Here is a 57671-nt window from a genome sequence, read left to right on the forward strand (position 1 = left end):
GCGGCTTCTCCGAAAAATTTCGGAGGCCATGGATGGCCGGAGAGAAGCGCACACGGACGTGCTTGTAGCGGTTTTTCGGAGAAGCCGCCCACCAAGGCCTTCCCGCACACCTAAAAGGCTAGGAGCCCAACTCAAAGGCTATCAAAGAAGCCGACCCCAAAGATCATGCTCATCCGCATGTTCTACAACGGCCTGAACAATCTGCCCCGGCACCAGGTCGGTTTCGTCGTTGAGGTAAACCATGCCATCAATCTCCGGTGCATCGGCCTTTGAACGACCAATGGCCCCCTCTTCGTCCACTTCGTCGATCAGCACATCAATGGTTTGACCGATCTTGGCCTGCAAACGAGCGGCGGAGATCTCGGCCTGTTTTTCCATGAAACGGGCCAGGCGCTCTTCTTTCACTTCCTCGGGTACCGCACCTTCGATTTCATTGGCCTTTGCACCTTCCACCGGGCTGTAGGTGAACGCACCCACGCGGTCCAGTTGGGCTTCGTCCAGCCAGTCCAGCAGATACTGGAAGTCCTCTTCGGTTTCACCAGGGAAACCAACAATGAAGGTGGAACGAATGGTCAGTTCGGGGCAGATTTCACGCCATTTGCGGATACGCTCCAGGGTCTTGCTGTCGTGGGCCGGGCGCTTCATGGCCTTGAGGACTTTCGGGCTGGCGTGCTGGAACGGGATATCCAGGTACGGCAGGATCTTGCCCTCGGCCATTAGCGGAATCACATCGTCTACGTGGGGATAGGGGTAAACGTAGTGCAATCGCACCCACACGCCCATTTCGCCCAGCGCCTCGCACAGTGACTGCATTTTGGTTTTCAGCGGGCGGCCCTGCCAGAAACCGGTGCGGTATTTGGTATCCACGCCGTAGGCTGAAGTGTCCTGGGAGATCACCAGCAATTCTTTGACACCGGCATCCACCAGGCGCTTCGCTTCGTCCATCACATCGCCGATGGGACGGCTGACCAGATCGCCCCGCATGGACGGGATGATGCAGAAGGTGCAGCGGTGGTTGCAGCCTTCGGAGATTTTCAGGTAGGCGTAGTGCCTGGGGGTCAGCTTCACGCCCTGGGGCGGAACCAGATCGGTGAACGGATCGTGCTCTTTCTTCGACGGCACAAATTGGTGTACCGCGCCGACGACTTCTTCGTACGCGTGGGGGCCGGACACCGCCAGCACGCCCGGGTGGGTGTCGCGGATCTTGTCCGCTTCCACACCCATGCAGCCGGTAACGATTACCTTGCCGTTTTCGTTGATGGCTTCGCCGATGGCATCCAGGGACTCCTGCTTGGCGGCGTCGATAAACCCGCAGGTGTTCACCACCACAATGTCAGCATCGTCATAGGTTGGCACAACGTCATAACCGTCGAGTCGCAACTGGGTGAGGATGCGCTCGGAATCGACCAGCGCCTTCGGGCATCCGAGGCTGATAAAGCCGACTTTGCCGCTGCCGGTTACAGAGGTTTCGGGTTTGTCTGTCATACGCGCGTCAGGATTCCTGGGGCATGTTGCCCACGGGTGAATTTAGAGCGACAGTTTACCCCAGCAAGCACAAGGCCTGAAGCAAAACGCCGTACCCCTTCCGGGAATTGATAGACAGGAATCATCCTGGAGCTGACAACTAACTGACGCAATGTTCAGAATTACTTCACAAAACTGACACTAACAGCGACAGACGTCTTGCTGTTCACTAATTAAACAACTAAACTTTCAGTCGGTTATGGAGTTTTGCACAGCATTTTCATCAAATGACCAGGCCACCCGACCCATTGGTCGAGTGATTCATTAACCCTGTTTTCAAAGATCAGTTCCGGGAATTTTGGACGAGCGTTTATGGGTAAGGCAGCCAACTTTGAAACCAAGCACGCCAAAAGAGTCAGAATGAAACCAGTTGCCTTTAAGCTGAACCTTCGAAACCAACAACGGGTGGATGTTTCATCCGAGGTCACCATTGAGCGAAAGGACGGCAGTTGCCTTACCTGCAAAATCGCCAACCTTTCCCGTACCGGCATCATGATTTCCTGCTCTCAGGAGCTGGCGAGGGAACTTATTCCCGGGCAGAAAGCGCCGGTTCCAGGCAGCTGGGTTCCGGTGACGGCCCGGTTTTCTGTCCCGGTCGTGCCGACCCAGCCGGTCTCCGTCACCGCTGAGGGCAGCATTGTTCACATGCGCCGCATCGCCCGGGATGAATTCCAGGTCGGCATCCAGTTTGCCGAATTCGAGGGCAACGGGTACGACTATGTGGATCGTTACGTCAGCAAGTTGCTCTCCTCGTCCGACACGCTGTCCTGATAACTTACGGGGCAGACGGCTCCTCTCAATGGCACGGAACAGCTCCTGATATATTCATATAGCACCAAACTCTAGTTACACACCTTCTTATACCCTAATCGCCTCTGGTATAGTTGCCCTATTCACACGCAAAGCCATTTTCGGCACGCAAGGCGGCAACAGATTACGATGACCACATATAACCTGACCCATCTCAAGCAGCTGGAAGCTGAAAGCATCCACATCATTCGGGAGGTCGCAGCCGAGTTCGACAACCCGGTCATGCTTTACTCCATCGGCAAGGACTCTGCAGTTATGCTGCACCTGGCCCGTAAGGCATTCCACCCCGGCACGCCACCATTTCCGCTGATGCACGTGGACACCACCTGGAAGTTCAAGGACATGATTGAATTCCGGGACCGCAAGGTTAAGGAATACGGCCTGGACCTGATCGTTCACAAGAACGAAGACGGCATAAAGCAGGGTATTGGCCCATTCACCCACGGTAGCGCCAAGCACACCGATGTGATGAAAACCCAGGCCCTGAAGCAGGCCCTGGACAAGTACAAGTTTGATGCCGCCTTTGGTGGTGCCCGCCGGGATGAAGAGAAGTCCCGTGCCAAGGAGCGGGTGTATTCCTTCCGTGACGAATACCATCGCTGGGATCCCAAGAACCAGCGCCCGGAGCTGTGGAATACCTACAACGGCAAGATCAACAAGGGCGAGAGCATCCGCGTCTTCCCGCTGTCCAACTGGACCGAACTGGATATCTGGCAGTACATCTATCTGGAAAATATCGAGATTGTTCCGCTGTACTACTCCGCTGAGCGCCCAGTCGTTGAACGTGACGGCACGCTGATCATGGTGGACGACGATCGCATGCCCCTGAAGGAAGGCGAGAAGCCGATGATGAAATCCATCCGCTTCCGCACCCTGGGCTGCTACCCCCTCACCGGTGCGATCGAATCCGAAGCCACCACGCTGCCTGAAATCATTCAGGAAATGCTGCTGGCCACCAGCTCCGAGCGCCAGGGTCGCGTGATCGACCACGATTCAGCCGGTTCCATGGAACAGAAAAAGCGGGAAGGGTACTTCTAAGATGTCACACCAGTCTGATCTGATCGCCGAAGATATTCAGGCCTACCTGAAGCAACACGAGAACAAGGAACTGCTACGTCTGTTGACCTGTGGCAGTGTCGACGATGGCAAAAGCACCCTGATCGGCCGCCTGCTCCACGACACCAAGATGATCTACGAAGATCACATGGCGAGCCTGAAGACCGACAGCGCCAAGATGGGCACCACCGGTGAGAAGCTGGACCTGGCCCTGCTGGTGGACGGCCTGCAGGCGGAGCGTGAACAGGGCATCACCATTGATGTCGCCTATCGCTACTTCTCCACCGACAAGCGCAAGTTCATCATCGCCGACACCCCGGGCCATGAGCAGTACACCCGCAACATGGCCACCGGTGCGTCCACGGCGCAGATGGCGATCCTGATGATTGACGCTCGCCACGGTGTGCTGACCCAGACCCGTCGGCACTCCTATATTGCGTCCCTGCTAGGCATTCGCCACATTGTGGTCGCCATCAACAAGATGGATCTGGTGGACTTCAGCGAGGAACGCTTCAACGAGATCAAGGACGAGTACCTGGCGTTCGCCGCCAAGCTCGGCCTGAAGGATATCCGCTTCGTGCCGATCTCGGCGCTGGAAGGCGACAACGTGGTCAACCGGAGTGAGAACACGCCCTGGTTTACTGGCCAGCCGTTGATGGAAATCCTTGAGACGGTGGAAGTTTCCCGTGACAAGAACCTGGAGCACTTCCGCTTCCCGGTGCAGTACGTCAACCGCCCCAACCTGAACTTCCGTGGGTTCTGCGGCACCATCGCATCGGGTGTGGTCCATCCGGGGGACAAGGTTATGGCCCTGCCCTCTCGCCGCACCAGTACGGTCAAGGATATCGTCACCTTTGAAGGCAATGTGGAAGAGGCCTATATCGATCAGGCCGTGACACTGACGCTGAACGATGAAATCGACATCAGCCGTGGCGACATGCTGGTTAAAGCGGAAGATGAGCCGGAAGTGGGCAACCGCTTCAACGCCAACATCGTGTGGATGACCGATGCACCGCTGGAAACCGGGCGCCTGTATGACATCAAGCTGGGGCCAACCTTTGCTTCCGGTACGGTGAAGAAGATTCACCACCAGACCGATGTGAATACCCTTGAGCAGAAAACCAATCCGACTGCGCTTCAGCTCAACGAAATCGGCCTTTGTGAGCTGACCCTGAGCCAGCCGATTGCGTTTGACGCCTATCCTCGCAACCATGCGACCGGCAGCTTTATCGTGATCGACAGGCTGACCAACGTGACTGTGGGCGCCGGCATGATCGCCGGTACTGCGAGCGATGTGGAATCCCTGGAACCGGTCAGCGTGGAAGAACGCGCCCGCCGCCTGGCCCAGAAGCCAGCCATTATTGCCTGCAACGGCAAGCAGGCGCCGGCACTGGCATTGGCCGTCGAGCGCGCACTGTTTGACCAAGGCAAGACCACGGTCGTGCTCAGCGAGGATAACGCGGGTAATGCCGAGGACCGCCGCCGCACCGCCCAGCTGTTGTCCGCCCATGGGTTGATTGCGGTTGCGGTTAACCTTGGCACCGATGTCGCTACGGCTTCGGCTTCCGCAGACAGCGATCAGGACATTCCTGGCGCGGTTAACGAGCTGCTGCAGGATCTGGCTCGCAACAAGCGGATTTAATGCTGAGACTTCGGGCAACGGGTGGCTGGTCCCGGGGCGGGGTACCTTTTTCTTCTGGAAAAAGAACTCGCTTCGCTCAGACACCTTTGTTCCGGCAGAAAAAGGCACCCCACCCCGGGACCGACCGGACTTTGTGGGAATTGCTGTCGGATTAGCGCAGTGTAATCCGACAATTCACCGGACTCCGAAAATCGGTACAATGCAAAGCCCTGAGGGTTAACCCTCAGGGCTTTGTTTTTTACTAACCAGGGAAACGACGATTTCATGGCCATCAAGCAGCTTCGTACTCTCTTTGCCAGCCAGTATCAGCCCGGACAACCGGCACGGGTTCGTCCAGGCGAAGCCCTGACCGAACCGGGTGGCGACTACGAGGCCCTTCACAAGCAGATGAAGCGCCTGTTCAACAGCAAGCCCGGCAAGAAATACGGTCGCTTCTCCGATGACATCGGCGAAAGCCCCTTCAGCAGCTGGCTGAAGGATTACCTGGAAGACAAGCAATCCTTTACCTCCCTGACCGATCGGCTGTTCGGGCAATGGCAGGAGTTGCTGAACGGCGCCCAGGAGGAGTTCGAAGGGCATCTGATGATTGTCCACGAAGCCCTGGCCGACTCGGAGGTGGTCTACCTGCTGATTCTGGAAAACGACAGCGCCATGCGCTTTGATGCCAAACAGACTCTGGACGCCACCGATATCCTGAGCCTGTCCCGCCTGAACCTCGCGGCCCGCATCGAGCTGGACGACTGGCACGGTGACAATCCCGGCGAGAACTACCTGACCCTTGTGCATGCCCGCGGCACCGGTGAAGGCGGCGATCTGTTCATCAAGCTGTGCGGTTTCACCAATCAGGTGGATGTGGAAAAAGAAACCGTTACGTTCCTGGATGCGGTGGAAGCTTTCGCGAAGACTTCCGAGCCGGAAGAAGCCGGCAAGGTGCGCGCCCGGGCCTATGAGTTCTGCAAGGAACAGCACGCCCTGGGCGAGCCTGTTGCCATTGAAGCCCTGTCCGGCTACCTCGATGAGAGCCAGCCCGAGCGGTTCAAGGAGTTTGCCTCGCAGGCCGCTGAACTGCCCGAGAGCGGAGTTCTGCACCCGGATCACCGCAAGGTGAAGAAACTGGTGCGCATTGCAGGTTCCGGCGGCGGCATGAGCGTGTCATTCTCCTCGGACCTGGTGAACCAGGCGGTCTACTACGACAAAGACAAAGACGCGCTGACGATCACACGGCTGCCGAAGGCGCTGCGGGAACAGCTGCAGCGGTATCTGGAAGCGCGAGAGTAAGCCCGAAACGGAGGTGTCGCAACGACACCTCCCGCCCCCTTCCTGACCTCAGATTTTCCTTTTGTTTCGCTGCAAGTAGCCTAAAGTTAATTAAGAACGTACGCAGTTCGCGTGTTACCAGCCACCGGTATAAGACACTGATGGAAGGACACCGCTCAGTAGGAGGCTGCGATGAAAGCGCTAACGTTGTGCTTCTGCATTCATGGCGTTTTCGCCACCTGCAGAGTACTTCTTGCAATTTTCACCCTCGCCTGGTCAATGCCCGCCTTCACCAGTGAACCACCCTGCGTTGTGGTGAACGGTCCTACAAGTGACCCGATTCTTACCCAAGCCAACTTCGAATGGACACAGCGCCTTATACAGCACCTGGAAGTTCGTGATGTCCACTGCAGGGCGCTGAATATTGACCATTGGGCGAGAGCAAACAAGATGTTTCGGGAAGGCAGTGCGGACGTCCTTTTCCCTGAAATAGTAGGCGACCCGGAGCAACCTGGCGTAACCGGAATACCCATTGCCCTGACCCACGGCTTCGTCATTTTCACCCGCCACGATACCGGCCCCCTGAATCACATCGAGAGCCTGGCGGGTCTTAAAGTGGGCACCATTCGAGGGCGCTATTACCCGGAAGAGCTACAAAGCCACCCAGGCATCCAGATCGTCCCCGCCAACTCGCTGGAGCAAAACATGAGAAAGCTGGCTCTGGGACGTATCGACGCCACGATCGAATACCTTTCCGATGGCGTGACACTTCTGAACCGTCTGGGACTGCGCTCCATGGCTCACCATGGCGACGAAATCGGAGCACAGGAACTGGCCTACCGGTTTCATCAGTCAGCCCGTGGCGACTGGCTAAGACACCACTTTGATATCGCTGCGCAGGAGCTGATCGATAACGGCACATATCACCAACTCTTTATCGGAACCTCCCAGCGGATGATCACTGACTGAAAATGTGACGCAAAACGGTAACATTGGCTCCGGATTCGTTATGCTTACCCTGCTTTGAAAATCAAACGTCAACAAGGAGTGATGACGATGCAACTCAAGAGGTCAATGGATTTGACCCCCTACGATATTCCACGGATAGAAAGTCCTTTCCTGGCAGCTTCCGAGACCCGCCGCAAAATCAACGCAGGACAGTTCCGCGAACACGACCTACGCAAACTGCTCAGGTTACAGCCGTATGGCCGGGTGGATCTCTGCGAGTTGGCGGTAAAACTGGTCGCTTCAGGCGGCGCTTTCCTGGTCCACGGCCCCATGGACGAAGGTCCGCTATCCCCCGTCGTCGCCTGGCGCTCGAGCCCCGAACAGCCCAACGGCGGCGAATGGAGACCCACCGGCCAACTGCCCTTTGGCCTCAGCTACCCCCTGCAGGATCTGAACTCGGCCCGGCTGACACCGCAGGATATCAAGCGCGGCCCCTTTGCTCCGGGCTCAGGCTCTCCCACACCTCGCCAACACCCGGAGACAGACGAAAGCCAACCCCATCAGCCCCGACAAGCGTCCTCCACCATCGCATCAACGGCCTCGGTGATGACCACGACCATCGCGGGAATCAAAGCCGCAGAGGACACGGAATCGCAGGAAGAGAAGGAACCAGAGGTTCATGTTGAGGTGGGGATTTTTACTGATGGGACGTTGAATAATGTTTTTAATAGTCAGCAGATGCAAAAAACAACAGAAAAACAGTGCTCTAAAGCACTCGAAAATGGCACAGCGTCAATCGAGGAATGCGAGCAGTTAATCGCGTTGAGGGCGGACACAAGCTACTCAAACGCCCCGACTAACATCGCGAAGCTATGGAAAGTATACCCCGACGGAATTCAGGACGAACAGGACCGAAGAGTCTATCGATATCCAGTCTATGCTCCCGGCGTAGGAACCCAAAATGGGGAAGAAGACCTATTGATCGATGCAGCTACGGGACTCGGCCAAACCGGTGTCATCGCACAAGTAAGCAAGGCATTCGAAGAACTCAAGCGGCTCTTATCCATGGATATCAAGAATCAGAAAATCAAACGGTTGACGATTGATCTCTTCGGATTCAGTCGAGGAGCTGCGGCGGCACGCCACGCCTCTCACGAGATATCCAAAGGGCGTAAAGGTCTCCTGGGAAGGATGTTTAAAGAGCAACAACTAAGCTGGCCAGATGAAGTCCACATTCGATTCCTGGGCATTTTTGATACTGTGGCAGGAATCATAAACGTGCAGTCTGGTGACTTATTCGCTCATAACGAGCACAACGATCCGGTCAAACTATACATCGATTCTCGCAATGTCGGTCGAGTTTTGCATATCACTGCCTCAGATGAAAAACGAAAGAATTTTGCACTCAATAGCATTAGGAATTCCGATAAAACCCTTCCTCGTAATTTTAAAGAATTAGTTCTGCCCGGGGCACATTCAGACATTGGGGGCGGATATGCTGAAGAGTTTATAGAAGACGTACAAATCTCCCCTCGAATACCAATCCCCTCAAGCCGTCATAAATGGCCGAAACAGACAGTGGAGTGGGACTCACTTAAGACTCTGAAAGCCGAGATTGCCCGAGAAGAATGGATCGGCGAATACAGCCTGCCCCTGGAACAAAATATTGAAACCCACGATGGAACAGCGACTGATGAGGCCAGCCTCAGAATAGATCACGACTATCGATCTCACCCCGCTCCGGATGGCCAAATGGAAATTATGCTTCGAATGATCAGGAACGTTCGTGGGGGCTACTCACGCATACCACTCAGATTGATGCATTCTGAGGCAAAGGCTGCTGGGGTACCGCTTAGAGACCTAAGCGTTCATTCCAGCGAAAGCGAGCTACCGCAGGATTTAACATCGCTTCTGCCGAAGTTCGAATCCTTATTGCAGGACCCATCGGGTGAAATCAACCTTACAGACTCGGAACTGAGCTTAATTCGACAGCGCTACACTCACTACTCGGCCCACTACAACGATTACCAAACATCATTCGTGAGCGTACCAGCTCAAATCTCACTCTTCCGGAATCTTCGACCAAATGTGCCAGCAGCACAACGTGCGATATACCCAAACAGGGACCAATAAAATGATGTCAATGAGAGCCGCTATACCCTTACTGGCTTCGCTTTTATTCCTATCCGCCTGCGCTACAACGTCCAAGGAAGAGTATTGGCGAATTGCAATCGGTGCACCAGAAAATTACCCAGTTTGGGTGACGAGAATGCACCTCGAGAAATCCGGGGTCAGGAGTTGGAAACAACCAATAGGGAGCGTTGGGTGCTGTTGGAAAGGCGATTTCGGCCCCAGGGGCAAAGGCGCACAGGCTGATCCGTTTCCAGAGCTTGTTTTCTTGACGTGGTTTTCCTTTGCAGAGCAGAAATACTTTGCAAAACTTATCAAATTATCACCGGACATTCTGGAAAAAATGCGTGAGAAAGCGACCGTTTATACATCAGAAGGTAGCTTTGAAGACGCGCGCCACACGTTGATATTTGGGCTAGCCCCCGGCGGCACGGTGGTAGGCTGGATACTGAATCAACGCGGCAATGAAATAGAGGTCATGCGAATGCAGGCATCTGAAATCGATGGCGATCCGGAGGAATTCAAGATAGGAACCGAGCAGTATCTCAAAGAACACGGCGACTACCTGAAAGAACACGGCCTGCAACTGGATAAATGGTAGCCCGTGAATCATCGGGAGCCGGATCAGCCCTGATCCGGCTCCTCAATAACAGGGACTTCCGGCGCATCATCCCAGCGGGGGCGGTTCTTGCGAAGTTCACGTACTCCCTGCATCCATCCCACGCCATCAATAAGCTCGCCGGTTTCCGGATCAATCGGCGGATACGGCAGGTTCCGGTCATCGCAGTAGCGTTTGACCGTGGGCTGGCACCAGCGGAATAACAGGCGATTGTATTCGTCGTCTGGCAGCCGCCGGTAATCGTACAGCCCCGCTGCCTTTCGCTGGCATTGGGCTTCGGCCAGGATGATGGCGCAGGCGGCGGAGACATTCAGGGATTCCACCATACCCATCATTGGAATCACGATGTGCTCGTCCGCCACTTCGGCCGCAGTGGCACTTACTCCATCCAACTCATTACCCATGATCACTGTACAGGGCACCGTGAAGTCGGCTTCGCGGTAATCGATGGCACGGTCAGACAACTGCGCGGCGTACAGTTTGTGGCCCTGCCCTTTTAGCGTACCAATGGCGTCTTCCAGGGTGCGGTGGGTGTGGGTAGTCACCCAGTTGTAGCTGCCACCGGTGGTTTTTCGGAAGGCGCGAAAACCTTCCTTTGGCCATACGGTGTGCATGTTGGCCAGTCCGAATGCGTCGCAGGAACGGATGATGGCGGACAGGTTCCTGGGCTTGTGGACCTGGTCGGTGAGGACGCTGAGATCCGGTTGGCGGGTGTTCAGGGTTTGTTTGATTCGGGCCAGGCGTTCTGGGGTCATAGTGTTGTGTGGGGTTGGTTATTGGGTTGTCGGAGGTTCGACGAAGTGAATAATACCACAACGGAACTAGCAACAAGCCGAGACAATGGTGGTTGCGGATTGATCACCCCGTTATAATACGCAGTTCCTTTTTTGCTAGCGCCTCTGAAGACCAACGCAAGCCCGGCGCAACATCCACCAGATTACGTGAGAATCATGGCCAAGAAGCTGTACATCAAGACCCACGGCTGTCAGATGAACGAGTACGACTCTGCCCGCATGGCAGACCTGCTCAAGACCGGTGAAACCGTCGAAATGACGGACACACCCGATGACGCCGACATTCTGCTGCTGAACACCTGCTCCATTCGTGAAAAGGCCCAGGAGAAAGTGTTTCACCAACTTGGTCGCTGGAAAGGTCTGAAGAGCAAAAAACCGGATCTGATTATCGGCGTTGGCGGCTGCGTGGCCAGTCAGGAAGGTCAGGCCATCCTCGACCGAGCCCCGTATGTAGACATGGTGTTCGGCCCGCAAACCCTGCACCGCCTGCCGGACATGATCACTGAAGTCCGCGCAAAGGGTAACGGCGTTGGCGTGGTGGATGTCAGCTTCCCGGAAATCGAGAAGTTCGACAACCTGCCGGAGCCTGGCGCTGATGGTCCCTCTGCGTTTGTGTCCATCATGGAAGGCTGTAGCAAGTACTGCACCTTCTGCGTGGTGCCTTATACCCGGGGCGAGGAAGTCAGCCGTCCGGCGGATGATGTCATTGCCGAAGTTGCGCACCTGGCGAGCCAGGGCGTGCGGGAAGTGAACCTTCTGGGCCAAAACGTGAACGCCTACCGCGGCGAGACCTACGACGGCGACACCATGGATCTGGCGGAACTGATCACTCTGGTGGCCGCCATCGACGGCATCGACCGCATCCGTTACACCACGTCGCACCCGGTGGAGTTCACCGACGCCATGATTGATGTCTACGAGCAGGTGCCGGAGTTGGTCAGTCACTTGCACTTGCCTGTGCAAAGCGGTTCGGATCGAATCCTGGCGGCGATGAAGCGCGGCCACACGGCACTGGAGTACAAATCCAAGCTTCGCCGCCTGCGCAAGATTCGTCCGGACATCAGCTTCTCGTCGGATTTCATTATCGGGTTCCCGGGTGAAACCGAGAAGGACTTTGAAGACACCATGAAGCTGATTAATGACATCGGCTTCGATATGTCCTTCAGTTTTGTTTACAGCGCCCGGCCGGGCACTCCGGCATCGGATTTGCCGGATGACACACCCATGGAGGTGAAGAAGCAGCGCCTGAGCATCCTGCAGGACCGGCTGAATCAGAACGTCATGGACATCAGTCGCAAGATGGTGGGTAGCACACAGCGTATACTGGTGACTGGCCTGTCCAAGAAGGATCCTGGCGAGTATGCCGGTCGGACCGAGAACAACCGGATTGTGAATTTCCGGCATGAGAGTCCGGAAGTCGTGGGGCACTTTATCGACGTCGAGATTGTTGAGGCTTATCCCAATTCTTTACGTGGGGTGCCTGTTAACTCGGAGTTGTTTTAGGGTTCGGCTCCTATTGGTCTATGGCTCGGAGGTTGTCGAGTGGTGGGAAGCCCCTCCCAAAAACCGCTACGAGCACATCCATGTGCGCTTCTCTCAGGCCATCCATGGCCTTCGAAATTTTTGGGAGGGGCACTTCACCACTCTCCTCTGACCTTGCGCTTGCATGCCAGGAGAGAGTTTGAGTAAGCGGTTTTAATCGTAGGTTGGATTAGACGAAGTCGTAATCCAACAAAAAACATGCGACCTCGAACTTTGTCGGATTACGACTTCGTCTAATCCGACCACTTGTTTTTCAGTTTCGGGCCTGCAAATAGTTAGTTATCCACAGACTGTTGAGGGCCATGGACGGCCCGAAACAAGCGCACATGGATGTGCTCGTAGCGTGTCTGTGGAAGGTGCCCCACACCCCGACCTGACTCAAAATTCAGAAAAGCTGACTCCCCTGGAAACCACGGGAGTAAAAACGGAGCACCTTTGAAAGCCAACGATTCCAGACAATTTGATCTGCACCCGGTCGACCAGCATCGGCTGACCACCCTCTGTGGCCAGTTCGATGAGCATCTCAAGCATATTGAACGGCGCATGCAGGTCAGGATTGGCCGCCGCAATCACCATTTCCGGGTGGAAGGCGAAACCGAGCATGTCGCCGCAGCGGTGGAGGTGATCCGCCATCTTTACCGGGAAACCGAAGCCACCGACGATCTTTCCCCGGACACCGTTCACCTGTTCATCCGTGAGACCGGCTTCGAGCGCCTGCCCGAGGACGTGCCATACGATGGCGCGGTGACCGTCATCAAGACGCCCAAGCTGCAGGCCAAGCCTCGCGGGGCCAACCAGCAGAAGTATGTGCACAATATCCGCACCCATGATATTAACTTCGGTATTGGTCCGGCCGGTACCGGCAAGACCTGGCTGGCGGTGGCCTGTGCGGTGGAAGCCCTTAAGGATGAACAGGTCAAACGTATCCTGCTGGTTCGCCCGGCGGTGGAAGCTGGCGAAAAGCTGGGCTTCCTGCCTGGCGATCTGGCCCAGAAGGTGGACCCGTACCTTCGCCCGCTGTACGACGCTCTTTATGAAATGCTGGGCTTTGACCATGTCACCCGGCTGATTGAAAAGAGTGTGATCGAGATTGCGCCTCTGGCCTTCATGCGTGGCCGCACCCTGAATAACTCGTTCATCATTCTGGATGAAAGCCAGAACACCACCCGGGAACAGATGAAGATGTTCCTGACCCGGATTGGTTTTGGCTCCACGGCGGTGATCACGGGCGATACAACCCAGGTTGACCTGCCCCGGGGACAGAATTCCGGACTGATTCATGCCGCCGGCGTGCTGAGCAAGGTTTCCGGTATTGGTTTTACGCGCTTCGAAGCCAGGGATGTGGTTCGCCACCCGCTGGTGCAGCGTATCGTTGAAGCCTATGACCACTTTGATGATGGGAGCGCAACAGGCCAGTGAGCGAGCTGACAGTCGATCTGCAACGCGTATTTGAGGCGCCGGGCATTCCTGACGATAACGCGTTCGGGCGCTGGGCCCAGCGTGCCTGGCTCGGAGACGATCCATCCGAAGTGACCATCCGTATTGTCGATACCGACGAGAGCGCGGCGCTCAATGGCGAGTACCGCGGCAAAAACGGGCCAACCAATGTGCTGTCCTTCCCATTTGAGGCCCCAGCGGGTATAACAGTTCCGTTGGCCGGGGATCTCATCATTTGTGCCCCGGTTGTTGAAAAAGAAGCCAAAGACCAGCATAAAGAGCTTGAGGCCCACTGGGCCCACATGGTTGTGCATGGCATGCTGCATCTTCAGGGCTATGATCATATTGAAGACAACGATGCCGAGGTCATGGAAGCCCTCGAAGTCCAGCTGCTGAAGCAGCTTGGGTATGGCAATCCTTACGAATCAGAGGAAGCGGAACAAGACTCATGAGCGACGATCAGTCGAGTCGCAGTCAGGGCAGCAAGTCCTGGCTGGAGCGTATATCACAGGCCTTTTCCAGCGGGCCTGAGTCCGTAGAGGACGTGCTGGAGATTCTGCGGGATGCGGAATCCGAGAACATCATCGATGCCGATGCAATGAGCATCATCGAAGGTGCCATGCAGGTGATCGATATGCGGGTGGATGAGATCATGATCCCCCGCTCCCAGATGGTCACCGTCAAGGCGGCCCAGGAACCAAAAGAGTTTCTTGGCGAAATCATCTCCTCTGCCCACAGCCGGTTTCCCGTTATTGGCGACAGCCAGGACGATGTGATTGGCGTACTCCTTGCTAAAGACCTGCTGCCACTGGCCCTGAACAATGAGGTCAACTGGTCGCGCATTCGCGAAATACTGCGCCCGCCAACCTTCGTGCCCGAGAGCAAACGGCTGAACCAGCTGCTGAAAGAGTTCAAGGAAAACCGGAACCACATGGCCATCGTGGTGGATGAGTACGGCGGCACCGCCGGGCTGATTACCATTGAGGACGTGCTGGAACAGATCGTGGGTGAAATCGAGGACGAACACGACTTTGATGAGGAAACCCACATCAAGGCCCGGGGCGACGGCACCTTTGCGGTAAAAGCGGTCACACCGGTGGATGACTTTAACGAGTTTTTCGAGACGGAACTGGATGAAGAGGAGTTCGACACCATTGGCGGTGTGGTACTCAAAGAATTCGGTCACCTGCCCAGGCGAGGCGAATCGGTTGCATTTGGCGGGCTGCAATTTACTATTGCGAACGCTGATAACCGAGTCATCCGTCTGCTGCAGGTAACCCGTAGTGAGCAATAACGACACCGATTCCCGACTTCCCGATACGCGCCTGTCCGGCAACAACTGGCTGGGGGGCATTACCCTCGTCATTGCCGGCGCGCTGCAAACCCTGACCCTGTCACCGTTTCAATGGTGGTGGCTGGGCCCCGTTTCCATCGCTCTGATCCTGCTGGTCAGCGTTCCACTCGCCCCCCGGAAGCTTTTCCGGGCCGGGTGGTTTGCCGGGCTGGGGCTGTTTGGCAGTGGCGCCAGCTGGGTCTACATCAGCATCAGTGAACACGGCAACACCTCCATCCCCGTCGCCATCCTTTTGACAACACTATTTGTCGCGGGCCTGGCGCTGTTTCATGCCATCGCGTTCTGGGGCTGGGGCAAGCTGGCGAAAGAGAGCCTGGTGCGTCGGCTATTGCTGTTCCCCGCCATCTGGATTATTGGCGATTGGGTGCGCGGCTGGTTGCTGACCGGTTTCCCCTGGCTGTACCTCGGCAATGCCCATGTAGACGGACCACTGGGCGGGTTTGCGCCACTGGTTGGTGTGCATGGCATCACGTTCTGGATCACGGTCACCGGTGTCGCTATCTATGGCGTGTGGTGGCTGGCCCTCAACAAGCGTATCGCCAGCGCAGGGATCGTCGCTGTGCTGGCCCTCCTGCCCTGGGTAACCGGCCCGGCCCTGTCAAAAATTGAATGGACCGATGTCAGCGACGAAGCCACCACGTTTGCCTCCATGCAGGGCAACATCCCCCAGCAGATCAAGTGGGATCCGGATTTTCTGCGGGACCAGATCGTGGTGTATCTGGGGCTCACGGAGGACCAGTGGGACACCGACCTTATCCTGTGGCCGGAAACCGCCATTCCCATCCCCCAGGATCAGGCTGGCAAGATCATTGATCACATCGCCGGGGAACTGGGTGACAACAGCACCCTGATTACCGGCATTCCCTGGTATGGGTTCAGTGATCGGGCTGAGGATTTCACCTTTCACAACAGCATCATGGCCATTGGCAATGGCGAAGGCATGTACCACAAACAGAAGCTGGTGCCCTTCGGGGAGTACGTGCCCCTGCAGCAATGGCTACGTGGGCTGATCGGCTTCTTCGATCTGCCGATGTCCAGCTTCAGCCGCGGGCCGGCGAACCAGTCGCCCCTGATCGCCAACGGCACGCACATCATGCCGTTCATCTGCTACGAAGTGGCCTACCCGGACTTTGTTGCCCGCAATGCCCGAAACACCGACCTGTTGCTGACCATCAGCAACGATGGCTGGTTTGGCGACTCCATCGGCCCGTTGCAACATTTGCAGATCGCCCGCATGCGAGCACTGGAAACCGGCCGATACATGCTTCGAGGCACCAACAACGGCGTGACTGCGATCATCGATCACAAGGGGCAACTGGCCGAGACCATTCCCCAGTTCAAACGCGCGGTCCTGACCGGTGAGGTATTCTCCGCCGACGGCAACACGCCCTATATGCAGACCGGCTCCTGGCCGGTTCTGACCCTGGCGCTTATCCTCATAGTCTTCGTACGCGAACGGGTGATTCCCAAACCATGATCTACACTGGCTCTGGTGTCGGATTACGGCTTCGCCTAATCCGACCTACGGGGCCAGCGGCTGGTCACCCGTTCGTAGTAGTGGGAATCACAGGCCTCGCAGGGCTCCAGGTGACTGGTTGCGGTCAGGCAGCGCATGTGGCCGCAGTTGAGGCACTGGAACATGCCGGCCGTGGCTACCTCGCCGGAAATGTAATGGCCGGCCTCCTGGTTCTCCAGTTTCTGGCTCAGCTCCAGGGTATCCACCAGCGTCTTGTCCGCGACGGACAGCAGGCGATCCGCAAGCTGGTGCTCAAGGAGCGCGATATCCAGCTGTAACCACTCAGTCAGCCCTTCGCCGGTCTCCCCCACGAAGTGCATAAGGTGCTCCAGATCCCGCTGTAGATAGGCCCCCAGAAGATCCGCCTCCTCACGGGTCATTTCCTCCAGCTCGTATTCAAACTCAACGGCTTTGCGGACTTCCTCTTCAAGGGTCTGGTAGGACGTTTCCTGTAACTGATTGAGGCGCGATTGCACCCGCTCCAGCATCCGGTCGTAGACTTCCAGGGCTTTTCCGGATAGGTGACTGCGTTCTGACTCGGCCATATATAATCCTCACTATGGTTCGGGGATCAGGCAGTTACCCCCTCTCCGGGACTGTCTGCAGCATGGATACTGCAGTCAAGCGTACAGGGATGTATCCACAGCGTATCCCGGAGAGGGGGTAACTGCCTGATCCTGCCCGCCTGATAACAAGTCTGGCACATGAAACGATTTTTGGCAGACTACCTGTTAACCTCCGTGTGCGTTAGAATGTCCGGCCCGCTCCGGACATCATTTTGATACAGGGTTCTATTTTTCACACAAGGTAATTTCGGTAATGGCAGGAATGGACGAGCAATACAATCCACGTAACGTAGAACAGAATGCCCGCACTTTCTGGGAAGAGAACAACACCTTCACCGTCAAGGAAGAGCCCGGCAAGCCCAAGTACTACTGCCTGTCCATGTTCCCGTACCCGAGCGGCAAACTGCACATGGGCCACGTCCGCAACTACACCATCGGCGACGTAATTTCCCGCTACCAGCGCATGCAGGGCAAGAATGTGATGCAGCCCATGGGCTGGGATGCCTTCGGCCTGCCCGCTGAAAACGCCGCGATCGCCAACAAGACCGCGCCTGCCAAGTGGACTTACGCCAATATCGAATACATGAAGAATCAGCTCAAGCAGCTGGGCTTCGGTTATGACTGGAATCGCGAACTGGCCACCTGCAAGCCGGACTACTACCGCTGGGAACAGTGGTTCTTCGCCCGCCTTTACGAGAAAGGCCTGGTGTACAAGAAAATGTCCACGGTCAACTGGGACCCGGTGGACCAGACCGTACTGGCCAACGAACAAGTCGTCGACGGCCGCGGCTGGCGTTCAGGAGCCGTGGTTGAACAAAAGAAAATCCCTCAATGGTTTATTAGTATTACCAAGTACGCCGAAGAGCTGCTGAACGACTTGGATGATCTGGAAGACTGGCCGGAACAGGTCAAGACCATGCAGCGCAACTGGATCGGCAAGTCCATCGGTACCGAGCTGACCTTCCCGCTGAAAGGCGGGGATGACGGGCTGACGGTTTATACCACTCGCCCGGACACCCTGATGGGTGTTACCTACATGGCAGTATCGACCGAGCACCCGATCGCAAAAAAAGCTGCCTCGGAACACACTGATGTCGCCCGTTTCGTGGAGGAGTGCCGTAACAGCAAGGTAGCCGAAGCAGAAATGGAGACCATGGAAAAGAAGGGGATCGATACCGGGCACAAAGCCGTCCACCCACTCACCCAAGAAGAAATTCCGGTCTGGGTCGCCAACTTCGTGCTGACCGACTATGGCACTGGCGCCCTGATGGCTGTACCAGGCCACGACAAACGTGACCATGAATTTGCGCTGAAATATCGCCTACCGATCAAACAGGTTATCGCCGCCAGCGATGGTCGTGAGATCGACGTGCAGGAACAGGCCTTCACCGAAAAGGGCACTCTTGTATCCTCCGGAAAGTACAGCGGACTGACCAGCGAAGAAGCCTTTGATGCCATTGCGGATTACCTGGAAGAGAACGGTATCGGCAAACGCACCGTGAACTATCGCCTGCGTGACTGGGGTGTTTCCCGCCAGCGTTACTGGGGTGCGCCGATTCCCATGATGACCCTGGAAGACGGCACCGAACGGCCGGTCCCGGATGACCAGCTGCCGGTCGCCCTGCCGGAAGACGTGGAAATGGATGGCGTCCAGTCTCCCATCAAAGCCGACCCGGAGTGGGCCAAGACCACCTTTGAAGGTCAGGCCGCAACCCTGGAAACCGACACCTTCGACACCTTCATGGAGTCGTCCTGGTACTACGCCCGTTTCTGCAGCCCCAACTACGACAAGGGCATGCTGGACCCGGCCGCTGCCAACTACTGGCTCCCGGTTGACCAGTATATCGGTGGTATCGAACACGCCATTTTGCACCTGCTGTACGCCCGGTTCTTCCACAAACTGTTGCGGGACGTGGGCCTGGTCACCAGCTCTGAACCCTTCAACCGCCTGCTGTGCCAGGGCATGGTTCTGGCGGAGACCTACTACCGCGAAGATGGCAATGGCGGTAAGACCTGGATTTCACCGGCTGACGTCACCGTCGAGCGGGATGCCAAGGGCCAGGTTATTGGAGCGGTCCACAAGGAAGACGGCCAGCCGGTTGAGGTTGGCGGCGTCACCAAGATGTCCAAGTCCAAGAACAACGGCATTGATCCCCAGGCGATTATTGATCAGCACGGCGCTGATACCGTGCGGCTGTTCATGATGTTCGCGGCACCTCCCGAACAATCCCTGGAATGGTCAGACAGCGGCGTGGAAGGCGCCCATCGTTTCCTCAAGCGCCTGTGGCGCATGGTGAATGAACTGGCGGCCGGTGGAGACACGCCAGCGCTGGACGTGGACAGCCTGACCGACGCCCAGAAAGATCTGCGCCGCAAGACCCATGAAACCATCGCCAAAGTCAGCGATGACATCAGCCGCCGTCTCACCTTCAATACCGCTATTGCTGCGGTCATGGAACTGCTTAACGAGGTTGGCAAGCTGACCGACGATAGCCCCCAGAGCCGTGCCGTTCGCAAAGAGGCGCTGGAAGTCGCAGTGTTGATGCTGTCCCCCATCGTGCCCCATATTTGCCATAGTCTGTGGCAGGCATTGGGACACGAAACGCCCGTCGTGGATGCCACATGGCCGCAGGCTGACCGGGAAGCCATGGTTCGCAACCAGATCCAGGTGGTACTGCAGGTGAACGGAAAGGTCCGCGCCAAGGCCGACGTACCCGCCGACATCGACAAGGCCGACCTGGAAAAGCTGGCCCTGGAGAACGAGAACGTGGCGCGCTTTACCGAGGGCCAGACCGTTCGCAAGGTGATCGTGGTGCCGGGCAAACTGGTCAACGTGGTGGCCAATTAAGATGACTGCTCCTCACCCACTCCGCAACGTCAGACTGCCAGTGGCGGCGCTCCTGTCCCTGGTACTGGCGGGGTGTGGTTTTCAGTTACGGGGGGCGCCACCGGTTCCCCCCGGCCTTCAGCCCCTGGCGGTTTCCTGCGTTGAACAGATACCGGGGGAACTTTGCCGCGCGGTGAAGGAGCAACTGGAACTGGGCAAGATCGATGTTCGTGATCCCGAACAGGCAGACTATATCCTGCGCCTTCGCGGATTCCAGCAGGACCGGCGTGCCAGTGCCATTACAGTGCGGGCGTCCGCCGCCGAGTACACCCTGCGGCAGACAGTTAAAATGGACCTGCTCACCCGTGATGAGCTGCCGCTGATTGCGGAAACCAGCCTCAACAGCAGCGAGACCTATCGCTACGATGAAACCAATGTGCTCGCCAAACAACGGGAAGAAGAAGAACTGCGACAGCAACTCTACGAACGGCTGGCGCAGCAGATCATTTTCCGGCTTGCACCCTTGACGGACGCCCGGGTGACCCAATTACGAGAACAGCTGCGTGAACAGGCGGCCGACGATCAAGAGCAAGACTCTCGCTGATTATGAAGACCCAACCGGCCCAGCTTCCCCAGTTACTGAAGAAATCCCTGGCACCGGTCTATCTGATTTCCGGAGATGAGCCCCTGCTGGTTCAGGAATGCTGCGACCAAGTCCGCAGCGCCGCGCGGGAAGCCGGTTTCCAGGAACGCATGACCTTCCACGCCGATCACCAGTTGGACTGGAATACGGTGGGTGAGGAATTTGGTTCCCTGTCCCTGTTTGCCGAGAAACGCCGCATCGAGATCCACTTGCCGACGGGCAAGCTCGGGGACGGTCGTGCCGTGCTGGAGCGGGTTCTGCAGAATCCTCCCGAAGACATCGTCCTGTTGCTGATAAGCGCCAGGCTTGATGCCGCCGAGACCCGCAGGAAATGGTACAAGGAACTGCAGAACAAAGGCGTGCATGTTCCGGTGTGGCCGGTGGATGGCGACAAGTTTGCCGGCTGGCTGCAACAACGCGCCAAATCCCGCGGCCTGAGCCTGACCCGGGGCGCCCTGAACATTCTCACCGAGAAACTGGAAGGCAACCTGCTGGCTGCCAGCCAGGAGCTGGACCGACTCGCGCTCTTTGGCACCGGCAAGACCATCGACGAAGAAGCGATCGAACAGGCCGTCCAGGACAGTTCCCGCTTCAGCGGATTCGAGCTGGTAACCGAACTGCTGGCCGGGCGCGCTCCCCACGCCCGCAAAATGATTGGGGTACTCCGACAGGAAGGCGAAAACCCTCTGGGGCTGCTGGCGGTACTGATCCGCGACCTGAACCTGACCATGGAACTGCGGGCAGCGACTGCACAACGTGAGAACCCATCAGCCTTCCTCAAGCAACGCGGCGTCTTCCAGCCACAACGCGCGCGTACCATTGAGCAGGCCGCACGCCGGCTTTCCCGCCCCCAGCTTCACTCTGCCCTGGAACTGTGCAGCGATATCGATCGCGCCACCAAGGGGTTTGCCCCCTCCTCGCCCTGGCACTATCTGGAAGACATGGCCATCCTGCTGGCCCGCCCTGCCTGAAGGGTTGCAGCGCACCCAATCCCCCTCTTGACAGATTCTCACGTTCGGGAGCATTGTAAAGACAGTCTCTGTCAAAGGAGGTGCTTCATATGACGCTTCAGAATGACCTCAAGAAACTGTCCGAAAAAATCAAACAGTATCGTGACGAGGCCCGCGTCCAGCTTCACCTCGCCCGTGAAGACGTCAAGGATGAGTGGGACGACCTGGAAAAGGACTGGGAGAAGTTTCGCCACAAATTCGACAAGATCCTTCACGATGCCGAGGATGCCACCCACGAAGCCCGGCAGACAGCCCACCAGCTCGGAGAGGAGGTTCGTGCGGGGTATCAGCGCATTCGTGATCGCTTGAAGTAATGGGGTTTGGGCCTGATCGGCAAAGGCACTCACCCCTGTAGCGGGGTATAAGAACGCATGAACCAAACAAGTGCCTTAATCGTTACACTCATACTGTTACTGGCCCCACCCCTGACCCACGGTCAGAACACCCGATTCAGTGATCCCGACAGCGTTGTCCGGGACCAGTTCTGGGGAACCCTTTACGCCGATGGGGGGACCTCCTTCTTCTGCGAGACCCCCTTTAAAAACAAGGGGTTCACCATGACGGATGGCCACATATACCCTCTCGCCGCAGTCCGAAGCGCACTGGGCTGCGGCACCTCCAGCCAATGCGACCGGGACGACCGCTATCGCCAGATAGCCTCCGATCTCCACAACATGGTACCCGTCACCAGCCGCGTTGAAATGCGTCGCCGCAATGCCCGCTACGAGGAACTCAGTGCAGGCGCACGGGAGGATGAGTGTGGCAACCGGGAAAGTGCTCAGTTTTTTGAACCACCCGGCAGGGTGAAAGGCGATGTCGCCCGCGCGGTTGCCTACATGGTAGACACCTACGACCTGCCCTGGGTCGGCGCGTCTTCGGTCTTTAAAAGCTGGAACCGGATGGATCCGCCGGACGACAGCGAGCTGACGCGCCATCGCCAGGTCAGTGAGCTTCAGGGTAACGAGAACCTGTTTATCCTGAAGCCGGAAGCTATGGAAAATCTGTAAATCTCCTGACCCAATACTAAAAAAGGCAGGTCCCTCCCAGGACCTGCCTTTTTCCGACTACGTGTCATTTGACCGTAACGATCAGAACTCCTCGGCAGTCAGCGCCATCATCGAGTCACTACCACTGCGGATACCTTCCGCCAGCGATACCGTCTTCGGCAGTAGACGGTCAAAGTAGAACCGTGCTGTCTTCAGCTTACCGGTGTAGAAACCGGAGGTATCACCTTCGGCTTTCGGAGCAGCGGCCTTGACGATCTTCGCCCACATATAGCCCAGGGCCGTCAGACCAAACAGGTCCAGGTAGTCCACGGACGCAGCGCCGATGGCATTGGGGTTATCCCCCGCCTGGTTGATCACGTGTTCTGTGACATCGGACAGACGCTCGAACGCGGCAGCCAGTGGCTCCAGGTAAGGACGCAGGTGTTCATCACCGCTGTTTTCCTCGATAAAGGAAGCCACGTCATTGGCAAACAGCTCGTACAGCTTGCCCTGGCTACCAACGACCTTACGGCCCATCAGGTCCAGCGCCTGGATACCGTTGGTACCCTCGTAGATCTGGGTAATGCGGCAGTCACGAACCAACTGCTCCTGGCCCCATTCACGGATGAAGCCGTGACCACCGAAGACCTGCTGACCCATGATGCAGGCGTCGAGGCCGCGGTCGGTCAGGAAGGCCTTGGCTACCGGAGTCAGCAACGCCACCATGCCTTCGGCGTGCTTGCGGCGCTCATCATCCTCGGCGTACTTGGAAATATCCAGCCACTGGGCAACGTAGGTGGAGAAGGTGCGACCGCCTTCCACATAGCCTTTCATGGTCAGCAGCATGCGACGGACGTCTGGGTGCACCAGAATCGGGTCTGCGGTCTTCTCCGGCTGCTCGGCGCCAGTCGGGGCACGGCTCTGGGTGCGCTCCAGAGCATACTCACGGGCACTTTGCAGGGAAGCTTCCGCCGCGCCAATGCCCTGAATGCCAACACCCAGGCGCTCGTAGTTCATCATGGTGAACATGGCCGCCAGGCCCTTGTTCTCCTCGCCTACGAGCCAGCCTTTGGCGCCGTCGAAGTTCATCACGCAGGTGGCGGAGCCCTTGATGCCCATCTTCTTCTCGATGGAGCCACAGCTGAAGCTGTTGCGCTCACCCAGCGAACCGTCTTCGTTCACCATGAACTTCGGTACCAGGAACAGGGAAATGCCCTTCGGCCCTTTCGGAGCGTCCGGCAGCTTGGCCAGCACCAGGTGGATGATGTTTTCCGCCATGTCGTGCTCGCCCCAGGTGATAAAGATCTTGGTGCCTGTGACGTTAAAGGAGCCGTCGTCGTTCGGCTCGGCCTTGGTGCGGATAATGCCCAGATCGGTACCGGCGTGGGGCTCGGTCAGATCCATGGCGCCGGACCAGACGCCGGAATACATGTTGGGCAGGTACTTTTCTTTCAGTTCCTGGCTACCGTGGGCGTCCAGGGCCAGGCAAGCGCCGGCTGTCAGCATCGGCGCCAGGCCGAACGCCATGTTGGCGCCCTGCATCATTTCCTCGAACTGAGCCACCAAGGTCTTGGGCATGCCCATGCCGCCAAATTCCGGGTTACCGCCCAGACCATTCCAGCCACCTTCCACGATGGTCTGGTAGGCTTCCTTGAAGCCCTCTGGCGCAGTCACTTCACCGTCATTCCACTTACTGCCCTGCTCATCACCCTCACGGTTCAGCGGGGCCAGCACACCACTGGTGATTTTGCCGGCTTCTTCCAGAATGGCATCGGCGGTGTCCGGGTCCACGTTCTCCGCCACTTTCGGCAGTGATGCCCAAAGTGCCGGTGCATCGAAAACTTCGTTCAGAACAAAGCGCATGTCACGTAAAGGTGCCTGATAATCAGCCATCTAAAAACTCTCCAAAAATCCAGTCAGTCTGTCGGCACGCACCCAGCTGTTTGCTGTCGCGCACCTCGGCTATGTGTCCGCTCAACGTTATTTTTATGAGGGCGTATTCTACCCTATTGGCGAGCCTAACTCATGAAAAAAGCCCGCCTCCGGGGAGAGCGGGCTTTTCTGGGTCTGCCTGCCCGCGCCTTAGATGGCGAAGGCGTCTTCCGGCATGTCCATCAGGCTGTCAGCGCCGGCCAGCATGCTCTCGGCATGCCCCTTGGCACGGGGCAGCATACGCTTGAAGTAGAAGCGCGCGGTCTGAACCTTGGCGTTGTAGAACAGCTCTTCGCTGGTTCCTTCGGCCATCTTGTCCAGTGCCACCTTGGCCATACGGGCCCAAAGGTAGGCGAACACGGCGTAACCGGAGTACATCAGGTAGTCCACGGACGCAGCACCGACTTCTTCGCGGTTCTTCATCGCGGTCATACCGATCTTCATGGTCAGATCGCCCCATTCCTTGTTCAGGGCCGCCAGCGGCTCCAGGAATTCCTTCAGCTGCTCGTTGTCAGCGTTTTCCTTGCAGAAAACGTGTACCTGCTTGGTGAAGCCCTTCAGGGATTCGCCCTGGGTCATCAGAACCTTACGGCCCAGCAGATCCAGCGCCTGGATACCGGTGGTACCCTCGTAGATCATGCCGATACGGGCGTCACGTACGTTCTGCTCCATGCCCCACTCGGAAATGAAGCCGTGGCCACCGAACACCTGCATGCCCAGGTTGGCTGCTTCGTAACCGATTTCGGTCAGGAAGGCCTTGGCAATCGGCGTCAGGAAGCCCAGGGCCTCGTCAGCGGCCTTGCGCTCTTCTTCGGTCTTGCCACTGTGAACGATATCCGCCTGCTGTGCCGTCAGGTAGATCAGGGCACGGGCGCCTTCAGCAACGGCCTTCTGGGTCAGCAGCATGCGACGTACGTCCGGGTGAACGATGATCGGATCAGCAATGCCTTCCGGATTCTTGGGGCCGCTCAGGGAGCGCATGGCCAGACGGTCCTTGGAGTAGGTCAGCGAGCCCTGGAAGCCCAGCTCGGCCGCACCCAGACCCTGGATAGCGGTACCGATACGAGCAGTGTTCATAAAGGTGAACATGCAGTTCAGACCCTTATTCTCCGGCCCGATCAGCCAGCCCTTGGCGCCGTCGAAGTTCATCACGCAGGTGGCGTTGCCGTGAATGCCCATCTTGTGCTCAATGGAGCCACAGGAAACGGCGTTACGCTCACCGGAAGAACCGTCTTCGTTCGGCAGGTTCTTGGGCACGATGAACAGGGAAATACCCTTGGTGCCTTCCGGAGCGCCCGGCAGGCGTGCCAGAACGATGTGAACGATGTTCTCTGCCATGTCGTGCTCACCGGCAGAGATAAAGATCTTGGTGCCGGTGATGGCGTAAGTACCATCGGCATTCGGCTCGGCCTTGGAACGCAGGGTGCCCAGGTCGGAACCACAGTGCGGCTCGGTCAGGCACATGGTGCCGGTCCACTCACCGCTGATCAGTTTGGTGAGGTAAGTCTGCTTCTGCTCTTCGGTGCCGTGCGCTTCAATTGTGTTGGTGGCGCCGTGGCTCAGCCCCGGGTACATGCCCCAGGACCAGTTGGAGGTGCCGACCATTTCGCTCATGACCAGGCCCAGGGAGTGCGGCAGGCCCTGACCACCGTAGTTGGGATCGGCAGTCATGGACGGCCAGCCACCTTCAACGTACTGCTGGTACGCTTCTTTGAAGCCAGTCGGTGTTTTCACACCGTCTTCGCTCCAGGTACAGCCTTCCTTGTCACCCACCTGGTTCAGCGGAGACAGTACCTGCTCACAGAACTTGGCACCTTCCCCGATAATGGCGTCCACCATATCCGGAGTTGCATCCTCGGCACCTTCCAGATTGGCGTAGTGCTGCTCGCTGTTCAGCAGCTCGTTCATTACGAATTTGATGTCACGCAGGGGCGCTTTGTATTCAGGCATGTAATCCACCTCAGGTTTTGGTCACATCTGCAACGCAGGTTGCAGTACTTGGCCTTGGGGTTTGCTCAGACACTGTGACGCTATCGCACCACAGCCTTAATTAAACACTTGTTTGAAACATACGTTTAGAGGCACAGAATTGTCAATAGCCCGGCCGGAAATTTGTGTTGCGATTTGTGGCCAGAAAGACCGGGGCGATGCGGATGCAGCGCCTATCTGAAGAGAAAAGATTGGCCAATCAGGCCATTACAGAGTGAGAGGATGAGCGCCCTGACTCGGTATCAGAATCATTCATTTTCGACACCGATTGATAGGTGTCACTGGCCTGCCGATAAAGATCGACCTGGGCCTGCAGCATAACCTGCGTAGCCTCGGCCGCCACGGCGCGGTCCTGGGAGGAAGGCTCCGCAGGCGCCATGGCAGCGGCACGAACCACGCGCATTTTATCAATGGTGGCTTCCGGGTCGCCCTGTACCGGCGAGACATCAATGGATACTTCGCCGCCGACGGCATAGCGAGCGCCATCGGGCCCACGCTGGTAGTCGTAGGAAATCGCACCGGCGTACTGGCCACCGACCGCCTTGTGCGCGGTTTCGTGGGCCCGCACCTCCCGATCCCGCGCCTTCAGCTCGGTCAATTCCTTGAGCTGCGCCGCATCCAGCGATTGGGCGCTTCCGGGAGCACTGTCCGTCCTGCGGGGCGCAGAAGATTTATCCTGTTCGGCGGATGGCTTGGTGCTTCCGGGTTCATCAGGTCTTCCCGGTTCGCTTGCACCGGACACAGCAGATTTCCCCTCAGGCGTGGCCGGGGAAAAGGCGGGAGAAAAGGAAGGAAGCGCGCCGGATATCATCATCGGGTTGGCTCGAAAACCGGTTCAATGTGAACGATTCAAGGTGGAAAGAGGCCTGCTGTCAGGCCTTGATATCCAGCAGGGTGCCGAGTGTTTCATCAGCGGTTTTGACAACCTGTGCCGACGCCTCAACACTGCGTTCGTAAAGATTCAGTTCGACTATGGGCTCGACCAGAGAGCCGGCGCCCTCTGCACTACCCTGGGGACCATCGGCGCCACCACGGACAATCTTCCGGGCTGCATTCTCCATGCCCGCCATGCCGTCCTGGATGCCCTGGATACCAATACCCAATGCGTTATTGATCATGACTGCGATACCTGATGACCCTGACTGAGCTCAGTAGGCCACAAATTTGATCAATTTTCAAACAGGGCTTCGATTTTAAGGAACTCCGCCAGCTCCTGCGGATTCGGGTTCTGATGCCAGGGCAGAACACCCAGACAGGGCGCCCCGAGGTGGGTAAGCAGGTAGTTCAGGGTTTCCTGCTCACAACTCATGGCCTCCTGTTCGGGACGGTTTGCGACCCAGCCAGCCAGCTTCAATCCATCCTGACGAATGGCTTCCGCACTCAGCAGCGCGTGGTTTATGCACCCCAGCCTCAGGGGCACCACCAGGATAACCCCGGTGCCCAGCTCCCGCGGCACCGCCGAGTAGGTTTCCCTGTCGTTCAGGGGTACCCGCCAGCCACCGGCTCCTTCGATCAGCATCAGATCCGCAGGCTGCATCTGCAAGCCCCGGCAAAATCCAACCAGCCGTTGCGCCGTCAGCTGCCGACCGGCCTGCTCCGCCGCCACATGGGGTGCAATCGCCGGTTCCAGGGTGATCGGGTTGATCTGATCATAGGGCAAGGATTCCGTCATCGAAGCCTGCAAAATCAGCGCATCCTCGTTCCGCAGACCTTCCGGTGTCTGCTCGCAGCCGGAGGCCACCGGCTTCATGGCAATGGTGCGTTTGTCCATCGCCCTGGCGGCCTCCAGTATGGCAGCCGATGCGATGGTCTTGCCCACTCCGGTGTCTGTGCCTGTGACAAAAAAGCTTTTCCTGGCCATGATCAACCTGTTCAGAAATTAGGGTTAGGGAAAGGGAATGAGTAGGTAATCCAACACGCCTGATAAGACGCCAGAATGGTATCTTCGGGGGTTCGCGGATAGTTCGCACACATGGCTCGCAGACGCCCCGGGGCTGTCGCTGTGCGACGCCGGTCCTGGCCCTTGTAACCCGCTCCCAGGGATTTCAGCTCACGGGTAAGCGCCAGGGGCGAGGGATAGTCCAGGGTGACGGTGCCTGTCGTTACTTCGCCGCCAGGCAACGCTTCGTCCACGTACCGATTGATGGCGGATGCGGCCTCGAACCGATTGACATGTCGGCGCCCCGGATCGGCCTGCGCCCACGCCTGCTCCAGCTCTTTCAGGGTGCCATCCAGCAGCGTTGAACACACCAGCATGCCGTCAGGGCGTAACAGGCGCCGGCATTCGGCCAGAACCTGCTGAGGATGATCGCACCATTGAATCATCAGGTTACTGAAGACGATATCCACACTGTTGTCGGGAAGCGGCAAACTCCCGGCATCAGCCACCAGCCAATCAATGGGGGCCGGACTGTTCAGGCTGGCGTGATTGATCATGCCCGGCGACAGATCGACCCCGGTGACATGAGCCCCAGGATAAGCCTTGAGCAGTTTGCGCGTGAACCATCCGGTACCACAGCCAAGGTCGAGAATATCTGGGTTATCGCCCCCTGCCCGCCACTGGCCAAGCCGGTCCAGCATTACGTCGCCCATGTGGCGCTGCAGCCGCGACGCGGATTCGTAGGTTTCAGAAGCCCCACCAAAATCCCGCGCAATGTCCTGCTTTCGCGGTTGGTCGTTGCGCTGGGCCTCGCCGGGTGAACGCATCAGGACGTCCATTGACCCACCTCCCGCGTGCCCGCCAGAAACTCTGCCATGACCTGCTGACATTCATCGGCAGCTTCGCCCGTTGGCCAGTGAGCCATCCCCGAGATAACGCCAGCGCAGCTTTGCCCGGACAGCTCAGACCGCTCACGCCAGGGCCTGACCACAACGTCCTGTTCTCCCATGAGATGCAACGCCGGCACGCCGGGGCTACCCCATAGCGACCTGAAATCCTCTTTCCTGAGCCAGTCCAGCCCTTTGACGAGATTCTCGCCGGATACCGGCGGGCCCTGCTTCAACCAGAATTTCAGCCTCTCCCGGGCCCGACCTTCCCCGGCATCGCCATTGATCATCAGCAACAGGAAATGCATCCAGTACCGATCAGGATCCCTGGCGATACCTCTGGCAAACGCCTCAAATTCGCCTTGCGGCATGCCAGAAGGCCACCCCGCTGTTTCGGTGAATCGGGGGAATCCCCCTACGGTGACCAGGGAAGTCACGGCACCGGTGTTGCGAGCAGCGGCCGCCATGGCAATCTGTGAACCCTGGGACCACCCCATCCAAACCGCGGGCTTTGGAAAGCGGCCCAGTAATTCGTCTGCAACCGCACTGACCGAGTCGCACCCGGCCATCAGCTCATCATTCAGACTGACCGGTATCACCTCGCCGGGCCAGCGTTCATATAAGCCAGACAGCATTTCACACCGTACGCCCCAACCACCAATAACAACCAGCGTGTCGCTGCCCACAGTGTTCATGCCGTCTGTTCCACCACGATGCCCGACAGTGCGCGGCAGTCCGCCAGCCCCTGCAGCAACGTGTCTACGTCCGCCATCCGGTGGGCGGCACTCAGGGTTACCCGCAGTCTTGCCTCGCCTTCAGGGACTGTTGGCGGACGAATCGCTGTCACCAGCAGACCTTTCTCTTCCAACGCTTTGCTCAGTGCCAGCGCAGACCAGTTGTCACCCACCATGATCGGCTGGATCGGTGTTTCGGAAGGCATCAACTGATACCCAAGTTCGCTGGCCCCACGACGGAATCGCTCGATCAATTCACGCAGGTGTGCTCGCCGCTCATCATCCCGCTCGATCAGGTCCAGACTGGCACAGGTCGCCATGGCGATGGCCGGCGGCATGGCCGTGGTATAGATATAGGTTCGCGCTTTCTGCACCAGGTAATCCATCAATACCCTGGGCCCGGCGACAAAGGCGCCACTGGTTCCCACCGCCTTGCCAAGGGTGCCAATCAGTACCGGCACATCATCCTCGGACAAGCCCAGTTCCGCGACACTGCCACGCCCCTGGGGGCCCTGCACACCAACGCCGTGGGCATCATCCACCACCAACAAGGCATCATGTGCCTTGCACAACGCGGCCAATTCCCTGAGCGGCGCCAGGTCGCCATCCATGCTGAACACCCCGTCGGTCACCACCAGCTTATGGCCCGACGTGTCCGCCAGCATCCGCTCCAGTGCCGCCATATCGCTGTGGGGGTAGCGACGAACCTTGGCGCGGCTGAGAATGCATCCGTCTATGATGGATGCATGGTTGAGGCGGTCGGAGAAAATCGTATCTCCCCGTCCGGCCAGGGCAGAGATTACGCCCATATTGGCCATATAACCGGTGGAGAAGAACAACGCAGCGCTGCGCTGGGTAAACGCCGCCAGACGCTCTTCCAGACGGTGGTGGGCATCGTGATGGCCACAAATCAGGTGAGATGCCGCGCCACCCAGGCCGGTCTCCGGCAAGGCATCCCTGAGGGCTTCAATGTTGGCGGGATGATTGGCCAGGCCCAGGTAATCGTTGCTGCAGAACGACAGCAGGCGCTGACCATCGGAGGTCAGGGACGGCTGCTGGGGGCCGGAAATCTGCCGGCGGGTCCGGTACAGGCCCGCCTGTTTGCGTTGCTCAAGTTCTGCCGCGAAGTCTCGCACTGGTCAATTCCTGGGAGTTGATAGCGGTGTCTGTCGGTTTACGCGGATTCCCGGGTGGCGTCGTAGAACATATGGCGAGTGGCTTCGTACTCTACGGCCTCGGCAATCTCCTCTTCTTCCTGTTCCTCGGTCGCACACTGCTCCCGTTGCTCAGGGTTGATTCCCAGACGACGGAACAGCGCCATGTCGGCATCGGCTTCCGGGTTGGCCGTCGTCAGCAGCTTCTCGCCGTAGAAAATGGAGTTGGCGCCGGCCATGAAACACAACGCCTGCATTTGCTCATTCATGTTCTCCCGCCCGGCGGACAGCCGCACGTGGGATTCCGGCATCATGATACGGGCCACGGCAATAATACGGACGAAATCAAACGGATCGAGATCTTCCACGTCCTCCATGGGCGTGCCCTTCACCTTCACCAGCATATTCACCGGCACACTCTCGGGATGGTGCGGCAGGTTCGCCAGCTGTACCAGCAGACCGACACGGTCGTCCTCGTCCTCACCCATACCCATGATGCCGCCACAACAGACTTTCATGCCGGCCTTGCGGACATTGTCGAGGGTATCGAGACGATCCTGGTAAGTACGGGTGGTGATGATATGGCTGTAATACTTTTCGGACGTGTCGAGGTTATGGTTGTAGTAATCCAGCCCCGCATCGGCGAGTTCTTTGGCCTGGTCTTCCTGAAGCATACCCAGGGTCATGCAGGTTTCCAGCCCCAGGGACTTCACCTGACGCACCATATCCAGAACGTAGGGCATGTCCTTTTTGGTGGGGCTGCGCCACGCCGCGCCCATACAGAAACGGGAGGCCCCTTTCTCGCGGGCGGCCTGCGCTTCTGCGATCACTTTCTCAATTTCCAGCAGTTTTTCTTTCTCAAGGCCGGTGTTGTAATGACCGCTCTGGGGACAGTACTTACAATCCTCCGGGCAGGCGCCGGTCTTGATCGACAACAACGTGCTCACCTGGACTTCATTGGGATCGAAGAATTCCCGGTGAACGCTCTGGGCACGGAACAACAAGTCATTGAACGGCAGCTGGAACAGTTCGCGGGCTTCCTGAAGCGTCCAGTCGTGACGGGGAGTAGTAGCGGTCATAATAGGGCCCTGTTAACCTTTTACGGGTTACTGGTTTACGGATAGACGAATGATAAAGGGACTGAAACTGCTGTCAACCTTGATGGAACTAAAGGTTAACAGCGAGAAAACAGCAGGAAGCTGTGTCGCCTGCCTCGACCATAAGGCAATCAACGGCTTATGCCCGGGATGCCGCGATGACTTACCGGTCAACCGCTGGCATTGCCGGTGCTGCGCCCTGCCCATGGCCTTTCCTGCAGATACGCTGACCTGCGGTGAATGCCTGTCCACGCCGCCACCTTTCAGCCATACCATCGCACCCTGGCGATATCAGTACCCGGTGGACGGGATGATTGGGCGGTATAAATACAACGGTCAGCGGAAATATGCGCGACCACTGGTGATGGCTCTGGCGGAGCACCTGTCCAGGCATTTCCAGTCCAGCCCCGAGCTTAAGCCAGAACTGATCGTGCCCGCCCCGATGCACCGCAAGCGCAGGCGCCAAAGGGGCTTTAACCAGGCAGAGGATATTGCGGAGCAGTTATCCCTGGCACTAAAAATACCTTGGTCCAGCACCCGGATCAGACGCCTCCGACACGCCAGACCACAGCGGGAACTTGGCCGGGAAGCGCGGCTGCAAAACCTGCGCGGCATGTTTGACGTGAGCGGTGCGGTACCGGCGCGGATAGCCTTGGTGGATGACGTGGTCACCACCGGCGCCACCGCCCGGATGCTGACGGCGGCACTGATGGAGGCAGGTGCGGCGGACGTGCAGGTTTGGGCGCTGGCCCGGACACCCGGCTAGACCCTGGCAGCGACATAATCGGCAATGGCCAGGCAGGAGGTCAGGCCCGGTGACTCGATTCCAAACAGGTTCACCAGTCCCGGCACACCGTGGTCCGCGGGCCCATCAATCCGGAAATCGGCGAAACCGCCGCCTGGCCCGCTCAGCTTGGGACGAACGCCAGCATAGGCAGGCTGCAAACGGTCGGCGTCCAGTTCTGGCCACCACTGCCTGATCCCGTCGATAAACGCGTTTACCCGCTCCGGATTGACGGTGTAGTCCTCAGTGGTAATCCATTCCACGTCCGGTCCAAAACGGGCCTGCCCGGCAAGGTCGAGTGTCAGATGCACACCCAGGCCGCCAGGTTCAGGCACCGGATAAATCAGGGAGTTGAAAGGATGACGGCCGTTGTAACTGAAGTAGACGCCGCGCGCGAACCATTGCTCGGGTCGGCCGGAATCCGGCAACCCCTGCCAGATTCCCGCCAACGGCACGGCACCCAGGCCAGCGGCATTGATGACGCGCCGGGCCGACAACTCACACGGCATGGCCCCGCCGATTATCAGACGATGCCCTGCGTCATCGGAGCAGGCAGCGGTCACCGGCGCACGCCTCACCAGTTGCCCGCCTGCATACTCCAGGTCTGCCAACAGGGAAACCATCAGGCCGTGACTATCGATAATGCCGGTTTCCGGCGAATACAGCGCCGCGCAGGCGGAAACTCCGGGCAAGCGGGTGTTCACGGCATCCGCCTCATTCATGGCCAGCGCCACGCCATTGAGCCTGGCCCGGGCCTGGATCTCCTCCAGTTTTTCGATTTGCGACTCCCGGGTTGCCACAATCCATTTACCGGTTTTGCGGTGGCCAATGTGACGTTTCCAGCAGTATTCATAGAGCTGAGCCCGCCCGCGCACGCACAGCCGGGCCTTCAGGGAATCCTGCGGATAATAGATACCCGCGTGGATCACTTCGCTGTTCCGGGAGGAGAGCCCCTCGCCAAAATGATCCCCCGCTTCCAGTACCAGTACCTCCCTGCCCTGCCTGGCGAGAGCCCGGGCAGCCGCTAACCCGACGACTCCCGCCCCGATCACCACCGTATCCGCCTGGAGCGTCTCCAGCTGCGCCATTTTTTCCTGCCTTTTCGTTGATCTTTGCACCCGAGAGTACCGCAAAACCCGATAACCGCGAAAAAGCCTGCGGACTCATCGGTATTCGCATTACGAACCCGCACCGGACGCGTTATACTGGGAAGTCACGTTAGTGCAGGATGCAGGTGTGAGATGTCGGACAGGAAGCAGTTTTTAACGGTCATGCTGGTTGCCGCCCTGTTTGTGGGATGGCTGGGCTGGAGAGGATTCGAGGTCATCAGCCTCAACAACAGCCTGAAAGCAGACGCCATGGTGGCAGACTACCCCTACCAGCACCGGGTGCTGAGGGTCGAAGGCAATACCGCCATCATGAGTTCCTTACGGTCCCACAACATCTCCACCCACCAGGCGCTGACCACCATTTTTCCGAGCATGCAGAATCTGGGTGACAATCACCGGGACTGGCAGCGGGCAGAGCGTGAGCTTGCCCAGGTCCAGGCCAGGGCTGGTGATATTGTACTGAACGCTTCCGGCATCGACCGAGTTCGCTGGGAGCTGGATGACAATTGGTACCACCTCAGCAACATGCAGGCCAGGCAAGACTCAAGGCGCTGATACCGATCCTATGACCGAAACCTCCACCCACCCCTACGACGCCCTGACTCCCGACACCATTCTGGACGCCATGGAAAGTGCAGGTTTCGTGATCAACGGCCGCCTGTTCGCCCTGAACAGCTACGAAAACCGGGTTTACCAGATTGGCGTTGAGGACAGCACGCCGATCATTGCCAAGTTCTATCGCCCCGGCCGCTGGTCCGAGGCCCAGATACGTGAGGAGCATACCTTCACGGCAGAACTGACTGCGGCAGATATCCCGGTGGTCGCCCCGATGGCTATGCCCTCCGGAGATACCCTGGGCCAATGGCAGCAGTTTCAGTTTGCAGTCTTTCCCCAGCGCGGCGGTCAGGCGCCGGACACCAGTGTCACGGACACCCTCTACCGGCTCGGCCAGTGGCTGGGACAGCTCCACAACATCGGTGCCAGCAAGCCTTTCGAGCACCGCCCCGCGTTCAATATCCTCGACGGCATCACCAGCAAGAATCAGCTGTTGATTGACGGCGACTGGATCCCCGCAGACCTGCGCCCGGCCTGGGACAGCCTGATTCCCGATCTGTACGATGCCTGTGCCCGCAGGATTGATGACGCCGGTGAAGTCGAATCCCTGAGACTCCATGGCGACTGCCATGCCGGCAACATCCTGTGCCGTGAAGAACAGATGCTGTTTGTCGACCTGGACGACTGCCGCACCGGGCCGGCGATCCAGGATCTCTGGCTGCTGCTCAATGGCGACGATGCCGAACGGGGCGAGCAGTTCGGCGAACTGCTGGAAGGCTATGAAATGTTTCGCGACTTCAATCGACGCGAGCGCCACCTGATCGAGCCCCTGCGCTGCTACCGGCAGATTGCCCATTGCGCCTGGCTGGCAAAACGCTGGGATGACCCGGCGTTCCCCAGATTCTTCCCCTGGTTTACCCAGCCCAGGTTCTGGTCAGACCAGGTATTGGCCATGCGGGAGCAGCTTGCCGCCCTGCAGGCACCGCCAATCAATATTCCCGGTCAGTACTGACGACCGGACAGAAGCATTAACCCGGAGAATTTCTGATGAGCGAGAAAGAGGCCAGATTCACGGTCCGCAGTCTGATCGCTACGGCTATTGGCACAGCCATCGCCACCGTGGTGATCCTTGAGGTGAGTGGTCGCATTGATCACTCCAACAACAAGGACAACGTACCGGTCGGCGAATTCCAGGCCATTCATGTTACCCCCGGAGACGACTTCCGCATGTCGCCCAAATCCTCTGAGCTGCACGCCGCCTGCGAACAGGGCTACCTGGCCATCGCCGCAGACGTGGACCCGGATTTCCGTGGCATTGTCGTGGACTACAAGAACCGGGGGGTAAGATGCAGCCGCCCTTCTGCCCAGCAGCCGTCAGAGGACACCGCCGGCAATGAGTGACAAGCCCCGCGTGCCGATGCAGGAAACCGATCGCCTGTTCGCCACCGAGCGTAACCCGGAGGATTTTCGCTTCGATGCCTCGGTGGCCCGGGTGTTCCCGGACATGATCCGCCGTTCGGTTCCCGGTTACACCACTATCATTCCGATGATCGAGGTGATCACCGAACAGTACGTCCAGGCCGGTTCCAATTGCTACGATCTGGGCTGTTCCCTCGGTGCCTCCACCCTGGCGATGAGACACGGCATACCCTTCGACGACTGCACCCTTATCGGCGTCGATAACTCCGATGCCATGATCGAGCGCTGCGAACACTACGTCGCCCTGGATGACAGCGCCCTGCCGGTGCAGCTGCGTTGCGAAGACATTCTTGAGACAGAACTCAGCGATGCCTCGGTTACCACGCTCAATTTCACGCTGCAGTTCGTGCCACCGGAGCAGCGGGCAGCCCTGCTAAAGCGCATTGCCAGCGCCACCCGCCCGGGCGGGGTGCTGATCCTGTCGGAAAAGATCCGCTTCGAGTCACCCGAAGAACAGGACACCCAGACCCGCCTGCACCATGAGTTCAAGCGGGCCAACGGCTATTCCGACCTGGAAATCAGCCAGAAGCGCTCCGCCATTGAACAGGTATTGATTCCGGAAAGCCTGGCCGATCACCGCACGCGATTGGAGCAGGCCGGCTTTGACCAGATTGTGGTCTGGTACCAATGCTTCAACTTCGTGTCCATGCTGGCCATCAAATCCGCTGCCTGAGGAGTTTCCATGGCAACCTTTGACTGGCAGGGCTGCTACCAGGCCCTCCTCGACGAATTAAACACTGACGGCCAGGAACGCTGGTCCACCCTGCTGACCCAACAACTCCGGCGTCGATTTGAGGACAACCCCCACGGCGACATCGCCCGCTGGATGGGGGCATTGGCTCAGCTTCCCGAGGTTCCCGACGCCCGTTCCAGGCTGGACACGTCCGCTATTACCCTGGGCACGGAAACGACCCTCAGCGATTCACAGCAGAAGCAGCTGGAATCTGGGTTGAGGGGGTTGATGCCCTGGCGCAAGGGACCCTTTGATTTCTTTGGCACCTACATCGACACCGAATGGCGTTCCGACTGGAAGTGGGACCGGGTTGCCCCTTACCTGTCGGATCTGACGGGGCGACGTATTCTCGACGTAGGCTGCGGCTCCGGCTATCACTGCTGGCGCATGCTGGGGGAAGGCGCCGGGCGGGTCATCGGAATCGACCCCGGGCTGCTGTTCCTGTTCCAGTTCCTCAGTGTTAAAAAATATGTGAAAGACGCCCCCGTGGACCTGCTTCCGGTGCGCATGGAAGACCTTCCCGGCAAACTGGAATCGTTCGACACCACGTTCTCCATGGGCGTGCTCTATCACCGCCGGTCCCCTCTGGATCACTTACTGGAGCTAAAGGACACCCTGCGCCGTGGCGGTGAGCTGGTGCTGGAAACACTGGTGGTGGATGGTCCGGAAGGCTACAGCCTGATGCCTGAGGATCGCTACGGCCAGATGCGCAACGTGTGGTTTCTGCCCAGCTGCGACACCCTGTTGCGGTGGCTTGACCGCACCGGATTCAGGGACGCGCGGGTGGTGGATGTCACCGAGACCACCATTGAGGAACAGCGCCAGACCGACTGGATGCGGTTCAACTCCCTGGCGGATTTCCTCGACCCGGACGACCCGGCTAAAACCGTTGAAGGCTACCCCGGCCCCAAACGGGCGACGGTCATCGCCAGCAAGCCCTGATTTCCCGGCTCCGTCTATGAAAAAACCCGCTCGGAAGCGGGTTTTTTATCGCCAGGCCTTCGGCCTTATTCGCCAAACGGATGACGGAGCGTCACTGTCTCCACCCGATCCGGCCCGGTTGAGATAATGTCGATCGGGGCCTCGATCTGTTCTTCCAGGAAGCGGATATAGGCTTTCGCATTTTCCGGCAACTGCTCCAGACTGGTCAGGCCAACGGTGCTTTCCTGCCAGCCCGGCAGCTCAGCGTACACCGGCTCAATGTCATCGTAGGTGTCACACCCAATGGGGGGACGGAAAATCTCACCCTTGGGGGTTTTGTAACCCACGCACACCTTCACCGTGTCCATGCCGTCCAGTACGTCCAGCTTGGTCAGGCAGATACCGGAGACACTGTTGATCTGGATCGCGTGGCGCAGGGCTACCGCATCAAACCAGCCACAACGACGGGAACGCCCGGTAGTGGTACCGATTTCGTTGCCTTTCACCGCCAGGTGATGCCCCATGTCATCGAACAGCTCGGTCGGGAAAGGACCGGAACCAACGCGGGTGGTGTAGGCCTTGGTAATGCCCAGCACATAGTCCAGGAACAGCGGACCGAAACCGGACCCGGTTGCGGTTCCACCCGCCGTGGTGTTGGACGAGGTGACATAGGGGTAGGTACCCAGGTCAATATCCAGCAGCGAGCCCTGAGCGCCTTCGAACAGGATATTCTCACCGCGTTTGCGGTAGTCATGCAGGATGTCGGTGACGTCCGCAGCCATCGGCAGAATTTCTTCAGCCATCAGCCTGAGCTCCGCCAATGCGGCGTCGATATCCTCGGCCTCTTCCTTGAAATACTCGGTCAACACGAAGTTGTGGTAGGACATGATCTCCCGCAGCTTTTCCTCAAACGCTGCCGGATTACACAAATCCCCAAGGCGAACGCCACGGCGGGACACCTTGTCTTCATAGGCCGGCCCGATACCACGACCGGTAGTACCAATCTTTTCATTGCCCTTGGCGCGCTCGCGGGCCTGGTCAATACGGACGTGGGTTCTGAGAATTATGGGGCACGCCAGGCTGATACGCAGGCGATCACGCACCGCCACACCATTGGCTTCCAGTTCACGCACCTCCTTCAGGAGGGCTTCCGGTGACAGCACAACGCCATTACCAATCAGGCACTGTACTTCCTGACGGAGAATACCGGACGGAATGAGATGCAACGCGGTCTTCTTGCCTTCAATAACCAGGGTGTGGCCGGCATTATGGCCGCCCTGGAAACGAACCACGGCTGCGACCTTGTCAGTCAGCAGATCAACAATCTTGCCCTTGCCTTCATCACCCCACTGGGTGCCCAGCACAACTACATTTTTACCCATGATTCTCTCTCAATTCAGCTCAGTTGATCCACGACCCACTGGCCGTCACGCTTTACCAAAACTCTGTCACAACCCCTGGCTTTCGGGTCGGTATCCGCATCTTCCGGCAGTGCCCGCACCACGGTTTCCGTCAGGCGCAGTCCGGAAATCACCCCTTCCAGTGCAGGATCTGCATCGGCGGGCGCCCACACAGCGCCGGTGCGGCGCACCACGCGCTCCCCCAGGGAGACCAGTGCACGAACGTCCAGGCTGAAGCCGGTTGCCGGCCTGGCGCGGCCAAAGTCACTACCGATGGCGTCGTAGCGGCCACCCTTGGCCACCGCATCACCGTGGCCCGGCGCGTAGGCGGCAAACACCAGACCGGTGTGGTAGTTGTAGCCACGCAATTCGCAGAAATCGAAGCCGAAACTGATTTCCGGGAAGTCACGGGTCAGCATATCCGCCACGCGGCCCAACTGGTCAAGGGCGCCAGTCAGGGCTTCGGGCGCACCTTCAAGAATCTTCCTGGCTTCCTGCAAAGCTTCCGCTCCGCCACTGACCCGGGCCAGTTCCCGCAGACGACCACCGGCGGTGTCGGCAGCACAGGAGCCGAGCAATTCGTCCAGCTCTGGAACGGATTTGCGGGCCATGGCGTCAAATATGGCCGCTTCGGTATCCCGATCGAAGCCGGCTTCTCCCATCAGGCTTTCATAGATGGCGACGTGAGCCAGGTCCAGGTGCACTCTGGGCATCCCGGAAACCCGCAGGGTCTCCAGCATCAGACTGATCACTTCCATATCCGCCGCTTCGGAGGCACTGCCAAACAGCTCACAACCGGCCTGGATCGGAGTACGGCCCGTGAGCATGTGCCGTGGACGGGTATGCAGCACATGGCCGGCATAACACAACCGGGTAATGCCTTCCTGCCCGAGGGTATGGGCATCAATTCTGGCCGCCTGGGGGGTCATGTCCGCGCGAACGCCCATCATCCTGCCGGTCAGTTGATCGGTCAGTTTGAACGTCTGCAGTTCAAGATCGTGGCCGGTTCCGGTAAACAGGGATTCCAGGTATTCAATCAGCGGCGGGATTACCAGCTGGTACCCCCAGCGCTGGCAGGTGTCCATTACATCCCGGCGCAGGGATTCTATCTGTCCTGCGAGAGGCGGCAGAATGTCTTCCACGCCATCCGGCAGTAACCAGCGATCAGATACTGTCATGAGATTCCGTTGTCCGTTCTGCCCCGCAGCAACCGAAGCCGGGGGGAATGCACAGGATTTTAGGGCGAGGTCCGGAGCAGGAGAAAACCCGAACCAAAACCGGCAGAATTTTACACTGTTGGCAGGCACAAAAAAACCGGAATACCGAGGTATTCCGGTTTTAGGTCAGGGCAATGACTCTCAGCGGCCGCCCTGGGGATCCTTGAGGAACCGCAGGAAGTCACTATTGGCGTCGATCACCATGAGGTCGTCCTTGCTGGAGAAGGTGTTCTGGTATGCCTGCAGGCTACGATAGAAGCTGTAAAACTCTTCGTTCGACCCATAGGCATCGGCATAGATTCTCGCAGCCTCACCGTCGCCTTCACCGCGGGTTTCTTCCGCCTCAGCGAACGCTTCTGCCAGTACAACGGTGCGCTGACGATCGGCGTCGGCACGAATACCTTCAGCGAGCTCGCGGCCCCGGGAACGGAATTCCTGGGCCAGTTTTTCACGCTCGGTCGCCATACGGCGGTAAACGTTCTCACTCACCTCGCCGGGAAACTCGATCGCCTTGACACGAATATCGAGGATCTCGATACCAAACTCTTTAATGGCGGTCTCGTTGGCGCGATCGCGCAGCGTATGCATCAGTTCGTCACGCTGCCCGGAGACGACCTCCACCATGGTTCGTACACCGAACTCATTACGGAGGCCGTTATCCACACGGGACTGCAGCAGGGACTGGGCACGGTATTCGTCACCACCGGTGGCCCGATAGAACTGGTCCACATCGCGGATCTTCCAGGCGATATAGGAGTCCACATCCAGCGGCTTCTTCTCGATCGTCAGGTACTGACGGGAAGGCAGATCCATTGTCAGCACACGAATATCGAACTCCCGGATCTGATCAATCACCGGTACCTTGAAGTGCAGGCCCGCCTGGAGATCCGTTTGAACCAACTCGCCGAAGCGAAGTTTTACACCACGGTGAGTCTCCGGAATGATATATACGCTCGACAAAACCAGCAGGACTACAATGAGGGCGCCTGCAAGGCCCACTACACCTTTGGGTCCCATAATTATCTGCTCCTCCGAATGCCGGTTTCCTGCCGTCCACGCAGTTCCTGAATCACCTGGTCGGTAAGGGTCTGGATATTCAACTGCTCCCCGGAACCGCCCGACGAACCTTTACTGCCACCGGCCATACGACCCTGGGTCATCCGATCCAGCGGCAGGTACATCATGTTGCCGCTGCTTTCGGTATCCACCAGAACCTTGCTGGTGCTCGACAGCACGCCTTCCAGCGCCTGCAGGTACATGCGCTCACGGGTCACTTCCGGAGACATCTTGTAGACCTCCAGCATGGCCAGGAAGCGCGCGGTTTCACCGTTGGCGCGCTCAATCACCTCTTCCTTGTAGGCGTTGGCCTCTTCAATCATGCGCTGAGCCTGACCACGGGCCTCCGGCACAACCTTGTTACGGTAGGTTTCTGCCTCTTCCTTGACCTGCTGCTCGTCTTCACGGGCACGCTGGACTTCACGGAAAGCATCCTGCACGGCGGGAGGCGGCTGGGTGCTTTCAACGTTCACCCGCACGATTTGCAGACCGGCGCCGTAATCACGCAGGAAGCTCTGCAACCGTTGTTCAACGCGCACCGCCAGCTCGACACGACCTTCGGTCAGCACCTGATCCAGGGTGGAACTACCCACCTCATGACGCAAAGCGCTGTCGGTAGCAAATGCCAGCGCCTGATTGGAATCCCTGATATTCAGCACGTACGCCTTCGCATCGCCAACACGGTACTGGACCTGGAGGTCCACCGTCACCAGGTTTTCATCCTGGGTCAGCATCTGGCCGCTGGATTCCGCCGTGCGCACATTAGTGACACGAACCTTGGTGACATCGTCGATCAGAGGGACCTTGAAACGAAGGCCCGGCTCTTCGGTGCGACTGAACTCACCGAACCGCAGCACAACAGCCCGCTCCTGTTCGTCAACCGTGTAAAAGGACTGGAATACCACGTAACCCACCGCAATAATCGCGGCCAGTGCGAGAATGGCGCCAAAACCGCCGCCACCGCCGGATGAAGATCCGCCGGAACCGCCGGAACGACCACCCTTGCCACCCAGCATCCTGTTCAGTTTATCGAGGCCTTTTTTCAGCGCCTCATCGAGATCTGGCGGACCTTGATCATTGCCGCCACGACCACCACCGGTTCCCCATGGATCATTGTCGTTACGGTTACCACCCGGTTCATTCCAGGCCATAATGCTCTCCGTTCCTAACTTATAGAATGGCTGCAAATACTAGGGATTTATAAGCGCCCCGGCAATAGCAGTGCCGGTTTACCTTTCCCCAGCGTCTAATCTGATGTCTTTTTCCTGTATATCTGCACGGCTCAACAGCTGGAGCCAGTCCCGATGCTGCAGGCGGACCTCCAGTACTGTATCACCACTGTCACGATGCTCTTCACTCAATACCGATCCGGCCTGGTGCAACAGCGCCCTGAGCTTGCCATCCCGCGGGCCCAGCATCACAAACTGGTGGATGACATCCTCCGCCAGGCGCTCCACGATGGCGTCAAACAGCCCCTGGATGCCTTCGCCGCTGACGGCCGACAACCACACCCGGACGGGTAAACCGTCTTCGTTACGCTCGACACGCGGTGTAAAATTATCAAGCAAATCAATTTTATTAAAGACCTGAAGCACCGGGATTTCGTCAGCGCCAATTTCGGCCAGCACCTCTTCGACCTGCTCCATGTTTTCATCACGACGACTGTCATGGCAGTCGATGATATGGAGAAGCAGCGTGGCTTCGGTCGTTTCCTCAAGGGTTGCGCGGAAGGCTTCCACAAGCTTGTGAGGCAGATGGCGGATAAACCCGACGGTGTCCGCCATTACGACCGGACCGATGTCCGGAAGTTCCAGCCGCCGCAATGTCGGGTCCAGCGTGGCAAACAACTGGTCCGCAGCATACACGGATGAGGTGGTGATGTGGTTGAACAGGGTTGATTTACCGGCGTTGGTATACCCAACCAGGGAAACCGTGGGGATATCGGCACGCTTGCGGGCCCGGCGACCCTGGTTACGCTGCCGGCGCACCTTCTCCAACCGCTTGTGAATCGACTTGATCCGTTCACGGAGCAGGCGGCGATCCGTTTCCAGCTGGGTTTCACCTGGCCCGCGCAGACCAATACCGCCTTTCTGGCGCTCAAGGTGGGTCCAGCCGCGCACCAGCCGTGTCGACATGTGCTCAAGCTGAGCAAGCTCCACCTGGAGCTTACCTTCGTGGGTTCGCGCGCGCTGGGCAAAGATATCAAGGATGACCCCGGTACGATCCAGCACCCGACATCTGAGCTCGCGCTCGATGTTGCGCTCCTGGGAGGGGCTCAGCGCGTGATTGAACAACACCACGTCGGCCTCGTTGGCAGCAACCGCGTCGCGAATTTCTTCGAGCTTGCCTTCCCCGACAAACAGGCGGGGGCTTGGCTGTTTTCTGGAACCGGTCACCTGACCGACCGGCTCAACACCGGCAGACGTGACCAGTTCGCGGAACTCATCAGGGTCTTCGGCCTCGTCGTGAGAGGAAAAATCAATATGGACGACAATTGCCCTTTCACCAACGTCGGGACGTTCAAACAAGTGGTAACAACTCCGAAACAGTCAAACCGTTAGCCGTATAAAAACAAACACCCGCGTCCCTCGGAACCATCAAGGGTTCGTCGGAAGCGCGGGTGGCAATACCGGAAAAACCGGACAACTCAGTCTTCAACCTCACCTTCGCCGCCGGGAGCCTGGGGCGGAATACGGACATTCCTGGCGGGCACAACGGTGGAAATGGCATGCTTGTAGACCATCTGGCTGACAGTGTTTTTCAGCAAAATCACGAATTGGTCAAAAGACTCAATCTGGCCCTGAAGCTTGATGCCGTTAACCAGAAAGATGGAAACCGGAATGCGTTCCTTGCGCAAGGCATTGAGGTAAGGGTCTTGTAAAGAATGCCCTTTTGACATGTGTTTTCTCCTGTTTATATGTAAGTGCAGATCGTCATTTATCAGAGTTAAATGTGGTGCGAAGTCCGATAATTTTCAAGGCTTCTTCAGCGATATGTTGATCTTCGCTGTCGAGCCAGTCCACATCGGACCACTTGCGCAACCAGGTTAACTGCCGCTTCGCCAACTGGCGGGTCGCCGCCACGCCCTTGCTGATCATGGTGTCATAATCGTCATCCCCGGCAAGGTGATGCCAGGCCTGGCGATATCCGACACAACGCATGGAGGGCAAGCCCACATGAAGGTCTTCCCGGGCCATCAGCGCCCGGACTTCCTCAAGAAAGCCGGCCTCAAGCATTTTCATGAAACGCAGGCGAATTCTCTCGTGAAGGACCTTTCTGTCGGCCGGAGCAACAGCAAGTTGGGCTACAGTATACGGAAGCGAGGGGGATTCGTCTGCCTGCCATTGGGTAAAATAGGTGTAATCCTCGACATTCAGGGACTTGCTATTCCCGTTGTCGCCCCCCGCACTGGAATGTTGCCATAATTCTGAAATGGGCTTGCCCGTCAGCCTGATCACTTCCAGGGCCCTTATCAACCGCTGGCGATTATTCGGGTGTATCAGCCCGGCAGCCACCGGATCCCGCGCATTCAGCTCGTCATGCAGGGCACTCCAGCCCTTCTCCTGTGCTTCTTTCTCCAGTTGCTGCCGAAGCACTGGATCCGCGGACGGCAGGTTCGACATACCATGGAGCAGCGCCTTGAAGTACATCATGGTACCGCCCACCAGCAACGGAATCCGGCCTGCCCGGGTAATAATCTCCATTTCCCGCAACGCATCCCGTCGAAAATCAGCGGCCGAATAGCTTTCGGCCGGATCACAGATATCAATCAGACGATGGGGAGCCCGGGCCAGCTCCGCGGCGGATGGCTTTGCCGTGCCTATGTCCATGCCACGGTAGATCATCGCCGAGTCGACGCTGATGATGTCGCAGGGCAAGCGGTCACACAATGCCATGGCCAGATCGGTCTTGCCGGAAGCGGTTGGCCCCATCAGGAAAATGGCTGGCGGAAACCCGGATGTTTGGGGCAGGTGCTCGCTCATGACGCCTCTAACGCCCTCTCAGGAACAGTTTGTCCAGCTCGGAGAGGGTCACCACGGTCCAGGTCGGACGGCCATGGTTGCATTGCCCGCTGCGCTCGGTCGCTTCCATGTCCCGCAACAGAGTATTCATTTCCGGAATGGTCAGCTGCCGGTTAGCCCGGACAGAGCCGTGACACGCCATGGTCCCCAACAACTCATGAGTCACGGCCTCAACCCGGTCACTCTGACCGTTTTCAATCAGGTCGGCCAGGATATCGCGCACCAGCTGCTCTGTATCCGCACCCCGCAACAGGGCCGGCACCTGCCTGATCGCCAGGGTTTCGGGGCCAATGCGCTCGACCTGAAGCCCCAACTGCTGCAGTTCGTTGCCATGGGTCTCCGCCAGGGCCGCTTCTTTCTGGCTGACTGCCAGAGACACCGGCACAAGCAAGGGCTGACTTTTCAGGTCCTGCGCTTCCAGCGCCCGCTTCATGCGTTCGTAGGTAATACGTTCATGGGCCGCGTGCATATCCACGACAATCATGCCCTGCCGGCTCTGGGCCAGGATGTATATGCCATGCAACTGGGCGATGGCGTAGCCCAGTGGCGGCTCCGCTTCGCTGTCGGTCGGCGGCGTGGGCTGGCCCACCGTGAGGTCCGGGGCCGGGGCACCCTGCTCTCGCCCGGCCATACCACCGCCTTCGTTCAGGGACTGATAGAATCCCAACTGATCCCGCGCCTGCCATTCGTGCTGCGGCTGATGCGCCCCGTTCCCCCCGGCCGGAAATACGGACGCGGTTTCCCCCCAGCTGCGGGACATCCCCGGATCGACGGGTGAGGCAGCACTGCCACCGGCAAACGGCGATGCACCGCCGCCGACCACCCCCGTGCCGCCAACCTCTTCCCGCACTGCGGACTGAGCGACGGCGCCACGCAAATGGTCATCCGGGCGCACATCCGCAAGCGCCTTGTGCAGCGTGCGGAAAATGAAATCGTGTACCAGCCTGCCATCCCGGAAACGCACTTCGTGCTTGGTCGGGTGAACATTCACATCCACCGTGGCCGGGTCCACTTCCAGGTACAGCACAAAGGCCGGATGACGGTTGTTGTACAGCACATCCCGGTAGGCCTGCCGCACGGCGTGCGCCACCAGGCGGTCACGGATCACCCGGCCATTGACGAAGAAATACTGCAGGTCCGCCTGACTGCGGGAAAAGGTGGGCAGAGCGACCCAGCCCCACAGGCGCAGCCCGGTTGCCTCGGCATCAATCACCACGGCATTGTCGATAAACTGCTGGCCACACAGGGAGCCGATACGACGCTCCCGGTCGAGGGGATTCTCCGCCGGCCGCAGGCTCTGGATAACCCGCTGGTTGTGACGCAGAGTGAACCCGGCATCAAACCGGCTCAGCGCCTGCCTGCGAACGCACTCTTCAACGTGGTTGAACTCGGTTTTCTCGGTTCGCAGGAATTTGCGCCGGGCGGGTGTATTGAAGAACAGGTCCCGCACTTCCACGGTGGTGCCCACGGGGTGAGCCGCCGGTGAGATGCGGGCATCCATGTCGCGCCCCTCCACTTCGACCCGGGAGGCGGCTTCCTGATCTTCCGTGCGGGAGGTCAGCGCAAGCCGCGACACCGAGCTGATACTGGCCAGGGCCTCGCCACGGAAACCGAGAGAGGCCACCGCCTCCAGGTCATCCAGGCTTTCTATCTTGCTGGTGGCGTGACGACTGAGAGCCAATGGCAGATCCGCTTCACCGATGCCGGAGCCGTCGTCCCGCACCCGGATCAGCTTCACGCCGCCCTGTTCTACATCAATATCAACCCGGCTGGCGCCGGCATCCAGGGCATTTTCCACCAGTTCCTTGACAACGGAAGCGGGGCGCTCCACCACTTCGCCTGCAGCTATCTGGTTCGCAAGCCGTGGAGTCAGCAATCGGATGGCGGGCATGTTTCGGGAAAACCTCTTGTTCAGGATGCGGGAATACGAATGGTTTGCCCTACCATAACACGGTCGTCGTTCAGGCCGTTAAAACGCATCAGTTCACTGACCGTCGTCTGGTTCTCCCGCGCCAGCCCCGAGAGGGTGTCCCCGCGACGAATCCGGTACTGGCTGACGGAATTACCACCCTGACGACTGGCCTTCCGGGCCGCCAGCAACGTCCCCGGAGGGGGCGTGTCGGAGAAGTACTCATAAATCCCGTCAAACACTGCGCTGGCCAGCTTGCGCTGATAGGCGGAGCTGGAAAGGTTCCTCTCCTCCTGCGGATTGGAAATGAAACCCGCTTCCACCAGCAATGACGGTATGTCCGGCGACTTGAGCACCACAAAGGCCGCCTGCTCGACGCCACGCTTGTGCAATTTGGTGATATTGCCAAGCTTGCCGAGGATCGAACTGCCAATGCCCAGGCTGGAGTTGATACTGGCGGTCATCGACAGGTCCAGCAGAACGCCCGCCAGCATCTCATCACGACCGTTCAGTGACACGCCGCCCGCGCCACCGATGAGATCCGAGCGGTTTTCACTCTGGGCGAGCCAGCGGGCGGATTCACTGGTTGCTCCACGCTCAGACAACGCAAACACTGAGGCGCCTCTGGGCTGCGGTGTCCGGAACGCATCGGCATGCACCGACACGAACAGATCCGCATTATGCTTCCTCGCCAGCAACGTCCGGCTGCGAAGATCGATATAGTAATCGCCGGTGCGTGTCAGTTTTGCAGTAAATCCGGGCTTCTCATCAATAAGCTTCTGCAGGGTTTTCGCCATGGAGAGCACGACGTCTTTCTCACGGGTACCCCGGGGGCCGATAGCACCGGGGTCCTCGCCGCCGTGACCGGCATCAATAACCACAATGACATCCCGCTTCCCATTGGCGTTTTCTGTCACCGTTGGCTTGACGTCCTTTTGCACTTTCAACCCGCCTTCATCAATCAGATCAACCACCAGACGATGGCCGTATTGCTGGTTGGGCTCCAGTTGAAAACTGCGCGGTTTGATATCACTTTTGAGGTCCAGCACCACCCTCAGGTCGTTGCCATTCCGTGGCGCGCTGCGAATTTTACGGATAGGGCTGTCGGTCAGATCCAGCTTCGAAAAATCGGCTTGCAGGCTGACATTCTTCATGTCGATGACCAACCGCGACGGGCCAGACAGGGAAAATACGTTATGCTCCACTTTGCCTGCAGTATCCAGAACCAGTCGGGTGTGATCCGGCGCTGGCCAGATACGCACACCTTCCACTTCCTTACCCGCCCAGACACTCATTGGAAAAGCCAGCAGCAAGGCCAGCATACCTAACGCCAGAGACGTGCCTGATGTTCTGATGATACTCATACGACTCACCTGTTCTTGTCCTGACCCGCAACTGCACCGGGTCGAATTCCGCCAGCATCCTGTAACTTTGCCAACAGCGACTCACCGTTTTGTGTTCCGGGCATCAGGCACGCTGAACGACCCGTGCCCTCCCGGCTGAGAGTGATCACCAGATCCGGTCGCGGCAATACGCCCTGCCCCCGTTCCGGCCACTCAATCAGGCAAAAGTTGTCACCCTCGAAGTAATCCCGGATCCCCATATACTCCAGTTCTTCCGGATCACCCAGCCGGTAGAGATCAAAATGATAAGCGGCCGGGTGAAGATGCTCATAGGGCTCCACCAGGGTATAGGTCGGACTTTTGACGGCCCCTTCGTGACCAAGCCCCCTCATGACACCCCGGCTCAGCGTGGTCTTACCCATACCCAGGTTGCCTTCCAGAAAAACGGTCACTCCGCCTCCGGCCCCTGATACCACCTGTGCCAGCTGGCTCCCCAACGCTTCCGTAGCGGCTTCGTCAGCCAGGAAGACCCGGAGCCCCGGTTGATCAGACTGCATCACGTTTTCGACTCCAGCATTTCCAGACCGCCGTTATTTCGCTCTGCCTCTGCCAATACCTGCGGCAGGGCTTCAATCACATCACCAGGCAGCAATCCCATAAAGCCCTGCCTCTCTGAGGCCAGGTTGGCAGCAGCCAAATGCAGGCACGCGCCCATGGTGGTCGCCAGGGATGGATTGCCAAGCTGCCCGTACAAGGCGCCGATGATACCCGAAAGTACATCGCCCATGCCTCCCGTCGCCATCCCCGGATTACTCCCGGCAATCACCCCGGGCAGGACCTCCGCGGATGCAATCACGGTGCCCGCGCCCTTGAGCAACACTGTGCCGCCAAACACCTCACGCAATCGGGTAACGGCCTTGATCCTGTCCATTTCGATCTCTGCCACCTGGCAGTCCAGTAACCGTGCCGCTTCACCGGGATGAGGAGTCAAAACATGGTCATCATCCTTGAGTGCAACCCGGGAGGCCATCAGATTCAGCGCATCGGCATCCAGTACCCTGGGCTTGCCACTGGCCACCACCTGCTGCAGCATCTGCTGCCCCCAGGGGCCCTGACCGATCCCTGGGCCACACACAATGACATCCGCGGCATCCAGCAGTGCGGGTAACTCAGACCCGTGGATCAGCCCCTGGACCATAATCGACGGGCAACGCGCCAATGCCGGCGCAACGTACTCGGGCCGCGTAGCCAGCGTCACCAGCCCCGCGCCAGCGCGGGACGCCGCCTCGGCGGCAAGGATACCCGCGCCGCCAAACCCCCGGTCACCGGCCACCACCAGCACATGACCAAAACGCCCCTTGTGGGCCGTAACCGGCCTGCGCGGCACCAATGCCCCCATGGCGTCCCAGTCAACCCTGCGCGCCAGGGGGAGCTGCCCACTGTCTTCAAGCCACTGCTCTGTGGCCAGAGATTCGAAACAGATCTCGCCACAGGCTTCCGGACCATGACCGGTAAACAGCCCCGCCTTCAGGCCAATGAAAGTGACGGTCATTTCCGCGCGCACCACATCCCCGGCTGCGGCACCGGTTGTGGCATTCAGTCCCGACGGCAAATCCACGGCCACAACCGGGGCGACGGCGTCCTCACAGCGACGAATCATATCCGCGAACGGTTCCCGGGGAGCGCCCGCGACACCGGTCCCCAGCATGGCATCGACAATCACGGTCGCCGAAGCAAAACGGGCATCCAGCTCTTCCGCGGCACTGTTTCCACAGTCGATGATGTCTACGCCGTCCTTTTTTGCTTTCTGCCAGGCCAGACGGGCATCACCGGACAACTTTTCAACCGGCGCCACGGCAATACAGCTCACATCCAGGCCATGACGACGGACAGCAGCTGCCACCAGATAACCGTCTCCACCGTTGTTTCCGGCGCCACAAAGTACCAGCACCCTGCCCGGCTCGGGCCACCGCTTCACCAGGCGGCGGAACACTGAGGCTGCAGCTGCCTGCATCAGATCGAAACCATCAACCCCTTGATGATCAATCACATACCGATCGATCTCCCGCACGGCATCCGCGGAATACAGGTCTTCTGGTAGACTGTGCAAATCAGACAGGGGCATGCACCCGCGCTCCAGCTAAAGAAATCAGTTTAAGAAAATTGGCCAGATACCTGTAAAGCATAGCAAAACAGAGAAAAAGGTCATAACTTAATCAGATTAAAATTCCGTACGCTCATCCTGCTTGCCTGACCATGACCGCGAAACCGACCGAAGCCATTGAAAACCTGCCCGATTCCATCCGCACCTGGGCGAAGGAGCTGGGCTTCAGCGATGCGGGCATCACCTTGCCGGATACCGGTGTCCATGGTGAGCGCCTCAGGAGCTGGCTGGCAAAAGGCTACCACGGCGAGATGGCCTACATGGGCGATCATGGCGACAAGCGCTATACGCCAACGTCCCTGGTGCCCGGAACCCTGCGGGTGATCTCTGTACGAATGGATTACCTGGCGTCACCGGACAGCCCGAAAGAAGCGCTTACTAACCGGGAAAAAGCCTACGTCACCCGCTACGCCCTGGGTCGGGACTACCACAAACTGATGCGAAAGCGCCTGGCCACCCTCGCCAAACGCATTGACGAAGCGGTCAGCGGCTACGATTACCGCGCGTTCGTGGACAGCGCACCGGTACTGGAAAGAGCCCTTGCCCAGCGTGCGGGCCTGGGCTGGATTGGCAAGAACAACATGGTGATTCACCCCAAAGCTGGTTCGTTTTTCTTCCTGGGCGAAATCTTCACCAGTGCCCCGCTGCCGGTGGACGAGCCATTTGAAACCGACCATTGCGGCAGCTGCAGCGCTTGCCTGGAGCTGTGCCCGACCGACGCCTTCAAGGGCCCGCACCTGCTGGATGCCCGCCGCTGCATCAGCTACCTGACCATCGAACTCAAGGGCAGCATCCCGGAAGAACTACGCTCGTTGATGGGCAACCGGGTGTTCGGCTGCGACGACTGCCAACTGGTCTGCCCCTGGAACAAGTTCAGCAAGCCCACACAGGAACCCGATTTCCAGCCCCGCCATGGCCTGAACAACAGCGAACTGGCGGAATTGTTTATGTGGACGGAAGAACAGTTCCTGAAGCGAACAGAGGGCTCGGCGATACGCCGTACCGGTTACGAAGGCTGGCTACGCAACCTGGCGGTAGGCCTGGGTAACGCGCCCTCCACCATCCCGGTAATCGAGGCCCTCAAGAAACGCGCGGACCACCCATCAGACATGGTGCGGGAACACGTCCAATGGGCACTGAAGCAACACGGCCTATAACTTGAAAAAGGTTTCCCGGTAGTGACGCAGTTCGTTGATGGAATCACGAATGTCGTCAAGAGCCAGGTGGCTGCCCTTTTTCTTCACGCCCGCCAGCACATCCGGCCGCCAGCGCCGCGCCAGCTCCTTGATGGTGCTGACATCCAGGTTCCGGTAATGGAAAAAGCCTTCCAGTTCCGGCATGTATTTCACCAGAAAGCGCCGATCCTGGCCGATGCTATTACCGCACAACGGCGACTTACCGGGCTCCACATGCTGTTTCAGAAACTCGATGGTTTCCTGCTCCGCTTCCCGCTCAGACACCTTGCTGTCTTTCACCCGCTGGGTGAGACCGTTCTCACCATGGGTTTTGGTGCACCATTCATCCATGGCATCGAGCAGGCTATCTGACTGATGGATGGCAATCACAGGACCTTCGGCAACCACGTTCAGTTCCGAGTCGGTGACGATGGTCGCCATTTCGATGATCCGTTCTTTCTCAGGATCCAGACCGGTCATCTCCAGGTCGATCCATACCAGGTTATTCACGTCCGCCATACGTTATTCCTCGAAACTGTCGGTTTGGTGCAGGGTGCTGGTGGGTGCCACGCTCCGGGACTGTCGGAGGCCATGGATGGCCGGAGATCAAGCGCACAGGGATGTGCTTGTAGCGTGTCCCGGAGCGTGGCACCCGCCAGTGCCCGTAAATTCAGATAAATTCTCAGAGGTTGATGCCAATCGTGCGGGCTGCGATCCTCCGGTTAGCGTATGATGTCACAGCAAATACCACCCTTCATCAAGAATCCAGAAATTACTTCATGGCAAAACGGCGACTGAACAAACAGCAGCAATGGCGCATCAAGAAAATCCAGGCGGAACGGACGGCGCGGGTTTCCCGTAAGGAGAAAGCCATTGAGGAGCTGACCGAAGCCGGCGAGCTGGGTGCAGAACAACAGGGGCTGATCATTGCCCACTACGGTCAGCAGCTGGATGTGGAAGCGCTGGAAGGCGAACACCAGGGTCAGGTGGTGCGCTGCTTTGTGCGCGCCAACATCGACAGCCTGGTGACCGGCGACAAAGTTATCTGGCGACCGGGCAAGAGCGAAACCGGTGTCATTGTCGCCCGCTGTGATCGCACCAATCTGCTGCAACGCCCGGACAACTTCGGGGCGTTGAAGCCGGTGGCGGCGAATATCGATCATATTATTCTGGTGATCGCGTCGGAGCCGGAACCCCATGACAACCTGATTGACCGGTATCTGGTGGCAGCCGAAAGCACCGACATTCCTGTGGTTATCCTGCTGAACAAGACTGACCTGCTGACCGATCAGAATCGACAGGGTGTTGATGAATTGTTGGGTCGCTACGAAGCGCTGGGTTACCAGGTGGTGCGCACTTCCGCCACGGCTTCCGGCAGTACGCCGTCACCGCAGGTGGAAGATCTGGTCAGGAACCAGACCAGCGTGTTTGTGGGCCAGTCTGGTGTAGGCAAGTCATCGATTATCCAGACTTTGCTACCGGAGGAATCGCTGAGGGTCGGGGCACTGTCGGAGAGTACTGGCAAGGGCACCCATACCACCACTACCGCCAAGCTGTTCCACCTTGCCATCGGAGGGGATCTGATTGATTCTCCGGGCATCCGGGAATTCGGGCTGTGGCATATGACGCCCCAGGAAATCGAATACGGATTCCGGGAAATCCGCGACCTGATCGGCCACTGCCGTTTTCGCAACTGCCGTCATCTGGGGGATCCCGGTTGCGCCATTGATGCAGCTGCTGAGGAAGGACGCATCAGCTATCCGCGACTGAAGAGTTTCCATCGCATCCTCAAGGACATGGCGGAGCAGCAGTCGCGAGGCCTCAAGCTCGACTGAGCAAGGCCGGGCAGTTACCAGTTGAGCTCGCCCTCGGCGGGCTCTTCCTGCTCTCGCATCCAGTCGCCCTGCTCCAGGTTTTCCATTGCCTCTTCCTGCTCCGCCTCTGTCGGTCGGGTCAGATCAATCAACGGTTCATCACTGCGCCCAGCATTGCTCTGGATACCTGCTGCGGCTTTCTTGTTGAGGACGATGATCGATATGCGGCGATTCACCGGCGCCGTGGCGTCATCTTTGTCGAAAAGGACCGAGTCACTCAGGCCGACGACCCTGGCAATCTGGCGGGCGCCTACACCGCCGGCAACCAACGCCCGACGTGCGGTATTGGCGCGATCGGCGGACAGCTCCCAGTTGGTATAGCCCGGACGTCCGTTGAAGGGCGTGGCATCGGTATGACCGGTGATGCTCAGTTTGTTACTCACCGCACCCAACGGTTTGGCCAGTTCAAACAGAATATCCTGGGAATAGTACTTCAGCTCCGCCCGGCCACTGTCGAACATCGGGCGCTGGGAACGATCCACGATCTGGATCCGCAGCCCTTCACTGGTAATATCGATCAGCAACTGGTCCTTGAACTCCTGCAGCGTCTCGCTCTCCTCGATGCGCTCCTGGAGTTCCTGGAACAGCTCTTCCATTTGTCGCTGTTCAAGGGTTTCCGCCAGCTCTTCCACCACCTGGTCTTCGATCTGGATATCACTCCTTTCGATATCCCGGGTACTCTCATTAACGACCGAAGCACTGCCTTCCAGGTCGACCGGGTTCGGTGAGCCACCCTCGGTAAAACCAACCGGGTCCTTGAAGTAACCTTCTACCGCCCGTTTTTGCTCGGGAGAGGCGGTGGCCGTTAGCCATAACACGAGGAAAAACGCCATCATCGCAGTCGCAAAGTCTGCGAAGGCAACTTTCCAGGAACCACCATGGTGGCCGCCCGCTACCTTTTTCTTGCGTTTTACGATGATCGGTTGTTCTTCCACAAACCTGCTCCAACAGCCCCTGAATAACCTTACTTCGACCGGACGTGGTCGTTAAGCTCCTGAAACTCGGGGCGCTTGTCCGTTGGCAGCGCCTTGCGGCCAAATTCGATGGCCATCTGCGGTGCCTGGCCGGAAACCGTTGCCACCACCGAGGCCTTTACGCACTCATAGGCCTTCAGCTCGTACTTGGCGGCGTGCTCCAGGGCGATGGAGGTGGGGCCAACAAAGCCGTAACCCATCCAGATGCCAAGGAAGGTGCCCACCAGCGCGGCGGCCACACTCAGGCCGATTTTTTCGGGGCCTTCGGTGAGGAAATTCATGGTAATAACAATACCGAGCACCGCAGCAACAATCCCCAGCCCGGGCAACGCATCGGCAATCTTGTTCAACGCGTGGGCCGGCTCTTCCAGTTCGTGCTGACGGCTGTCGATCTCGTTTTCCATCATGCCTTCGAGTTCGTGGGTCGCCATGTTGCCGGAACTGATGATGCGCAAGTAATCGGTGATGAACGCCAGCAATTGCTTCGACTTCATAATGGCCGGGTAGCGGGAGAAAATCTGGCTGGATTCGGGATTATCGATGTCTTCCTCGATGGCCATCACCCCCTGCTTCCGTGACTTGTCAAAGATGTCATACAGCAGGCTCAACAGGTCGACGTAGAACGCCTTGTTGTATGGCGAACCGGTCAACAGCCGCATTATCCCCTGAAACACTTCTTTCACAGTGTGCATCGGGTTGGCGATGACAAAGGAGCCGACCGCCGCGCCACCAATGATCAATACCTCGGTGGGCTGCCACAGCACCATCAGGTTACCGCCGTGCAGGACATACCCGCCGAGAACACTCGCAATTACAATGACCGCACCGATAATGAGCAACATGGGAAGAAAAAACGCCTTATGTAATAGTTATCGGAAATTTGTGTTCGCAACCGCACTGCCAGAACAGAGGTGATAATAGCAAGGGCCGATGCGAACCGCGAAGCTGTGAAACAATTTCTATACACGCCGCCGTATTTGGTAAACTTCGCGCCTTCGAGCGCAAAGGATCCCGTTTAATGTTCAACAAGTTCTTCGTTTTGAGCCAGTACATAACTCCCCAGTTGGCTATTTCCAGGCTGGCAGGTCGTTTGGCGGACAATGACCGCACCCCGGCGCTCAAGAACCGCGTTGTTCGCTGGTTTATCGGCCGCTATGGCGTAAACATGAGCGAAGCAGTGGAATCGGACCCGGAAGCCTATCCAAGCTTTAACGCCTTTTTCACCCGCGCCCTGAAGCCCGGGTTACGCCCGGTCGACAGCCGGGACTCCGCGCTGGTCAGCCCGGTGGATGGCGCCATCAGCCAGCTCGGACACGTCACCGGTGACCGCGTATTTCAGGCCAAAGGCCAGTCTTTCAGCCTGACGGAATTGCTCGGAGGCGATGAACAACGGGCGGCAGACTTCGCGGAAGGTGAATTCGCCACCATCTACCTAGCCCCCAAGGACTACCACCGGATACACATGCCCCTGGCGGGCAAGCTGCGGGAAATGGTGTACGTCCCAGGCAAGCTGTTTTCCGTTAACCCGGTCACCGCCGAGAACGTGCCTAACCTGTTTGCCCGGAACGAGCGCGTTGCCTGCATTTTCGATACCGACGCGGGCCCGATGGCGATGGTGCTGGTGGGGGCCATGATTGTTGGCAGCGTTGAAACCATCTGGGGCGGCGTTGTCGCGCCCGGCACCGGCCAGGTTACGTCCACCCGTTACGACGATGGCCAGACGGACATCCGCTTTGAAAAAGGCGAGGAGATGGGCCGTTTCCGCCTGGGATCCACGGTTGTGCTGGTGATGCCGAAAGGTTCAGTAGCATGGAATAAGGACGAAGTTCCCGGAAAAACAGTCAGGGTGGGGCAAGCCTTCGGCACCCTGGCCTGAAGGAGCGGCCATTCAGCGCCCCTGCGAGCGGTCAGGGGCGCTCAGGCACGTTCGGATGGGAAGGCAAGCACATCAGCAATATCACTGGTTCCCAGCTTCAGCATAAGCAATCGGTCGAGCCCCAGGGCGACGCCGGCACACTCGGGGATCCCCGCCTCCATGGCATGCAGCAGGGCTGAATCCACTGCCATTTCAGGCTTTCCGGACTGACGCCGGATCCGGTTGTCGGCCGCAAATCGCCTGCTCTGTTCGGCCGGATCGGTCAGCTCCCAGTAGCCATTACACAACTCGACGCCCTGGACATACAGCTCAAAGCGGTGGGCCTGCCGGACCCCATCGCGCTCGCTGACCCTGGCCAGCGCCGCCTGAGATTCGGGATAGCCATTGATGAATACCGGTCCGTAGTCCGCCAGGGCCGGCTCCACCAGATAGCTCATCATCAGATCGAGGCAACCATCACGCCCCAGAGCCATCGCCTGTTCCGACTCCAGCCATTGCTCGCAGCAACCCGCCAACTCCCGGTCAGACGCCAGGAAAGGGTCCAGACCGGCAAACCGGCGAAAGGCTTCACCATAATCCATCACCTCCGGCGGCTTGCACCCCAGCCAGCCGGCCACCAGGTCACTGACTTCCGCCATCAGGTCACCGTCGGTAAACCCGGGACGGTACCACTCCAGCATGGAAAACTCCGGATTATGACGGCGCCCACGCTCCCCGTCCCTGAACACTCTGGAAACCTGAAAAATG

Annotated in this window: 54 protein-coding genes (1 of these 54 running past the window's edge); 26 read left to right on the plus strand and 28 right to left on the minus strand. The window is 58.4% G+C overall.

Annotated elements, in window-relative coordinates; translation table 11 throughout:
- Positions 1–141: 141 nt before the first annotated feature.
- Complete coding sequence (gene rimO / locus ACQUWM_RS10475; RefSeq protein ID WP_428922111.1) at positions 142–1485, minus strand: 30S ribosomal protein S12 methylthiotransferase RimO; 1344 nt, start codon at positions 1483–1485, stop codon at positions 142–144.
- Between the two features lie 399 nt (positions 1486–1884).
- Here rimO and ACQUWM_RS10480 point away from each other — a divergent pair, with 399 nt between their 5' ends.
- The 7 genes from ACQUWM_RS10480 (at position 1885) to ACQUWM_RS10510 (ending at position 9968) form a co-directional block, all read left to right on the plus strand.
- The gene (locus ACQUWM_RS10480; protein WP_406999068.1) at positions 1885–2295 is read left to right on the plus strand and encodes a PilZ domain-containing protein; all 411 of its coding nucleotides are present in this window, start codon (positions 1885–1887) and stop codon (positions 2293–2295) included.
- A gap of 168 nt (positions 2296–2463) precedes the next feature.
- Positions 2464–3372: a sulfate adenylyltransferase subunit CysD gene (gene cysD / locus ACQUWM_RS10485; RefSeq protein WP_406999070.1), complete on the plus strand. Its 909-nt coding sequence runs from the start codon at positions 2464–2466 to the stop codon at positions 3370–3372.
- A gap of 1 nt (position 3373) precedes the next feature.
- Complete coding sequence (gene cysN, locus ACQUWM_RS10490; RefSeq protein ID WP_428922112.1) at positions 3374–5032, plus strand: sulfate adenylyltransferase subunit CysN; 1659 nt, start codon at positions 3374–3376, stop codon at positions 5030–5032.
- Positions 5033–5296: 264 nt separating this feature from the next.
- Positions 5297–6310, plus strand: a complete 1014-nt coding sequence (locus ACQUWM_RS10495) for a nucleoid-associated protein (protein WP_406999074.1) — start codon at positions 5297–5299, stop codon at positions 6308–6310.
- A 171-nt stretch (positions 6311–6481) separates the two neighbouring features.
- Positions 6482–7258, plus strand: a complete 777-nt coding sequence (locus tag ACQUWM_RS10500) for a substrate-binding periplasmic protein (protein WP_428922113.1) — start codon at positions 6482–6484, stop codon at positions 7256–7258.
- Between the two features lie 87 nt (positions 7259–7345).
- Positions 7346–9370: a phospholipase effector Tle1 domain-containing protein gene (locus tag ACQUWM_RS10505; protein WP_428922114.1), complete on the plus strand. Its 2025-nt coding sequence runs from the start codon at positions 7346–7348 to the stop codon at positions 9368–9370.
- A gap of 10 nt (positions 9371–9380) precedes the next feature.
- Positions 9381–9968, plus strand: a complete 588-nt coding sequence (locus ACQUWM_RS10510; RefSeq protein ID WP_428922262.1) for a DUF2931 family protein — start codon at positions 9381–9383, stop codon at positions 9966–9968.
- Positions 9969–9991: 23 nt separating this feature from the next.
- Here the strand turns inward: ACQUWM_RS10510 and trmH are convergent, their stop codons facing one another.
- Positions 9992–10741, minus strand: a complete 750-nt coding sequence (trmH, locus tag ACQUWM_RS10515) for a tRNA (guanosine(18)-2'-O)-methyltransferase TrmH (RefSeq protein ID WP_428922115.1) — start codon at positions 10739–10741, stop codon at positions 9992–9994.
- A 195-nt stretch (positions 10742–10936) separates the two neighbouring features.
- Here trmH and miaB point away from each other — a divergent pair, with 195 nt between their 5' ends.
- The 5 genes from miaB to lnt all read left to right on the plus strand — a co-directional run bounded on the left by miaB (position 10937) and on the right by lnt (position 16590).
- Entirely contained in the window at positions 10937–12283 is a 1347-nt protein-coding gene (gene miaB, locus ACQUWM_RS10520) for a tRNA (N6-isopentenyl adenosine(37)-C2)-methylthiotransferase MiaB (RefSeq protein WP_406999084.1), read from the plus strand.
- A 474-nt stretch (positions 12284–12757) separates the two neighbouring features.
- Positions 12758–13741, plus strand: coding sequence for a PhoH family protein (locus ACQUWM_RS10525; protein ID WP_428922116.1), 984 nt, complete (start codon positions 12758–12760; stop codon positions 13739–13741).
- On the plus strand, positions 13738–14211 hold the full coding sequence (gene ybeY, locus ACQUWM_RS10530; protein WP_406999099.1) for an rRNA maturation RNase YbeY: 474 nt from the start codon (positions 13738–13740) through the stop codon (positions 14209–14211). Before ACQUWM_RS10525 ends, ybeY begins: the two co-directional genes overlap by 4 nt.
- The gene (locus ACQUWM_RS10535; RefSeq protein ID WP_406988891.1) at positions 14208–15053 is read left to right on the plus strand and encodes an HlyC/CorC family transporter; all 846 of its coding nucleotides are present in this window, start codon (positions 14208–14210) and stop codon (positions 15051–15053) included. Before ybeY ends, ACQUWM_RS10535 begins: the two co-directional genes overlap by 4 nt.
- Complete coding sequence (gene lnt, locus ACQUWM_RS10540) at positions 15043–16590, plus strand: apolipoprotein N-acyltransferase (RefSeq protein ID WP_428922117.1); 1548 nt, start codon at positions 15043–15045, stop codon at positions 16588–16590. The genes ACQUWM_RS10535 and lnt overlap by 11 nt, the downstream gene beginning before the upstream one ends.
- Before the next feature lie 35 nt (positions 16591–16625).
- Here the strand turns inward: lnt and ACQUWM_RS10545 are convergent, their stop codons facing one another.
- Positions 16626–17174: a zinc ribbon-containing protein gene (locus ACQUWM_RS10545; protein WP_428922118.1), complete on the minus strand. Its 549-nt coding sequence runs from the start codon at positions 17172–17174 to the stop codon at positions 16626–16628.
- 283 nt (positions 17175–17457) lie between these two features.
- Between ACQUWM_RS10545 and leuS the strand changes: the two genes are divergently transcribed.
- From leuS to ACQUWM_RS10570, 5 genes are all read left to right on the plus strand, one after another.
- Positions 17458–20043, plus strand: a complete 2586-nt coding sequence (leuS, locus tag ACQUWM_RS10550) for a leucine--tRNA ligase (RefSeq protein WP_428922263.1) — start codon at positions 17458–17460, stop codon at positions 20041–20043.
- Between the two features lies 1 nt (position 20044).
- On the plus strand, positions 20045–20626 hold the full coding sequence (lptE, locus tag ACQUWM_RS10555) for an LPS assembly lipoprotein LptE (protein WP_406999103.1): 582 nt from the start codon (positions 20045–20047) through the stop codon (positions 20624–20626).
- A gap of 2 nt (positions 20627–20628) precedes the next feature.
- The gene (gene holA / locus ACQUWM_RS10560) at positions 20629–21636 is read left to right on the plus strand and encodes a DNA polymerase III subunit delta (protein ID WP_428922119.1); all 1008 of its coding nucleotides are present in this window, start codon (positions 20629–20631) and stop codon (positions 21634–21636) included.
- A gap of 89 nt (positions 21637–21725) precedes the next feature.
- Entirely contained in the window at positions 21726–21989 is a 264-nt protein-coding gene (locus ACQUWM_RS10565) for a hypothetical protein (protein ID WP_406999106.1), read from the plus strand.
- A 57-nt stretch (positions 21990–22046) separates the two neighbouring features.
- On the plus strand, positions 22047–22682 hold the full coding sequence (locus tag ACQUWM_RS10570) for an endonuclease (RefSeq protein WP_428922120.1): 636 nt from the start codon (positions 22047–22049) through the stop codon (positions 22680–22682).
- An 81-nt stretch (positions 22683–22763) separates the two neighbouring features.
- Here ACQUWM_RS10570 and ACQUWM_RS10575 read toward each other — a convergent pair whose 3' ends face one another.
- The 9 genes from ACQUWM_RS10575 to bioB form a co-directional block, all read right to left on the minus strand.
- Positions 22764–24554 (minus strand): acyl-CoA dehydrogenase C-terminal domain-containing protein, encoded by a 1791-nt coding sequence (locus ACQUWM_RS10575; RefSeq protein WP_428922121.1) that lies wholly within the window; start codon positions 24552–24554, stop codon positions 22764–22766.
- 189 nt (positions 24555–24743) lie between these two features.
- On the minus strand, positions 24744–26543 hold the full coding sequence (locus ACQUWM_RS10580) for an acyl-CoA dehydrogenase C-terminal domain-containing protein (RefSeq protein ID WP_428922122.1): 1800 nt from the start codon (positions 26541–26543) through the stop codon (positions 24744–24746).
- A 238-nt stretch (positions 26544–26781) separates the two neighbouring features.
- The gene (locus ACQUWM_RS10585; RefSeq protein ID WP_428922123.1) at positions 26782–27324 is read right to left on the minus strand and encodes a putative metalloprotease CJM1_0395 family protein; all 543 of its coding nucleotides are present in this window, start codon (positions 27322–27324) and stop codon (positions 26782–26784) included.
- Between the two features lie 130 nt (positions 27325–27454).
- A complete protein-coding gene (locus ACQUWM_RS10590) occupies positions 27455–27700 on the minus strand; it encodes a flagellar basal body rod C-terminal domain-containing protein (RefSeq protein ID WP_428922124.1) in 246 nt (81 codons plus the stop codon).
- A 50-nt stretch (positions 27701–27750) separates the two neighbouring features.
- Positions 27751–28443 (minus strand): dethiobiotin synthase, encoded by a 693-nt coding sequence (bioD, locus tag ACQUWM_RS10595; protein WP_428922125.1) that lies wholly within the window; start codon positions 28441–28443, stop codon positions 27751–27753.
- 11 nt (positions 28444–28454) lie between these two features.
- Positions 28455–29300: a malonyl-ACP O-methyltransferase BioC gene (gene bioC, locus ACQUWM_RS10600; protein ID WP_428922126.1), complete on the minus strand. Its 846-nt coding sequence runs from the start codon at positions 29298–29300 to the stop codon at positions 28455–28457.
- Positions 29288–30043 (minus strand): alpha/beta fold hydrolase, encoded by a 756-nt coding sequence (locus ACQUWM_RS10605; RefSeq protein ID WP_428922127.1) that lies wholly within the window; start codon positions 30041–30043, stop codon positions 29288–29290. The genes bioC and ACQUWM_RS10605 overlap by 13 nt, the downstream gene beginning before the upstream one ends.
- Complete coding sequence (gene bioF, locus ACQUWM_RS10610; protein WP_406988869.1) at positions 30040–31218, minus strand: 8-amino-7-oxononanoate synthase; 1179 nt, start codon at positions 31216–31218, stop codon at positions 30040–30042. The genes ACQUWM_RS10605 and bioF overlap by 4 nt, the downstream gene beginning before the upstream one ends.
- Positions 31219–31256: 38 nt before the next feature.
- The gene (gene bioB, locus ACQUWM_RS10615; RefSeq protein WP_406988867.1) at positions 31257–32315 is read right to left on the minus strand and encodes a biotin synthase BioB; all 1059 of its coding nucleotides are present in this window, start codon (positions 32313–32315) and stop codon (positions 31257–31259) included.
- A gap of 49 nt (positions 32316–32364) precedes the next feature.
- Here bioB and ACQUWM_RS10620 point away from each other — a divergent pair, with 49 nt between their 5' ends.
- Positions 32365–33099 carry a ComF family protein gene (locus ACQUWM_RS10620; RefSeq protein ID WP_428922128.1) on the plus strand — a complete coding sequence of 245 codons (735 nt, stop codon included), beginning with the start codon at positions 32365–32367 and terminating at the stop codon, positions 33097–33099.
- Here ACQUWM_RS10620 and ACQUWM_RS10625 read toward each other — a convergent pair.
- Positions 33096–34205: an NAD(P)/FAD-dependent oxidoreductase gene (locus ACQUWM_RS10625; RefSeq protein ID WP_428922129.1), complete on the minus strand. Its 1110-nt coding sequence runs from the start codon at positions 34203–34205 to the stop codon at positions 33096–33098. The two genes, ACQUWM_RS10620 and ACQUWM_RS10625, sit on opposite strands and share 4 nt — an antisense overlap.
- A 153-nt stretch (positions 34206–34358) precedes the next feature.
- Here ACQUWM_RS10625 and ACQUWM_RS10630 point away from each other — a divergent pair, with 153 nt between their 5' ends.
- From ACQUWM_RS10630 to cmoB, 5 genes are read left to right on the plus strand one after another with little or no spacing between them, the layout of a single operon-like run.
- The gene (locus tag ACQUWM_RS10630; RefSeq protein ID WP_406999138.1) at positions 34359–34781 is read left to right on the plus strand and encodes a hypothetical protein; all 423 of its coding nucleotides are present in this window, start codon (positions 34359–34361) and stop codon (positions 34779–34781) included.
- 10 nt (positions 34782–34791) lie between these two features.
- The gene (locus tag ACQUWM_RS10635; RefSeq protein WP_406999140.1) at positions 34792–35793 is read left to right on the plus strand and encodes a serine/threonine protein kinase; all 1002 of its coding nucleotides are present in this window, start codon (positions 34792–34794) and stop codon (positions 35791–35793) included.
- A gap of 35 nt (positions 35794–35828) precedes the next feature.
- Positions 35829–36182, plus strand: coding sequence for a kinase (locus ACQUWM_RS10640; RefSeq protein ID WP_406999142.1), 354 nt, complete (start codon positions 35829–35831; stop codon positions 36180–36182).
- On the plus strand, positions 36175–36933 hold the full coding sequence (cmoA, locus tag ACQUWM_RS10645; RefSeq protein WP_428922130.1) for a carboxy-S-adenosyl-L-methionine synthase CmoA: 759 nt from the start codon (positions 36175–36177) through the stop codon (positions 36931–36933). Before ACQUWM_RS10640 ends, cmoA begins: the two co-directional genes overlap by 8 nt.
- A 9-nt stretch (positions 36934–36942) precedes the next feature.
- On the plus strand, positions 36943–37935 hold the full coding sequence (gene cmoB / locus ACQUWM_RS10650; RefSeq protein ID WP_428922131.1) for a tRNA 5-methoxyuridine(34)/uridine 5-oxyacetic acid(34) synthase CmoB: 993 nt from the start codon (positions 36943–36945) through the stop codon (positions 37933–37935).
- A 65-nt stretch (positions 37936–38000) separates the two neighbouring features.
- Here cmoB and ACQUWM_RS10655 read toward each other — a convergent pair whose 3' ends face one another.
- The 11 genes from ACQUWM_RS10655 to ACQUWM_RS10705 all read right to left on the minus strand — a co-directional run bounded on the left by ACQUWM_RS10655 (position 38001) and on the right by ACQUWM_RS10705 (position 50986).
- Entirely contained in the window at positions 38001–39296 is a 1296-nt protein-coding gene (locus tag ACQUWM_RS10655; protein WP_406999148.1) for an adenylosuccinate synthase, read from the minus strand.
- Positions 39297–39310: 14 nt separating this feature from the next.
- Positions 39311–40492, minus strand: coding sequence for an ATP phosphoribosyltransferase regulatory subunit (locus ACQUWM_RS10660; protein WP_428922132.1), 1182 nt, complete (start codon positions 40490–40492; stop codon positions 39311–39313).
- Positions 40493–40672: 180 nt separating this feature from the next.
- The gene (gene hflC, locus ACQUWM_RS10665; RefSeq protein ID WP_428922133.1) at positions 40673–41548 is read right to left on the minus strand and encodes a protease modulator HflC; all 876 of its coding nucleotides are present in this window, start codon (positions 41546–41548) and stop codon (positions 40673–40675) included.
- 2 nt (positions 41549–41550) lie between these two features.
- A complete protein-coding gene (gene hflK, locus ACQUWM_RS10670; RefSeq protein WP_428922134.1) occupies positions 41551–42738 on the minus strand; it encodes an FtsH protease activity modulator HflK in 1188 nt (395 codons plus the stop codon).
- A 78-nt stretch (positions 42739–42816) separates the two neighbouring features.
- Positions 42817–44115, minus strand: coding sequence for a ribosome rescue GTPase HflX (hflX, locus tag ACQUWM_RS10675; RefSeq protein WP_428922135.1), 1299 nt, complete (start codon positions 44113–44115; stop codon positions 42817–42819).
- Positions 44116–44234: 119 nt separating this feature from the next.
- Positions 44235–44486, minus strand: a complete 252-nt coding sequence (hfq, locus tag ACQUWM_RS10680) for an RNA chaperone Hfq (protein WP_297791709.1) — start codon at positions 44484–44486, stop codon at positions 44235–44237.
- A gap of 34 nt (positions 44487–44520) precedes the next feature.
- On the minus strand, positions 44521–45570 hold the full coding sequence (miaA, locus tag ACQUWM_RS10685) for a tRNA (adenosine(37)-N6)-dimethylallyltransferase MiaA (protein WP_428922136.1): 1050 nt from the start codon (positions 45568–45570) through the stop codon (positions 44521–44523).
- Positions 45571–45577: 7 nt separating this feature from the next.
- Positions 45578–47500: a DNA mismatch repair endonuclease MutL gene (mutL, locus tag ACQUWM_RS10690; protein ID WP_428922137.1), complete on the minus strand. Its 1923-nt coding sequence runs from the start codon at positions 47498–47500 to the stop codon at positions 45578–45580.
- A gap of 20 nt (positions 47501–47520) precedes the next feature.
- The gene (locus tag ACQUWM_RS10695) at positions 47521–48882 is read right to left on the minus strand and encodes an N-acetylmuramoyl-L-alanine amidase (protein ID WP_428922138.1); all 1362 of its coding nucleotides are present in this window, start codon (positions 48880–48882) and stop codon (positions 47521–47523) included.
- Positions 48883–48887: 5 nt separating this feature from the next.
- Positions 48888–49418: a tRNA (adenosine(37)-N6)-threonylcarbamoyltransferase complex ATPase subunit type 1 TsaE gene (gene tsaE / locus ACQUWM_RS10700; protein ID WP_428922139.1), complete on the minus strand. Its 531-nt coding sequence runs from the start codon at positions 49416–49418 to the stop codon at positions 48888–48890.
- Positions 49418–50986, minus strand: coding sequence for an NAD(P)H-hydrate dehydratase (locus tag ACQUWM_RS10705; RefSeq protein ID WP_428922140.1), 1569 nt, complete (start codon positions 50984–50986; stop codon positions 49418–49420). The genes tsaE and ACQUWM_RS10705 overlap by 1 nt, the downstream gene beginning before the upstream one ends.
- 131 nt (positions 50987–51117) lie before the next feature.
- On the opposite strand from ACQUWM_RS10705, the gene queG reads away from it, so the two are divergent.
- On the plus strand, positions 51118–52182 hold the full coding sequence (gene queG, locus ACQUWM_RS10710) for a tRNA epoxyqueuosine(34) reductase QueG (RefSeq protein WP_428922141.1): 1065 nt from the start codon (positions 51118–51120) through the stop codon (positions 52180–52182).
- Here queG and orn read toward each other — a convergent pair.
- Positions 52177–52719, minus strand: a complete 543-nt coding sequence (orn, locus tag ACQUWM_RS10715) for an oligoribonuclease (protein ID WP_428922142.1) — start codon at positions 52717–52719, stop codon at positions 52177–52179. The two genes, queG and orn, sit on opposite strands and share 6 nt — an antisense overlap.
- Before the next feature lie 260 nt (positions 52720–52979).
- On the opposite strand from orn, the gene rsgA reads away from it, so the two are divergent.
- Positions 52980–54035 carry a small ribosomal subunit biogenesis GTPase RsgA gene (gene rsgA / locus ACQUWM_RS10720; protein WP_406999174.1) on the plus strand — a complete coding sequence of 352 codons (1056 nt, stop codon included), beginning with the start codon at positions 52980–52982 and terminating at the stop codon, positions 54033–54035.
- 14 nt (positions 54036–54049) lie between these two features.
- Here rsgA and motB read toward each other — a convergent pair whose 3' ends face one another.
- Both motB and motA read right to left on the minus strand, forming a co-directional pair.
- Positions 54050–55009 (minus strand): flagellar motor protein MotB, encoded by a 960-nt coding sequence (gene motB, locus ACQUWM_RS10725; protein WP_428922143.1) that lies wholly within the window; start codon positions 55007–55009, stop codon positions 54050–54052.
- Positions 55010–55038: 29 nt separating this feature from the next.
- Positions 55039–55890 (minus strand): flagellar motor stator protein MotA, encoded by an 852-nt coding sequence (gene motA / locus ACQUWM_RS10730; protein WP_406999178.1) that lies wholly within the window; start codon positions 55888–55890, stop codon positions 55039–55041.
- Between the two features lie 176 nt (positions 55891–56066).
- Between motA and asd the strand changes: the two genes are divergently transcribed.
- Positions 56067–56924: an archaetidylserine decarboxylase gene (gene asd, locus ACQUWM_RS10735; protein WP_428922144.1), complete on the plus strand. Its 858-nt coding sequence runs from the start codon at positions 56067–56069 to the stop codon at positions 56922–56924.
- Positions 56925–56965: 41 nt separating this feature from the next.
- Here the strand turns inward: asd and epmA are convergent, their stop codons facing one another.
- Positions 56966–57671 carry the 3' portion of an EF-P lysine aminoacylase EpmA gene (epmA, locus tag ACQUWM_RS10740; protein WP_428922145.1) on the minus strand. The gene runs 269 nt beyond the window's last position, so the window shows 706 of its 975 coding nt (coding positions 270–975); its start codon lies beyond the right edge, outside the window; its stop codon occupies positions 56966–56968.

Origin of the sequence: Marinobacter sp. DUT-3, from assembly GCF_050379435.1 — a bacterium.
Lineage (GTDB): Bacteria > Pseudomonadota > Gammaproteobacteria > Pseudomonadales > Oleiphilaceae > Marinobacter.

What these genes read in the sequence shown, in the direction of transcription:
- cmoB (WP_428922131.1), top strand. Translation starts at nt 36,943, where the DNA reads ATGGCAACCTTTGACTGGCAGGGCTGCTACCAGGCCCTCCTCGACGAA.
- ACQUWM_RS10660 (WP_428922132.1), bottom strand. Translation starts at nt 40,492, where the DNA reads ATGACAGTATCTGATCGCTGGTTACTGCCGGATGGCGTGGAAGACATT.
- bioD (WP_428922125.1), bottom strand. Translation starts at nt 28,443, where the DNA reads ATGGCCAGGAAAAGCTTTTTTGTCACAGGCACAGACACCGGAGTGGGC.
- ACQUWM_RS10630 (WP_406999138.1), top strand. Translation starts at nt 34,359, where the DNA reads ATGTCGGACAGGAAGCAGTTTTTAACGGTCATGCTGGTTGCCGCCCTG.
- tsaE (WP_428922139.1), bottom strand. Translation starts at nt 49,418, where the DNA reads ATGCAGTCTGATCAACCGGGGCTCCGGGTCTTCCTGGCTGACGAAGCC.
- ACQUWM_RS10495 (WP_406999074.1), top strand. Translation starts at nt 5,297, where the DNA reads ATGGCCATCAAGCAGCTTCGTACTCTCTTTGCCAGCCAGTATCAGCCC.
- queG (WP_428922141.1), top strand. Translation starts at nt 51,118, where the DNA reads ATGACCGCGAAACCGACCGAAGCCATTGAAAACCTGCCCGATTCCATC.
- ACQUWM_RS10640 (WP_406999142.1), top strand. Translation starts at nt 35,829, where the DNA reads ATGAGCGAGAAAGAGGCCAGATTCACGGTCCGCAGTCTGATCGCTACG.
- holA (WP_428922119.1), top strand. Translation starts at nt 20,629, where the DNA reads ATGAAGACCCAACCGGCCCAGCTTCCCCAGTTACTGAAGAAATCCCTG.
- trmH (WP_428922115.1), bottom strand. Translation starts at nt 10,741, where the DNA reads ATGACCCCAGAACGCCTGGCCCGAATCAAACAAACCCTGAACACCCGC.
- ACQUWM_RS10535 (WP_406988891.1), top strand. Translation starts at nt 14,208, where the DNA reads ATGAGCGACGATCAGTCGAGTCGCAGTCAGGGCAGCAAGTCCTGGCTG.
- ACQUWM_RS10705 (WP_428922140.1), bottom strand. Translation starts at nt 50,986, where the DNA reads ATGCCCCTGTCTGATTTGCACAGTCTACCAGAAGACCTGTATTCCGCG.
- ACQUWM_RS10570 (WP_428922120.1), top strand. Translation starts at nt 22,047, where the DNA reads ATGAACCAAACAAGTGCCTTAATCGTTACACTCATACTGTTACTGGCC.
- asd (WP_428922144.1), top strand. Translation starts at nt 56,067, where the DNA reads ATGTTCAACAAGTTCTTCGTTTTGAGCCAGTACATAACTCCCCAGTTG.
- ACQUWM_RS10510 (WP_428922262.1), top strand. Translation starts at nt 9,381, where the DNA reads ATGAGAGCCGCTATACCCTTACTGGCTTCGCTTTTATTCCTATCCGCC.
- ACQUWM_RS10575 (WP_428922121.1), bottom strand. Translation starts at nt 24,554, where the DNA reads ATGGCTGATTATCAGGCACCTTTACGTGACATGCGCTTTGTTCTGAAC.
- hflC (WP_428922133.1), bottom strand. Translation starts at nt 41,548, where the DNA reads ATGGGACCCAAAGGTGTAGTGGGCCTTGCAGGCGCCCTCATTGTAGTC.
- hflK (WP_428922134.1), bottom strand. Translation starts at nt 42,738, where the DNA reads ATGGCCTGGAATGAACCGGGTGGTAACCGTAACGACAATGATCCATGG.
- hfq (WP_297791709.1), bottom strand. Translation starts at nt 44,486, where the DNA reads ATGTCAAAAGGGCATTCTTTACAAGACCCTTACCTCAATGCCTTGCGC.
- ACQUWM_RS10620 (WP_428922128.1), top strand. Translation starts at nt 32,365, where the DNA reads ATGATAAAGGGACTGAAACTGCTGTCAACCTTGATGGAACTAAAGGTT.
- motA (WP_406999178.1), bottom strand. Translation starts at nt 55,890, where the DNA reads ATGTTGCTCATTATCGGTGCGGTCATTGTAATTGCGAGTGTTCTCGGC.
- cmoA (WP_428922130.1), top strand. Translation starts at nt 36,175, where the DNA reads ATGAGTGACAAGCCCCGCGTGCCGATGCAGGAAACCGATCGCCTGTTC.
- cysN (WP_428922112.1), top strand. Translation starts at nt 3,374, where the DNA reads ATGTCACACCAGTCTGATCTGATCGCCGAAGATATTCAGGCCTACCTG.
- ACQUWM_RS10590 (WP_428922124.1), bottom strand. Translation starts at nt 27,700, where the DNA reads ATGATCAATAACGCATTGGGTATTGGTATCCAGGGCATCCAGGACGGC.
- lptE (WP_406999103.1), top strand. Translation starts at nt 20,045, where the DNA reads ATGACTGCTCCTCACCCACTCCGCAACGTCAGACTGCCAGTGGCGGCG.
- ACQUWM_RS10480 (WP_406999068.1), top strand. Translation starts at nt 1,885, where the DNA reads ATGAAACCAGTTGCCTTTAAGCTGAACCTTCGAAACCAACAACGGGTG.
- rsgA (WP_406999174.1), top strand. Translation starts at nt 52,980, where the DNA reads ATGGCAAAACGGCGACTGAACAAACAGCAGCAATGGCGCATCAAGAAA.
- miaB (WP_406999084.1), top strand. Translation starts at nt 10,937, where the DNA reads ATGGCCAAGAAGCTGTACATCAAGACCCACGGCTGTCAGATGAACGAG.
- ACQUWM_RS10500 (WP_428922113.1), top strand. Translation starts at nt 6,482, where the DNA reads ATGAAAGCGCTAACGTTGTGCTTCTGCATTCATGGCGTTTTCGCCACC.
- ACQUWM_RS10625 (WP_428922129.1), bottom strand. Translation starts at nt 34,205, where the DNA reads ATGGCGCAGCTGGAGACGCTCCAGGCGGATACGGTGGTGATCGGGGCG.
- ACQUWM_RS10695 (WP_428922138.1), bottom strand. Translation starts at nt 48,882, where the DNA reads ATGAGTATCATCAGAACATCAGGCACGTCTCTGGCGTTAGGTATGCTG.
- mutL (WP_428922137.1), bottom strand. Translation starts at nt 47,500, where the DNA reads ATGCCCGCCATCCGATTGCTGACTCCACGGCTTGCGAACCAGATAGCT.
- rimO (WP_428922111.1), bottom strand. Translation starts at nt 1,485, where the DNA reads ATGACAGACAAACCCGAAACCTCTGTAACCGGCAGCGGCAAAGTCGGC.
- ACQUWM_RS10545 (WP_428922118.1), bottom strand. Translation starts at nt 17,174, where the DNA reads ATGGCCGAGTCAGAACGCAGTCACCTATCCGGAAAAGCCCTGGAAGTC.
- miaA (WP_428922136.1), bottom strand. Translation starts at nt 45,570, where the DNA reads ATGAGCGAGCACCTGCCCCAAACATCCGGGTTTCCGCCAGCCATTTTC.
- ACQUWM_RS10505 (WP_428922114.1), top strand. Translation starts at nt 7,346, where the DNA reads ATGCAACTCAAGAGGTCAATGGATTTGACCCCCTACGATATTCCACGG.
- ACQUWM_RS10565 (WP_406999106.1), top strand. Translation starts at nt 21,726, where the DNA reads ATGACGCTTCAGAATGACCTCAAGAAACTGTCCGAAAAAATCAAACAG.
- bioC (WP_428922126.1), bottom strand. Translation starts at nt 29,300, where the DNA reads ATGGACGTCCTGATGCGTTCACCCGGCGAGGCCCAGCGCAACGACCAA.
- orn (WP_428922142.1), bottom strand. Translation starts at nt 52,719, where the DNA reads ATGGCGGACGTGAATAACCTGGTATGGATCGACCTGGAGATGACCGGT.
- bioB (WP_406988867.1), bottom strand. Translation starts at nt 32,315, where the DNA reads ATGACCGCTACTACTCCCCGTCACGACTGGACGCTTCAGGAAGCCCGC.
- leuS (WP_428922263.1), top strand. Translation starts at nt 17,458, where the DNA reads ATGGACGAGCAATACAATCCACGTAACGTAGAACAGAATGCCCGCACT.
- ACQUWM_RS10580 (WP_428922122.1), bottom strand. Translation starts at nt 26,543, where the DNA reads ATGCCTGAATACAAAGCGCCCCTGCGTGACATCAAATTCGTAATGAAC.
- cysD (WP_406999070.1), top strand. Translation starts at nt 2,464, where the DNA reads ATGACCACATATAACCTGACCCATCTCAAGCAGCTGGAAGCTGAAAGC.
- ACQUWM_RS10635 (WP_406999140.1), top strand. Translation starts at nt 34,792, where the DNA reads ATGACCGAAACCTCCACCCACCCCTACGACGCCCTGACTCCCGACACC.
- ACQUWM_RS10605 (WP_428922127.1), bottom strand. Translation starts at nt 30,043, where the DNA reads ATGAACACTGTGGGCAGCGACACGCTGGTTGTTATTGGTGGTTGGGGC.
- ACQUWM_RS10655 (WP_406999148.1), bottom strand. Translation starts at nt 39,296, where the DNA reads ATGGGTAAAAATGTAGTTGTGCTGGGCACCCAGTGGGGTGATGAAGGC.